The 57,671-nt window shown below is 61.8% G+C and carries 42 protein-coding genes (2 of these 42 cut by a window edge); 23 read left to right on the top strand and 19 right to left on the bottom strand.

The features are described 5' to 3' along the window. The 3 genes in view from mexE to ATI14_RS21480 are tightly spaced (at most 15 nt apart) and all read left to right on the top strand, a layout consistent with a single transcriptional unit that may run on beyond the window. Positions 1-173, top strand: partial view of a multidrug efflux RND transporter periplasmic adaptor subunit MexE gene (gene mexE / locus ATI14_RS21490; protein WP_026083183.1) — the final stretch only. Its footprint begins 1,069 nt before the window's first position; the window shows 173 of its 1,242 coding nt (coding positions 1,070-1,242); its start codon lies off the left edge, out of view; it ends in the stop codon at positions 171-173. A 15-nt stretch (positions 174-188) separates the two neighbouring features. Beyond that, positions 189-3,368 (top strand): efflux RND transporter permease subunit, encoded by a 3,180-nt coding sequence (locus ATI14_RS21485; protein WP_016969225.1) that lies wholly within the window; start codon positions 189-191, stop codon positions 3,366-3,368. Continuing rightward, positions 3,365-4,780 carry an efflux transporter outer membrane subunit gene (locus tag ATI14_RS21480; protein ID WP_016969224.1) on the top strand — a complete coding sequence of 472 codons (1,416 nt, stop codon included), beginning with the start codon at positions 3,365-3,367 and terminating at the stop codon, positions 4,778-4,780. Before ATI14_RS21485 ends, ATI14_RS21480 begins: the two co-directional genes overlap by 4 nt. 223 nt (positions 4,781-5,003) lie before the next feature. On the opposite strand, the gene ATI14_RS21475 is transcribed toward ATI14_RS21480, so the two are convergent. Beyond that, positions 5,004-5,219 (bottom strand): TOBE domain-containing protein, encoded by a 216-nt coding sequence (locus tag ATI14_RS21475; RefSeq protein ID WP_003173733.1) that lies wholly within the window; start codon positions 5,217-5,219, stop codon positions 5,004-5,006. A gap of 320 nt (positions 5,220-5,539) precedes the next feature. Between ATI14_RS21475 and ATI14_RS21470 the strand changes: the two genes are divergently transcribed. Genes ATI14_RS21470 through ATI14_RS21460 form a run of 3 tightly spaced genes read left to right on the top strand, consistent with a single transcriptional unit; the run spans position 5,540 to position 8,062 of the window. Then, positions 5,540-6,511 (top strand): aliphatic sulfonate ABC transporter substrate-binding protein, encoded by a 972-nt coding sequence (locus ATI14_RS21470; RefSeq protein ID WP_016969223.1) that lies wholly within the window; start codon positions 5,540-5,542, stop codon positions 6,509-6,511. 10 nt (positions 6,512-6,521) lie between these two features. Next, entirely contained in the window at positions 6,522-7,349 is an 828-nt protein-coding gene (locus ATI14_RS21465) for an ABC transporter permease (RefSeq protein WP_016969222.1), read from the top strand. Beyond that, positions 7,346-8,062: an ABC transporter ATP-binding protein gene (locus ATI14_RS21460; protein WP_016969221.1), complete on the top strand. Its 717-nt coding sequence runs from the start codon at positions 7,346-7,348 to the stop codon at positions 8,060-8,062. The genes ATI14_RS21465 and ATI14_RS21460 overlap by 4 nt, the downstream gene beginning before the upstream one ends. Positions 8,063-8,156: 94 nt before the next feature. Here the strand turns inward: ATI14_RS21460 and ATI14_RS21455 are convergent, their stop codons facing one another. The 3 genes from ATI14_RS21455 to ATI14_RS21445 all read right to left on the bottom strand — a co-directional run bounded on the left by ATI14_RS21455 (position 8,157) and on the right by ATI14_RS21445 (position 10,302). Then, positions 8,157-9,077 carry a FecR domain-containing protein gene (locus ATI14_RS21455; RefSeq protein WP_016969220.1) on the bottom strand — a complete coding sequence of 307 codons (921 nt, stop codon included), beginning with the start codon at positions 9,075-9,077 and terminating at the stop codon, positions 8,157-8,159. Then, complete coding sequence (locus tag ATI14_RS21450; protein ID WP_016969219.1) at positions 9,074-9,592, bottom strand: sigma-70 family RNA polymerase sigma factor; 519 nt, start codon at positions 9,590-9,592, stop codon at positions 9,074-9,076. Before ATI14_RS21450 ends, ATI14_RS21455 begins: the two co-directional genes overlap by 4 nt. 92 nt (positions 9,593-9,684) lie before the next feature. After that, the gene (locus ATI14_RS21445; protein WP_016969218.1) at positions 9,685-10,302 is read right to left on the bottom strand and encodes an LbetaH domain-containing protein; all 618 of its coding nucleotides are present in this window, start codon (positions 10,300-10,302) and stop codon (positions 9,685-9,687) included. Between the two features lie 121 nt (positions 10,303-10,423). Here ATI14_RS21445 and ATI14_RS21440 point away from each other — a divergent pair, with 121 nt between their 5' ends. Then, entirely contained in the window at positions 10,424-11,389 is a 966-nt protein-coding gene (locus ATI14_RS21440) for a threo-3-hydroxy-L-aspartate ammonia-lyase (RefSeq protein ID WP_016969217.1), read from the top strand. Continuing rightward, the gene (locus tag ATI14_RS21435; protein ID WP_016969216.1) at positions 11,386-11,766 is read left to right on the top strand and encodes a RidA family protein; all 381 of its coding nucleotides are present in this window, start codon (positions 11,386-11,388) and stop codon (positions 11,764-11,766) included. The genes ATI14_RS21440 and ATI14_RS21435 overlap by 4 nt, the downstream gene beginning before the upstream one ends. Here the strand turns inward: ATI14_RS21435 and ATI14_RS21430 are convergent. After that, positions 11,754-12,380, bottom strand: coding sequence for a helix-turn-helix transcriptional regulator (locus tag ATI14_RS21430; RefSeq protein WP_016969215.1), 627 nt, complete (start codon positions 12,378-12,380; stop codon positions 11,754-11,756). The genes ATI14_RS21435 and ATI14_RS21430 overlap by 13 nt on opposite strands. A 70-nt stretch (positions 12,381-12,450) precedes the next feature. Here ATI14_RS21430 and ATI14_RS21425 point away from each other — a divergent pair, with 70 nt between their 5' ends. Beyond that, positions 12,451-13,554 carry a DSD1 family PLP-dependent enzyme gene (locus ATI14_RS21425; RefSeq protein ID WP_016969214.1) on the top strand — a complete coding sequence of 368 codons (1,104 nt, stop codon included), beginning with the start codon at positions 12,451-12,453 and terminating at the stop codon, positions 13,552-13,554. A gap of 272 nt (positions 13,555-13,826) precedes the next feature. On the opposite strand, the gene ATI14_RS21420 is transcribed toward ATI14_RS21425, so the two are convergent. The 5 genes from ATI14_RS21420 to ATI14_RS21400 all read right to left on the bottom strand — a co-directional run bounded on the left by ATI14_RS21420 (position 13,827) and on the right by ATI14_RS21400 (position 20,984). Then, a complete protein-coding gene (locus ATI14_RS21420; protein WP_016969213.1) occupies positions 13,827-15,437 on the bottom strand; it encodes a GMC family oxidoreductase in 1,611 nt (536 codons plus the stop codon). Positions 15,438-15,463: 26 nt separating this feature from the next. Further along, positions 15,464-16,681, bottom strand: a complete 1,218-nt coding sequence (locus ATI14_RS21415) for a mandelate racemase/muconate lactonizing enzyme family protein (RefSeq protein ID WP_016969212.1) — start codon at positions 16,679-16,681, stop codon at positions 15,464-15,466. Between the two features lies 1 nt (position 16,682). Further along, entirely contained in the window at positions 16,683-17,993 is a 1,311-nt protein-coding gene (locus ATI14_RS21410; RefSeq protein ID WP_080520132.1) for an MFS transporter, read from the bottom strand. 76 nt (positions 17,994-18,069) lie between these two features. Then, a complete protein-coding gene (aldA, locus tag ATI14_RS21405; RefSeq protein ID WP_016969210.1) occupies positions 18,070-19,494 on the bottom strand; it encodes an aldehyde dehydrogenase in 1,425 nt (474 codons plus the stop codon). 572 nt (positions 19,495-20,066) lie between these two features. Next, positions 20,067-20,984, bottom strand: a complete 918-nt coding sequence (locus ATI14_RS21400) for a LysR substrate-binding domain-containing protein (protein WP_016974631.1) — start codon at positions 20,982-20,984, stop codon at positions 20,067-20,069. Positions 20,985-21,282: 298 nt separating this feature from the next. Here ATI14_RS21400 and ATI14_RS21395 point away from each other — a divergent pair, with 298 nt between their 5' ends. Continuing rightward, entirely contained in the window at positions 21,283-22,515 is a 1,233-nt protein-coding gene (locus ATI14_RS21395) for an MFS transporter (RefSeq protein ID WP_080520650.1), read from the top strand. Here the strand turns inward: ATI14_RS21395 and ATI14_RS21390 are convergent. Further along, the gene (locus ATI14_RS21390) at positions 22,453-23,367 is read right to left on the bottom strand and encodes a LysR family transcriptional regulator (RefSeq protein ID WP_016974629.1); all 915 of its coding nucleotides are present in this window, start codon (positions 23,365-23,367) and stop codon (positions 22,453-22,455) included. The genes ATI14_RS21395 and ATI14_RS21390 overlap by 63 nt on opposite strands. Before the next feature lie 105 nt (positions 23,368-23,472). On the opposite strand from ATI14_RS21390, the gene ATI14_RS21385 reads away from it, so the two are divergent. The 8 genes from ATI14_RS21385 to ATI14_RS21350 all read left to right on the top strand — a co-directional run bounded on the left by ATI14_RS21385 (position 23,473) and on the right by ATI14_RS21350 (position 33,317). Next, positions 23,473-24,354: a HalD/BesD family halogenase gene (locus ATI14_RS21385; RefSeq protein ID WP_016974628.1), complete on the top strand. Its 882-nt coding sequence runs from the start codon at positions 23,473-23,475 to the stop codon at positions 24,352-24,354. 53 nt (positions 24,355-24,407) lie between these two features. Further along, positions 24,408-25,634, top strand: a complete 1,227-nt coding sequence (locus ATI14_RS21380; RefSeq protein ID WP_016974627.1) for a M24 family metallopeptidase — start codon at positions 24,408-24,410, stop codon at positions 25,632-25,634. Positions 25,635-25,927: 293 nt separating this feature from the next. Beyond that, entirely contained in the window at positions 25,928-27,562 is a 1,635-nt protein-coding gene (locus ATI14_RS21375; RefSeq protein WP_016974626.1) for an ABC transporter substrate-binding protein, read from the top strand. A 56-nt stretch (positions 27,563-27,618) separates the two neighbouring features. Next, on the top strand, positions 27,619-28,572 hold the full coding sequence (locus ATI14_RS21370) for an ABC transporter permease (protein ID WP_031320498.1): 954 nt from the start codon (positions 27,619-27,621) through the stop codon (positions 28,570-28,572). Beyond that, positions 28,569-29,405 (top strand): ABC transporter permease, encoded by an 837-nt coding sequence (locus tag ATI14_RS21365; RefSeq protein WP_016974624.1) that lies wholly within the window; start codon positions 28,569-28,571, stop codon positions 29,403-29,405. Before ATI14_RS21370 ends, ATI14_RS21365 begins: the two co-directional genes overlap by 4 nt. A gap of 2 nt (positions 29,406-29,407) precedes the next feature. Beyond that, positions 29,408-31,048 carry a dipeptide ABC transporter ATP-binding protein gene (locus ATI14_RS21360; RefSeq protein ID WP_016974623.1) on the top strand — a complete coding sequence of 547 codons (1,641 nt, stop codon included), beginning with the start codon at positions 29,408-29,410 and terminating at the stop codon, positions 31,046-31,048. 99 nt (positions 31,049-31,147) lie between these two features. Beyond that, the gene (locus ATI14_RS21355; RefSeq protein WP_080520651.1) at positions 31,148-32,317 is read left to right on the top strand and encodes a hypothetical protein; all 1,170 of its coding nucleotides are present in this window, start codon (positions 31,148-31,150) and stop codon (positions 32,315-32,317) included. Between the two features lie 124 nt (positions 32,318-32,441). After that, positions 32,442-33,317 (top strand): LysR substrate-binding domain-containing protein, encoded by an 876-nt coding sequence (locus ATI14_RS21350; RefSeq protein ID WP_016974621.1) that lies wholly within the window; start codon positions 32,442-32,444, stop codon positions 33,315-33,317. Between the two features lie 57 nt (positions 33,318-33,374). On the opposite strand, the gene ATI14_RS21345 is transcribed toward ATI14_RS21350, so the two are convergent. From ATI14_RS21345 to fae, 4 genes are all read right to left on the bottom strand, one after another. Next, the gene (locus tag ATI14_RS21345; protein WP_016974620.1) at positions 33,375-34,757 is read right to left on the bottom strand and encodes an MFS transporter; all 1,383 of its coding nucleotides are present in this window, start codon (positions 34,755-34,757) and stop codon (positions 33,375-33,377) included. 106 nt (positions 34,758-34,863) lie between these two features. Beyond that, positions 34,864-36,297, bottom strand: a complete 1,434-nt coding sequence (locus tag ATI14_RS21340) for an NAD-dependent succinate-semialdehyde dehydrogenase (protein ID WP_080520652.1) — start codon at positions 36,295-36,297, stop codon at positions 34,864-34,866. Next, complete coding sequence (locus tag ATI14_RS21335) at positions 36,294-37,328, bottom strand: aldo/keto reductase (RefSeq protein ID WP_016974618.1); 1,035 nt, start codon at positions 37,326-37,328, stop codon at positions 36,294-36,296. The genes ATI14_RS21340 and ATI14_RS21335 overlap by 4 nt, the downstream gene beginning before the upstream one ends. Positions 37,329-37,338: 10 nt before the next feature. Beyond that, positions 37,339-37,851 (bottom strand): formaldehyde-activating enzyme, encoded by a 513-nt coding sequence (gene fae / locus ATI14_RS21330; protein ID WP_016974617.1) that lies wholly within the window; start codon positions 37,849-37,851, stop codon positions 37,339-37,341. A 301-nt stretch (positions 37,852-38,152) separates the two neighbouring features. Here fae and ATI14_RS21325 point away from each other — a divergent pair, with 301 nt between their 5' ends. Beyond that, on the top strand, positions 38,153-39,403 hold the full coding sequence (locus tag ATI14_RS21325; RefSeq protein WP_017256544.1) for a ribonucleotide-diphosphate reductase subunit beta: 1,251 nt from the start codon (positions 38,153-38,155) through the stop codon (positions 39,401-39,403). A 123-nt stretch (positions 39,404-39,526) separates the two neighbouring features. Here the strand turns inward: ATI14_RS21325 and ATI14_RS21320 are convergent, their stop codons facing one another. Beyond that, complete coding sequence (locus tag ATI14_RS21320; protein WP_020372591.1) at positions 39,527-40,447, bottom strand: LysR family transcriptional regulator; 921 nt, start codon at positions 40,445-40,447, stop codon at positions 39,527-39,529. A gap of 219 nt (positions 40,448-40,666) precedes the next feature. On the opposite strand from ATI14_RS21320, the gene ATI14_RS21315 reads away from it, so the two are divergent. From ATI14_RS21315 to ATI14_RS21300, 4 genes are all read left to right on the top strand, one after another. Then, the gene (locus ATI14_RS21315; protein WP_016971837.1) at positions 40,667-41,557 is read left to right on the top strand and encodes a TauD/TfdA family dioxygenase; all 891 of its coding nucleotides are present in this window, start codon (positions 40,667-40,669) and stop codon (positions 41,555-41,557) included. Further along, positions 41,554-42,159, top strand: coding sequence for a LysE family translocator (locus ATI14_RS21310; protein ID WP_016971836.1), 606 nt, complete (start codon positions 41,554-41,556; stop codon positions 42,157-42,159). The genes ATI14_RS21315 and ATI14_RS21310 overlap by 4 nt, the downstream gene beginning before the upstream one ends. Before the next feature lie 222 nt (positions 42,160-42,381). Continuing rightward, on the top strand, positions 42,382-43,224 hold the full coding sequence (locus tag ATI14_RS21305) for a helix-turn-helix transcriptional regulator (protein ID WP_016971835.1): 843 nt from the start codon (positions 42,382-42,384) through the stop codon (positions 43,222-43,224). Positions 43,225-43,639: 415 nt separating this feature from the next. After that, positions 43,640-44,980, top strand: coding sequence for a diaminobutyrate--2-oxoglutarate transaminase family protein (locus ATI14_RS21300; protein WP_016971834.1), 1,341 nt, complete (start codon positions 43,640-43,642; stop codon positions 44,978-44,980). Between the two features lie 90 nt (positions 44,981-45,070). Here ATI14_RS21300 and ATI14_RS21295 read toward each other — a convergent pair whose 3' ends face one another. From ATI14_RS21295 to ATI14_RS21285, 3 genes are all read right to left on the bottom strand, one after another. Beyond that, positions 45,071-47,029, bottom strand: coding sequence for a MacB family efflux pump subunit (locus ATI14_RS21295; protein ID WP_016971833.1), 1,959 nt, complete (start codon positions 47,027-47,029; stop codon positions 45,071-45,073). Positions 47,030-47,031: 2 nt separating this feature from the next. After that, positions 47,032-48,183 (bottom strand): macrolide transporter subunit MacA, encoded by a 1,152-nt coding sequence (macA, locus tag ATI14_RS21290; RefSeq protein ID WP_016971832.1) that lies wholly within the window; start codon positions 48,181-48,183, stop codon positions 47,032-47,034. Positions 48,184-48,304: 121 nt separating this feature from the next. Beyond that, on the bottom strand, positions 48,305-57,671 hold the 3' end of the coding sequence (locus tag ATI14_RS21285) for a non-ribosomal peptide synthetase (protein ID WP_100831513.1). The gene runs 11,807 nt beyond the window's last position; the window shows 9,367 of its 21,174 coding nt (coding positions 11,808-21,174); its start codon lies off the right edge, out of view — the gene reads right to left on this strand; it ends in the stop codon at positions 48,305-48,307.

The following is a 57,671-nucleotide window of genomic DNA, read 5'->3' as shown; positions in this document are numbered from 1 at the left end:
AGCGCATTCGCCCGGGTTCGCCGGTTGCTCCGGAAACCATCCCGATGGCCAGCAAGGAAACCCTCGCCGCCTTGGCACAACAACGACAAGCGCTTGAAGCCAGCAACCTGGAGCAAGTGGCGCCGGATAAAGCCGCGCCCAAGCTCGCAGCCGTTGCGACTCCACGCGGTTAAGGGATACGACTCAAGATGAATTTTTCCAAGTTCTTCATTTCGCGGCCGATCTTCGCAGCGGTGCTGTCGCTGCTGATCCTGATCGCCGGTGCGATCTCGCTGTTCAAGCTGCCGATCAGCGAATACCCGGAAGTGGTGCCGCCGACCGTGGTGGTGCGTGCCAACTTCCCCGGCGCCAACCCCAAGGTCATCGGTGAAACCGTAGCCGCCCCTTTGGAGCAAGCCATCACCGGCGTCGAAAACATGCTGTACATGTCTTCGCAGTCGACCGCCGATGGCAAGCTGACCCTCACTATTACCTTCGCGCTGGGGACTGACCTGGACAACGCGCAGGTACAGGTGCAGAACCGTGTGACACGGACTCAGCCGAAGCTGCCCGAGGAAGTGACGCGTATTGGTATCACCGTGGACAAGGCCTCCCCCGACCTGACCATGGTGGTGCACTTGACCTCCCCGGACAAGCGCTACGACATGCTCTACCTGTCCAACTATGCCTTGCTCAACGTCAAAGACGAGCTGGCCCGCCTGGGCGGTGTGGGTGACGTGCAATTGTTCGGCATGGGCGATTATTCCCTGCGTGTCTGGCTGGACCCGAACAAGACCGCTTCGCGCAACCTGACCGCCACCGACGTGGTAACTGCCATTCGCGAGCAGAACCGCCAAGTGGCCGCAGGTGCTCTGGGTGCCCAACCTGCCCCGAATGCCACCAGCTTCCAGTTGTCGATCAACACTCAGGGCCGCCTGGTCACTGAAGAAGAGTTCGAGAACATCATCATTCGCTCCGGCGATAACGGTGAAATCACGCGCCTCAAAGACATCGCACGAGTAGAACTGGGTTCCAGCCAGTACGCCTTGCGTTCGTTGCTCAACAACCAGCCGGCGGTGGCGATCCCGATCTTCCAGCGCCCGGGCTCCAACGCGATCGACATTTCCAACGAAGTGCGCGACAAGATGGCGGAGCTGAAAAAGAGCTTCCCGGAAGGCATGGACTTCAGCATCGTCTATGACCCGACCATCTTCGTGCGCGGCTCCATCGAAGCGGTGGTTCACACCCTGTTCGAAGCGCTGATCCTCGTTGTATTGGTAGTGATCCTGTTCCTGCAGACCTGGCGTGCCTCGATCATTCCGTTGGTGGCGGTGCCGGTATCGTTGATCGGTACGTTTGCGGTGATGCACCTGTTCGGCTTCTCGCTCAACGCGCTGTCGCTGTTCGGCCTGGTACTGGCGATCGGTATCGTGGTGGACGACGCCATCGTGGTGGTGGAGAACGTCGAGCGGAACATCGAACTGGGCCTGGAACCGTTCCCGGCCACTGAAAAAGCCATGAGCGAAGTGACCGGCCCGATCATCGCGACCGCGTTGGTGCTGTGTGCGGTGTTCATTCCAGCGGCCTTTATCAGCGGCTTGACCGGGCAGTTCTACAAGCAGTTTGCCTTGACCATTGCGATTTCCACCGTGATCTCGGCCTTCAACTCGCTGACCTTGTCCCCTGCCCTCGCGGCCGTGTTGCTCAAGGGTCACGATGCGCCGAAAGACGGCTTCTCGCGGTTCCTCGACAAGTTGCTGGGCGGCTGGTTGTTCCGTCCGTTCAACCGCTTCTTCGTCAAAGCCAGCCACGGTTACGTCGGCACCGTTCGCCGGGTGATCCGCGGCAGTGGTATCGCGCTGTTCCTGTACGCCGGCCTGATGGTCCTGACCTGGCTGGGCTTTGCCCACACGCCCACCGGTTTCGTACCGGCCCAGGACAAGCAATACCTGGTGGCCTTCGCGCAACTGCCGGACGCCGCGAGCCTGGACCGCACCGAAGACGTGATCAAGCGCATGTCCGACATCGCGCTGAAGCAACCGGGCGTGGAAAGCGCCGTCGCATTCCCGGGCCTGTCGATCAACGGTTTCACCAACAGCCCGAACAGCGGCATCGTGTTCGTGACCCTGAAGCCGTTCGACGAGCGTAAAGACCCGAGCATGTCGGCCGGTGCGATTGCCGGTGCGCTGAACGGCAAATACAGCAGCATCCAGGAAGCCTACATGGCGATCTTCCCACCGCCGCCGGTACAGGGCCTGGGTACGATTGGCGGTTTCCGCCTGCAGATCGAAGACCGTGGCAACCTGGGTTACGACGAGCTGTACAAAGAAACCCAGAACATCATCACCAAGAGCCGTACCACGCCGGAGCTGTTCGGCCTGTTCACCAGCTACACGGTCAACGTGCCCCAGGTCGATGCTGCCATCGACCGCGAAAAGGCCAAGACCCACGGCGTGGCGATCAGCGACATCTTCGACACCCTGCAGATCTACCTGGGTTCGCTGTATGCCAACGACTTCAACCGCTTTGGTCGCACTTACCAGGTCAACGTGCAGGCTGAGCAGCAGTTCCGCCTGGATGAAGACCAGATCGGCCAGCTGAAAGTACGCAACAACAAAGGCGAGATGATCCCGTTGGCGACCTTCATCAAGGTCAGCGATACCTCGGGCCCAGACCGCGTGATGCACTACAACGGTTTCATTACCGCTGAAATCAACGGCAACGCCGCACCGGGCTACAGCTCGGGCCAGGCTCAGGCCGCGATTGAGAAGCTGCTGAAAGAAGAACTGCCCAACGGCATGACCTACGAGTGGACCGACCTGACCTATCAGCAAATCCTCTCGGGCAACACCGCACTGTTCGTGTTCCCGCTCTGCGTACTGCTGGCGTTCCTGGTACTGGCCGCCCAATACGAAAGCTGGAGCCTGCCACTGGCGGTGATCCTGATCGTACCGATGACGCTGCTGTCGGCCATCACCGGGGTCATCATCTCGGGCGGCGACAACAACATCTTCACCCAGATCGGCTTGATCGTACTGGTGGGCCTGGCGTGCAAGAACGCGATTCTGATCGTCGAGTTCGCCAAGGATAAACAGCAGGAAGGCCTCGATCCGCTCGCCGCGGTACTGGAAGCCTGCCGCCTGCGTCTGCGGCCGATCCTGATGACCTCCTTCGCGTTCATCATGGGTGTGGTGCCACTGGTGTTGTCCAGCGGTGCCGGTGCCGAGATGCGTCATGCCATGGGCGTGGCGGTATTCTCCGGGATGATCGGTGTGACCTTCTTCGGTCTGTTGCTGACGCCAGTGTTCTACGTACTGATCCGTCGCTATGTGGAACGCAGCGAAGCGCGCAAAGCGGCCAAGGCCTTGAAGCTGGAGACACAGCAATGAGCGTAAAAGTATTCCTGCCGAGCTTGCTGGTACTGGCGTTGAGCGCCTGTGCCGTGGGCCCGGACTATAAAACCGAGAAGCTGGAGGCGGCCAACATCACGGCCGCCGCCGACACCAAAAGCTACGACCACGCCAAGTACGAAGGCATCTGGTGGCAGCAGTTTGACGACCCGACCCTTAACCAGCTGGTCACTCAGTCGCTGCAAGGCAACCGCGATTTGCGCGTGGCGTTTGCCCGCCTGCGCGCCGCCCGCGCCATCCGCGACGACGTGGCCACCGACATCATGCCAGTGGTCACCTCTCGCGCCAGCAGCGATGTGGGCAAGGGCCAGATTCCGGGTCAAACCACCCAACGTGTGAACAGCGAGCGCTACGACCTGGGCCTGGACATGGCCTGGGAAGTGGACTTGTTCGGCCGTATCCGCCGCAACCTTGAGGCCAGCGATGCTGACCAACAGGTCGCCGAGGCCGACCTGTACCAACTGCAAGTCACCATGATTGCCGAACTGGTCGACGCCTACGGTCAACTGCGCGGCGCTCAACTGCGCGAACGCATTGCCCTGGACAACCTGAAGAACCAGCAGGAATCACGGGCCATCACCGTGAGCCTGCGGGATGCCGGCGTGGGTGATCAGCTCGATGTGGAACGTGCCGACGCGCGTTTGGCAGCAGTTGAAGCCAGCGTGCCGCAACTGCAAGCCGAGCAAGTGCGCGAGCGTAACCGCATCGCCACCCTCCTCGGCCAGCGCCCTGACAAGCTGACCGTGGACCTGAGCCCCAAAGACCTGCCGGCGATTGCCAAGGCCTTGCCGATCGGCGACCCGGGGCAACTGCTGCAACGTCGCCCGGACATCCTCAGCGCCGAGCGCAAATTGGCCGCCGCTACTGCCCGGATTGGCGTGGCCAAGGCCGACCTGTTCCCGCGGGTGAGCCTCAGTGGCTTCCTCGGCTTTACCGCCGGGCGTGGCTCGCAGATTGGTTCGGCAGCGGCGAATGCCTGGTCCCTGGGCCCGAGCATCACCTGGGCCGCCTTCGACCTGGGCAGCGTGCGTGCGCGGTTGCGCGGTGCGAATGCGGAAGCTGACGGTGCGTTGGCGACCTATGAGCAGCAAGTGTTGCTGGCGCTGGAAGAATCTGAAAATGCCTTCAGTGATTACGGCAAACGCCAGCAGCGCCTGGTTTCGCTGATTCGTCAGAGTGAGTCGAGCCGTGCAGCGGCTGATCTCGCGGCGATTCGTTATCGCGAAGGCACCGTGGATTTCCTGGTACTGCTTGACGCACAACGCGAGCGTCTGGCCGCTGAAGATTCTCAGGCTCAGGCCGAAGTGGATCTGTATCGCGGCATCGTGGCGATCTACAAAGCGCTGGGCGGTGGCTGGCAGCCGGACACGGTGGTAGCCAGCGCCAAGTGATGTAAAGAGCTCCTTTGGTTGGTCGCATCCAGCCAATTTTTAGCCCCGTGCCCCCTTCGGTCGCGGGGCTTTTTTTGCCTGCACTTTGAGGCCTTGCTCAATCAAAGGTGGGAGCTGGCTTGCCTGCGAAAGCGGCGGCATGGCCAACAGAGATACCCTCTGACCCACCGCCTTCGCCGCCTCGCTAACGCTCGACAGCCCGCCCCCACATTGGCAACAGCAATTACAGTTTGGCGATGGACACTTCGGTGGACTTCACAAAGGCAATCACTTCACTGCCCACTTTCAATTCCAGGTCACGCACCGATCGGGTGGTGATCACCGACGTGACGATGCCGGACGCGGTTTGCACGTCGATTTCGGACACCACTTCCCCCAGCAGAATTTCCTTGATCACGCCTTTGAACTGGTTGCGCACGTTGATCGCTTTGATGGTCATGTCGGCTTTCCTTTTTGGCTGTTGGGTCAATCCGCACGAATGCGCAGGCCCTCAAAATGCGCCTCACACCAAAACATTAAAAGGAATATATAACTCTTTGTTTATTCGATTCGAACATATAGAGACTGTTTACCCACCAACAGTCGATCAACAATCTGCCCTATTGCACCACAGCAATTGCGCCCGAAACCCCGGTAAATAAGCCACGGAGCCCGATGGCACAGAGACTGCATATTCCCGTTAAGCATGATGGAACATGCCATTTCAGTTTTCTGAATATAAGAAAATTCTTCTCTCGCCACCCTGTCCGGAGCTGTTCCATGACCCCCCTTGTCCACCGCTTGCTCGGCGCCTGCGCCTTCGCCTTATGCCTGAACACCCAAGCCTTCGCCGCCGAAGCCGACCCTGCCGAAGTCAATCTGGATTACGCCTATTACTCGCCCGTGAGCCTGGTGCTCAAACATTTCGGCTGGCTCGAACAGGCCTTGCCGCAGACCAAAGTCGGCTGGGTGTTGAGCCAGGGCAGCAACCGCTCGCTGGAATACCTCAACAGCGGCGGCGTGGACTTTGCCTCGTCTGCCAGCCTCTCTGCCGTGTTGAGCCGTGCCAATGGCAGCCCGATCAAATCGGTGTACGTCTACAGCCGCGCCGAGTGGACGGCGCTGGTGGTACGCAAGGATTCACCGCTCAACAGCGTCGCCGAGCTCAAAGGCAAGAAAATCGCCGCCACCAAGGGCACCGACCCGTACCTGTTCACCCTGCGCAGCCTGCAAAAAGCCGGGCTTAAAAAAGACGACGTCGAACTGGTGCACCTGCAACACCCGGACGGCCGTACCGCTCTGGAAAAAGGTGACGTCGACGCCTGGGCCGGCCTCGACCCACACATGGCGGCCAGCGAGATCCAGGCCGGTTCGCGCCTGCTGTACCGCAACAAGGACTTCAACAGCTACGGCGTGGTCAGCGTCACCGAGCAGTACGCCAAGGAGCACCCGCACACCATCACCAAAGTGCTCGGCGCCTATGAAAAAGCCAGGGACTGGGCAGTGAAGCACCCGGATGAGTTCGCCAAATTGCTCGCCGATGAATCCGGCCTGCCGTTGGAAGTGGCCAAGCTGCAACTGTCGCGCACCGACCTGAGTACCCCGCTGCTGAGCGCCAAGGACGTGGAATCGTCCAAGGCAGCGGCGCCGATTCTGGTGTCGGAAGAATTGGTGCGCAAAGGGGTGAATGTGGATCAGGTGATCGACCAACTGATCGACACGTCATTTGGCCAGACGCTGCCAAAACCATAAGGGGCGCGAGATGTCAGGCAAAACCCAAGCATTGCCGGTGACGGTACCCGTGGCGGTCAAGCGCAGCGGCTGGCCGAAGAGGCTCAAGGGCCTGGTTCTGCCGGTGCTGATCCTGTTGGTTTTGGAGGGGGTCGTACGCATCGGCTGGCTACCGTCCTACCAAATGCCGGCCCCCAGCGAAATCGCCGTGACCCTCGCCGACCTCGCCGAAGGCGCGCTGTGGAAGCACATCAGCGCCAGCCTGTTGCGGGTGCTGCTGGGTTTTGGGATTGGCGCGAGCCTGGCGCTGTTGTTCGCGGCCTGGGTCGGGCTCAGCCGTGAAGCCGAGGCTTATCTGGAGCCGACTTTCGCCGGCCTGCGCTCGATCCCGAGCCTGGCCTGGGTACCGCTGTTGCTGCTGTGGCTGGGCATCGATGAAACCTCAAAAGTGGTGCTGATTGCGATTGGGGCGTTCTTTCCGGTGTACCTCAACGGCGTCGCGGCCATTCGTGATATCGACCGCAAATTGGTGGAGGTCGGCCAGATGTACGGCTTCAGCCGCAGGCGCCTGGTACGGCGCATCCTGTTGCCCGCCGCCCTGCCCGGCCTGTTTACCGGGTTGCGCAGCGGCTTGAGCCTGGCGTGGATGTTCCTGGTGGCCGCCGAGCTGATCGCGGCCACCAAGGGCCTGGGCTACTTGCTCAGCGATGGCCGCGAAACCTCACGGCCGGATATCGTGCTGGCGGCGATCATTGTGTTGGCGCTGCTCGGCAAGCTCAGCGACGGTTTGCTCGCGACGCTTGAGAAACGCTGCCTGGCCTGGCGCGATACGTTCACCGGTCAAGGGGCAGAACAATGAGCCAGGCATCTTTGCTGGACATTCATGTCGCGCGTAAAAGCTTCGCCGACACTACCGTGCTCACGAATGTGCACCTGGCCCTGCAGCCGCGCGAAACCGTCAGCCTGCTGGGCCCCAGCGGCTGCGGTAAAAGCACGTTATTGAGGATTGTCGCCGGGCTGGACACCGACTTTCAGGGCCAGCTGCGCAGCCCCGACGGCGAAGTGGCATTTGTGTTCCAGGAACCGCGGCTGATGCCCTGGCTGACGGTGGAGCAAAACATCGGGTTCAGTGACGACGACCGTTACGACAAGGCCTGGGTCACGCAACTGATTGAGGAAGTCGGCCTCAAGGGCTTCGCCCAGGCACTGCCCAAGGCGCTGTCCGGCGGCATGGCGCAACGGGTCGCCATCGCACGCGGCCTGTACTCGCGCCCGCAGGTATTGCTGCTGGACGAACCCTTCAGCGCGGTGGACGCCTTCACCCGCATGAAGCTGCAGGACTTGCTGCTGCAACTGGCGGCGCACCATGCGATCGCGTTATTGCTGGTGACCCATGACGTGGATGAAGCGCTGTACCTGAGCGACCGGGTGCTGGTGATGGACAACCGGCCCAGCAGCATTCGCCAAACGTTAAAGGTGGACCTGGCACACCCGAGGGATCGGCGCGACCCGCTGCTGGCGCAGCTCAAGGCGCTGTCGCTGACTGAACTGCAACGGGCGCATGTGATCTGAGGCACTGCCATTTCTCTGAAGGCCTGCTTGTTTGCAGTTACCGGGCTTGTTGTGGCAAACAGGCTTGCCACAAAAAAAGCAGTGGCGGCTCGGATCACACCCGTTTTTGGCTCAACGTCACCCAATACCGCGTTCGCGCCTGCACTTCAAACCCCAGTGTCGAGGCCAGCAGGTTGAGGACGCGGTCGGTGTCATCCAGACGGAAACTGCCGGTGACTCGCAGCCGTTCCAGGCTTGGGTCCCAGCGCAAAACGCCGGGTCGGTAACGCTCAAGCTCACGCAAAAAATCCCCCAGCGTCTGGTTTTGCGCGGTCAACACGCCTTCGCGCCAGCCCGGTTGCCACACATCAAACGGCACCGGGGCACCAAGCCCGCGGGCGTCCATCGGGGCTTGCTGGCCGCTGCGCAAGGTTGCCGGTTGCCCGCTCGCATCACGCACCTGCACCGCCCCCTTGAACACCGACACCAAACACCCGGTCGCCAACTGCCGCACGCACGCCTCGCCGTGGCTGATCTGCACTTGCCCGTACCGGGTTTGCACCGTCATCGCCGCCGCCCCCGGAACGCTCAACGCCAGCTCGCCATCGACCAGGGTGACAAGCCGTTGCGCCAGGTTGATATCCACGGCAGTCGCCGTGTTGAGTTGCAGGCTGCCGCCATCGGCCAGCGGCAAGCGTTTGCGCTCGCCCGTGGCGGTGTGCAGGTCGGCGCGCCATGCCTCGATGGGCAACTGCCGGCTCACCAGCCATGCGGCAGGCACCAACGCCGCCACACCCAGGGCTCGCTTGAGCAACGCGCGGCGCCCCGATTGCGGGCGGTCGAGACTGGCCATGGCCAATGCCTGAGGCAAGTCGCCGAAACGCTGACGCAGGGACTGGGCTTTTTGCCAAATCTGTTCGTGCTGTGGGTGGCTGTCGCGCCACTGTTGAAGGTTGGCGTGATCACGCTCGGTGGCGGCGCCGGACTCAAGCAGCGCCAACCATTGTGCGGCGGCCCGCGCGACGTCACGGCTCACAGCTCCACCCACAAACAATGCTCGTAGGCCTGGGCCATGTAGCGCTTCACCGTGCGCTCGGATACGTCAAGGCGCGCGGCAATCTCGCGATAACCCAGGCCTTCCAGTTGGCTCCACAGAAACGCACGACGCACCACTGCCGGCAGACCGTCGAGCAGTTCGTCCAGGGCTTGCAGGGTTTCGAGCACCAGCCAACGTTGTTCGGGCGACGGTACGCACGCTGGCGGCAAGCTGGCCAAGGCATTCAGGTACGCCTGCTCCAGGCTACGCCGCTGGTGAAAGTTGACCAGCAAACGCTTGCCGATGGTCACCAGATACGCGCGCGGTTCCTGCAACTGCGGTATCGGCTGGGCGCTGGCCAGCACTCGCAGAAACGTCTCCTGGCTCAGGTCCGCCGCGTCCCAGGCATTGCCCATGCGCCGCCGCAGCCAGCTTTCCAGCCAACTGCGGTGGTCGCGGTACAGGCTCGTCAGTGCAAGCTCAGGGGCGTGGGTCGGGACGACAGCATCATTCATGGCAAGCAACCTGCGCGGCGCGAGTGAGTCTCAAATGAGATTCATTCTATTTAATATCGCGTCGGCACACCATGTTCATTTCAACATTGCGTTTAAACGGATACTTCACCATCGAATAGCTGCCCACGCCCCACCACGCTGGCGGGCCTCAACACCGCTCCCGGTGCCAGCACCGCATTGGCGCCGATCCGGCACTGATCCCCGAGGAGCGCGCCAAACTTGTCACAGCCCGTGCGTTGCAGCTGCCCGTCAATGCGCACCTGCACTTCCTTGTCATCACGCTCGTTACGGTAGTTGGCAACGATGCTCCCCGCTTCCAGGTTAATGCCGTGGCCCAGCACCGAATCGCCGACAAAATTGAAGTGCGCCAGCTTGCTGCCGCTGAACACAAACGAGGTTTTCAGTTCCGCGCCGGGGCCGATGATGCAGTGCGTATCCAGCCAGCAACCGCCGCGCAGCAGCGAGCCACTGGCGATGAAGCACTGGGCGCCGATGATCAACGGCCCCTTGAGCAAAGCGCCCGTCTCAACGGTGGCAGTGCGGTGCACGGCGACGTCACCTTCCAGGGTGTATTCGTCGGCCGGCAGTTGGACGAGCAATTGGCGGACGATAGCCGGTGCCTGGGCCGCCAGTGCCCAGGGCGCCAGTTCAGCCCACGGTGCAAGGGTGGATTGGGAAAAACCGGCAATGTAATCGGTGAGTCGGATCAACGTCGAACCCTCGGGCGTTTGGACAAGCCCGGAAAATTAGCATGGCGCCTGTGATAAACGCACCTTTACTATTTGTCTTGTTATGGATATTTTATCCACAAAAGCACACGAGGTCTGCCCCATGCAATCGTCCACCTACCAAGACGTCATCGATGCCGCCCAGCGCCTGGAAGGCTTTGCCCACACCACGCCAGTGTTCACCTCGCGCACGCTGGATGCCGAAATCGGCGCCCAGGTGTTTATCAAGTGCGAGAACCTGCAACGCACCGGTTCTTTCAAGTTTCGCGGCGCGTTCAATGCGCTGTCGCGGTTCGACGCACAACAACGCAAGGCCGGGGTGGTAGCGTTTTCTTCGGGCAACCATGCGCAAGGCATCGCGCTGGCCGCCAACCTGCTGGGCATGCCGGCCACTATCGTGATGCCCACCGATGCGCCGGCGGCCAAAGTCGCCGCCACCCGTGGCTACGGCGCCAGCGTGGTGCTGTACGACCGTTTCACCGAAGACCGTGAGCAAATCGGCCGTACCCTCGCGGTCGAGCACGGCATGACCCTGATTCCGCCCTACGACCACCCGCATATCCTCGCCGGTCAGGGCACCGCCGCCAAGGAACTGCTGGAGTTCACCGGCCCGCTGGATGCCATGTTCGTGGGCCTGGGCGGCGGCGGCATGCTGTCGGGTACGGCACTGTCGACCCGCGCACTGGCGCCCGATTGCCAACTGTTCGGCGTCGAACCCGAAGCCGGCAATGACGGCCAACGCTCGTTCCAAAGCGGCAGCATCGTGCACATCGACACCCCGGCGACCATCGCCGACGGCGCACAGACCCAGCATTTGGGCAACCATACGTTCCCGATCATTCGTGACCTGGTGACCGACATCCTCACGGTGTCGGACGCCGAACTGGTGGCCTCAATGAAATTCTTCATGCAGCGCATGAAACTGGTCGTGGAGCCCACCGGCTGCCTGGGACTTGCGGCGCTCCGCCAGTTGGGCCAACGGTTCAAGGGGCAGCGCGTGGGCATTATCGTCACCGGCGGCAACGTGGACATCCTCAAATACGCCGCCCTGCTCAGCGAGGCATCATGAACATCATCCACACCGCTGATGCCTCACAACCTGCCGGGCATTACGCCCAAGCGATTCGCCACGGCGACACCCTGTACATTTCCGGGCAATTGCCGGTCAGCCCCGACGGGCGCCATAACCTGACGGCGTCGTTTGCCGAGCAGGCGCAAATGGCGCTGCAGAACCTGCTGGCGATCCTGAAGGCTGCGGGTGGCTCACCCGCCGATCTGGTGAAGGTCACGGTGTACGTGGCTGGGGTCAAGCACTGGCCGGAATTCGACCGCGTGTACGCCGCCGCACTAGGCGAGCACCGCCCTGCCCGCGCCGTGGTGCCGGTGCCGGAGCTGCATCACGGCTACCTGGTGGAGATTGAAGCCGTGGCGCGTTACTTGGCGTAGGTGTAGACCGCCGCGCGTGACACGCCCAGGTGCGAGGCCACGGTTTCCATGGCGCGGCGAATGTCCAGACAGCCCGACTCTTTGAGCTCTTGCATCAACACACGGCGGTCCGCCGTCTTGAGCGCACGCGGAGTGGTGGCCAGGCGCGCGGCGAACTTGTCGATACGCGCGCGAATCGCGTCGGCACCCGAGGGGTCGAGGGAGTCGTTGGGGTTGTCGCCGCTGAGCGCACCGAACTGCTCCAGCATGCCTTGCAAGCCACGGAACAATGACAGGTCGACGTTCATGCACAAGGCGGCGATGTAATCACCGCCGTGCCCCTTGATACCGATGGACGTGCTTTTGACCTGGCGCCCGTCACTGAACTGGTTCTGGTAATTGGCGATGACCTGGGCGTACTCCGGATCAGCAATACGCGCCAGGCCGAGCGCAGTGGCCGGTTCGCCCGGCTGACGCCCGGAGAGGTTGTTGTGGATGGCCAGAATCGCGTGCTGCGGGTCGCGCAAATCGTGCAGCACGACTTCACAGAACGGGCTGAAGGTTTTGCTCAAGCCTTCGGCAACCTGTTCGAGTTGGCTAATCAGATGGGTGTCTTCAGTCGAGGTCTTTTTCATGCAAGACAACATATCCAGTCATGGACAGGCCGTCAATTTGGCCGCCGTCCCTCTTTGTGGAGCTTTAACCATGGACACCCCTGCCGCACTGCTTGATGTGATGAAAATGCAGCGCAATATCGCGCGTATGCAACAGCGTGCCGACCACTTGGGTGTGACTCTGCGCCCCCATGTCAAAACCCATAAATGCGCTGAAGTGGTGGCTGCGCAGATCGCCGCCGGCGCCCGGGGCATCACGGTGTCGACGCTGAAAGAAGCCGAGTATTTTTTCGCGCTGGGCATCACCGACATTCTTTACGCCGTGGCGATGGCCCCGCACAAACTGCCCCAGGCCCTGGCGTTGCGGCGCAACGGCTGCGCGCTGACGCTGATCACCGACAGCCTGGCAGGCGCGCGTGCCATCGTCGATTTCGGCCGTGAACACGGCGAAACCTTTGCGGTGCTGATCGAGATCGATTGCGACGGCCACCGCTCCGGGGTCAAGCCGCAGGACCCTTTGTTACTGGAGATCGCGCGTCTGCTCGGCGACAGCCTCGCAGGCGTGTTGACCCACGCCGGCGAAAGTTATGCCCTGGACACGCCTGAAGCCTTGCAGGCCATCGCGGAACAGGAACGCGCGCGCTGCGTGGAAGCGGCCCGCCACATTCGCGCTGCAGGCCTGCCGTGCGACCGGGTCAGTGTCGGCTCCACGCCCACGGCGTTATCCGCCCAAAGTCTGGACGGCGTGACCGAACTGCGCGCCGGGGTGTACGCGTTTTTTGATTTGGTGATGCACAACATCGGTGTGTGCCGCCTGGATGAACTGGCGTTAAGCGTGTTGACCACGGTGATAGGCCATCAGCCGGAAAAAGGCTGGATCATCACCGACGCGGGCTGGATGGCGATGAGTCGCGATCGGGGCACCCAGGCACAACGGCACGATTTTGGTTATGGCCAGGTGTGTGATGAACACGGGAAGCCGATTGATGGTTTGCTGCTGAGCAGCGCCAACCAGGAACACGGGGTGGCCCGGTTCAACAGCGACGATGTGGACGTGATCGCACAATTTCCGCTGGGCATGCGCCTGCGCATTTTGCCGAACCATGCCTGTGCGACAGGGGCACAGTTCGGCAGCTATAACGCGCTGTTGGAGAGCGGCCAGATTCAGGACTGGCCACGCCTGCGCGGCTGGTAGCTGAAACACCGGACCAAAGTGAGAGCTTGCTTGGTGGCACTGCCGAAACAGATATCGCCCATGCCGCCGCCATCGCAGCCTCGCCTGGGCTCGACAGCTCCCACAGGAGACCGCGCCCATCCTTTGAAATGCGGTCGAATGTGGGAGCTGGCTTGCCTGCGATAGCGGTGGCACTGCCAACAGAGATATTGCCAGTGCCGCCGCCGTCGCAGCCTCGCTAACGCTCGACAGCTCCCACACAACCCAAGTCCAGCCTTAAACCGGTGGTGTTCTCAGGCATCCTGCAGGATCAAGTCCGCGCCCTTTTCCGCCACCATCAGCACCGCGGCATGGGTGTTGCCCGAGGTCACGTTGGGGAAGATCGACGCATCGACAATGCGCAGCCCTTGCAGACCGTGCACCTTCAAGCGCTTGTCCACCACCGAAACCTGCGGGTCCGAACCCATGGCGCAGGAGCCGCACAGATGGTAGATCGAGCCGCTGTTTTCACGGAAATACTGCAGCATTTGCTCGTCGGTCTGCACGGCCGTGCCGGGCAGGATTTCGGCCACAGTGATGCCCTTGAGCGCCGGCGCCTGCATGATCTTGCGCATCAACCGGCTGCCCTGGATCACCTCGTCAATGTCCTTCTGGGTGCTCAGGTAGTTGGGGTCGATCAGCGCCGCATCACGCGGGTTCTTTGAAGCAATACGAATGGTGCCCCGGCTGGTCGGGCGGCACGGGTTGAAGCACAGCAGGAAGCCTGAGTAAGGCTCGGGCTTGAGGCTGGCCTTGTTGTTTTTCGGGATCTGATACGACAACGGGTTGAAATACAACTGCAGGTTCGGGTCGGTCTGCTCGTCGTTGCCGCGAAAGAACCCGCCGGCCTGGTTGACGCTCATCGCCAGCGCGCCCTTGCGGGTGAACAGGTATTTGAGGCCAAGCTTGAACTGGCCGAACAACGAGCTGAGTTCGTCGTTCAAGGTCGGGATATTGGCTTTGTAGTAGTAGCTGGCGCACAAGTGGTCCTGCAGGTTTTCACCCACGGCCGGCAGGTGCTTGACCAGCGGAATATTGTGCTCGGCCAGCAGTTGCTGATCGGCCACGCCGGACAGTTGCAGGATCTTCGGCGTGTCCACCGCGCCGGCGCAGAGAATCACTTCCTTGCGCGCAGTGAAGGTGCGACTCACGCCGTGCTGGGTCACGGCAATGCCGGTGGCGCGCTGCTGGTCGTCGAACAGCACGCGGTCCACCAGGGCATGCAGCTCCACCGTCAGGTTGGAGCGGCCCAACGCCGGGTGCAGGTGCGCAAAGCTGCTGGAACTGCGCTCGCCGTTTCGGGTGTTGACGTCATACAGACCGGCGCCTTCAAAGTTCGGACCGTTGAAGTCGTCGCTGTGGGCATACCCCAGCTGCTCGCAGCCCTTGAGGAACACGTCGCAGATCGGGTGGGTCTGGCCCTTCATCGGCGTGATGCTGATGGGGCCGCTGCTGCCGTGGTACTCGGTGTCGCCCAGCGGGTGGTTTTCCAGCTTGCGAAAGTACGGCAGCACGTCTTTGAAGCTCCAACCGTCGTTGCCGTTGGCCGCCCAATCGTTGAAGTCATGGGCCTGACCACGCACATAGATCATGGCGTTGATCGAGCCCGACCCGCCCTGCACCTTGCCGCGTGGCGCGTAGATTTCACGCCCGGCCAACTGCTTTTGCGGCTGGCTGTAGTACATCCAGTTGAAGGTCGGGTTGTAATACATCTTGGCGAAACCGACCGGGATCTTGAACCACAGGGAACTGTCCTTGCCGCCGGCTTCCAGCAGCAACACGGAGTATTCGCCCGAGGCGGACAGCCGGTTGGCGAGGACGCAACCGGCCGCGCCGGCACCGGCGATGATGTAGTCATATGTCATTCACGGTTACCGCATCAGTCGTTTTATTAGCCCTTGGCGGGCGAAGTGTCTTTCACGTCGGCCGGTGTCGGCGCCATTTGCAGGTGCAGGCGCTCGCCGGTGTACGGCGTGTGCGCGCGCACCACGTCCATGTTCAGCTCCACCCCAAGGCCCGGCTCGGTGGACGGGATGATGTAGCCGTCCTCCCACTGCAGCGGCTTGGTCAGCACTTCGGCATGGAAACCGCCCCAGGTCATGATGCTTTCCTGGATCAGGAAGTTCGGCGTGCAGGTGGCCAACTGGAAGCTGGCAGCCGCGCCAATCGGCCCGTTGTACAGGTGCGGGGCGATTTGGGCGTAGTAGGCCTCGGCCATGCTCGCGATCTTCTTGGCTTCCAGCAGACCGCCGCAACGGGCCACGTTCATCTGCAGGATCGACGCACCACCGGCTTGCAGCAGCTTGAAAAACTCATACTTGGTGGTCAGGCGCTCGCCAGTGGCAATCGGGATGCTGGTCTTGGCCGCAACCTGGGCCATGGCGTCTTCCTGGCCTGGCGGCACCGGTTCTTCGAACCACAGCGGGTCGTATTTTTCCAGGCGCTTGGCCAGGCGGATCGCCGACGACGGCACCATCTGCCCGTGGGTGCCGAACAGCAGGTCGCACTTGTCGCCCACGGCTTCGCGGATCTTGCGGCAGAAGGTTTCGCAGCGCTCCAGCACTTCCAGCGAGATCTGATGGCCGGAGTACGCGGTGTACGGGCCGGCTGGGTCGAACTTCACGGCGGTGAAGCCCTTGTTCATGTTCTCGATGGCACACTCGGCGGCCAGGTCCGGGTCGTCGTAGTCGTACTCGCCTTTGCTGTTGACCGGGTAGAGGTAGGTGTAGGAGCGCAGGCGCTCGTTGACCTTGCCGCCGAGCAGCTCGTAGACCGGCTTGTTGGCGGCCTTACCGATGATGTCCCAGCAGGCCATTTCCAGGCCGCTGACCACGCCCATCATGGTCAGGTCCGGGCGCTGGGTGAAACCGCTGGAGTACGCCTGGCGGAAGAAACGCTCGATGTGGTGCGGGTCATGGTTGAGCAGGTAGCGCTCGAACACGTCTTCGATGATCGGCAGCATGGCCTTGGGGCCGAAGGTAGCGGCGTAGATCTCGCCGACGCCTTCGATGCCGCAGTCGGTCTTGAGCTTGACGAACAGCCAGTACATGCCGCCGATGTGCGGCGGTGGAACAGCAACAATATGGGTTTCAAGGGCGACGATTTTCATCTCAGGCACCTGTCTGGTTGAATTTTTTACGGTTGATTCGGGCGCGCAGGGTCAAGGCCGCAAGGGTGCCGAGCACGCCGATGAAGGCGATGTAGCCGAAATACAGGTTGTAACCGGCCTTGCCCGGGTAGGTGTCGGTCAGGTAGCCATTGATCAGCGGGATAAACGTGTCCGGCAGGTAACCCACCACCGAGACGATGCCGATGGCCAGCCCGGTGATGCGCAGCGGGATGTCACAGCTGTCGAGGATCGCCCAGTACAGGCCACGGATCGCGTAGGTCATCAGCCCGATAAAGATCACGGTGCCGATCAGCAAGCCCAGGCTGTTGAAGGCCGGGAACACGATCAGCCCGACCATCGCCAGGGTCACCAGCGCCAACGCGACGATCAGCACCGAAATGTTCGAGAACTTGTCCCCCAGCCAGCCGCCGCCGATGCCACCGATGGGGCGCATCCACAGCTTGATGGTGGTGATGGTGCCGGCCATGACGGCGGTCATGCCGCTGCCTTGCAGGTAGTCGGAGAAGCTGTAGGTGGCCCAGAACATGTGGTAACCGCAGAACACGATGGCGGTCACCAGCCACAGCTCGGGGATTTTCACCAGGGTGGTCAGGTCGGCGAGCAGGTTGAACTTGCCCTTCTCCACCGCCGCGGTTTCGGCCATGGATTTCGGGTCTTTGAGCAGCACCAGCACGCAGCCGATCGCGATGCACACGAAGGAATACAGATAGACCACGTGCTTGAAGCCTTCGGCGGCCGTTTCGCTGCGGGTTTGCGTGGCGTAGGCAAACAGGCCGAGGGCCACGGTGGCGAGCAGTGCTTCAACCAGGCCACGACCGCCGTCGAGGATGCCGAAGAAACGGCCTTGCTCGCTTTGGTGGGCAATCATCTTCACGCGCTTGAGCACCGAGGCCCAGAACGTCAGGCCGGTGGTCAGGCCCCAGCAGCCGAAAATGATCATCAGGCCGGTCATCGACGGCACCGTCGAGTACCAAATGCCCAGCGCGCCGGTGGCGACCAGTGAGAAGAAAATCAGGAAGCGCGGCGGCAAACGGTCGGCCAGCCAGCCGCTGGGCAAGTAGCTGAGCAGGAAAATCGTGCCGAGCATGGAGTACAGGTAACCCAACTCGCTGTGATTGATGTGGAACACTTCCAGCATGGTGGTCTGGTAGACCTGGCGCAGGTAGAGGATCGGGTAGATCGCCCCTGCGGCCAGTACCAGAAACAGCAATTGGAAGTAGCGACTGGCTTTGTCGCTGTTTGCCGCGGGCACGGCAACGGAAACCTGGGCAACGGGTGCAGGCTTGGACATCGTGTAGACCTCAGGCACCCGGTGCGCGGGTGCCTTGATAATTGTTTTTATTAAAGGTGCAGCAGGTGTTCGTGGATCAGTACTTCATGACCACCAGGCGGGTCTGGGTGAACTCAAGCATCCCGTGCTTACCGTCATCGCCGCCCAGCCCTGAGCGTTTCCAGCCGGCGTGGAACCCCTGATACGGGTCCGCCGGGGTTCGATTGACGTACAACTCGCCGGCTTCGATGGCATTGGCCACTTTCATCGCCGTGCGGTAGTTCTCGGTGTAGAGCACCGACGACAGACCGAACTGATGATCGTTGGCCATGGCCAGCGCTTCATCGATGTCGCGGTACTTGAGCACCGGCAACACCGGGCCGAAGATTTCTTCCTGGATGATCTCCATGTCCTGGCGGCAACCACTGAGTAGGGTCGGCGGGTAGAAATGGCCTGGCCCCTCGGGCAACACGCCGCCTGTTTCCAGTACAGCACCGGCGGCGACGGCGCGCTCGACCATGGCGTGGATATTCTTTTGCGAACTGGCGTTGACCAGCGGGCCCATCAGGCTGGCGTCGGCGGCACGGTCACCGAACTTCACTGCGCTGATTTTGCTTTTCAGCAAGGCCAGGAACCGGTCGTAGACAGCCTCGTGCACATAGACGCGCTCCACCGCCGTGCACAGTTGGCCGCAGTGGGTGGTCTTGGAGGCGACAATGGCACTGGCGGCCTGTTCCAGGTTGGCATCGGCTTCGATGATCGCCGGGGTCTTGCCACCCAGCTCCAGGGACGGTTTGGCGATATTGGCCTTGCAGTAATCCAACACGATGCGCCCGGCGTTGACGCTGCCGGTGAGGGTGATCAGGCCAACGGCCTTGTGCGTGCACACGCTGGCGGCGGTGGCGTGGTCCATGGTCAGGATGTTGATCACACCGGCCGGAATCCCGGCGGAGACCACCGCCTTGGCGATTTCGAATGCCGACAGGGGCGTGTTGTTGCTGGGGCGCACCACCACGGTGTTGCCGGCGATCAGCGCCGGGGCGATCTTGCGCAGCAGGGTGTAGACCGGGTAGTTGAACGGAATCAGGCAGGCCACGACGCCGATGGGCTCGCGTTGCAGAAACAGGTTTTCGTCCGGGGTGTCGCTGGGAATGATTTCGCCTTCAATGCGGCGGGCCCATTCGGCGTGGTAGCGGGTGATTTGTGCGGCGTAGCGGGCTTCGTTGCTGGCGTCGCTGACGCTTTTGCCCGACTCGCCGGCCAGGGCGGCGCCGATGGCTTCGGCGTGGGTATCCAGCGCGTCGGCGAAGGCCCGCAGGTGCTCGGCGCGTTCGATGCTGGTGAGTTTGCCCCAGGTTTTCTGGGCGGCGGCGGCGGCATCGACGGCGGCGATGGCTTCGTCGGGGGTGGCGGCGCTGACGTGGCCGATCAGGGTTTCGGTGGCGGGGTTGTAGACGGCGATCAGGGCGTCGGTGGCGGGTTCGGCGAACTGGCCGTTGTAGAAATTGCGCTCGGGTTGCATGTGGTTTGCCCAACGTTGTTGTTTTGCGAGTGACATGCAGTTTTGTCGTTGTTAGGGGGCTGGGCAAACGACTTATTGGGTGGGGTAACGTGCTAAAAACGCAGGTTAGTGGGGGTTGGGGGGCATATCCGTTATTTCGGTGATGGCGGATATGGGTTCCGCTCTTACAGCGGGTCACTTTGGAAAAGCCCCAAAGTAACCAAAGGGCTCTTGCCCCAACACTCGGCACCTCGCTCACGCTCGGTATGCCCGTAATCCGACAGTGATTTGGGGGGCCGCCGTGCTTTAGATTTTGATCTTGATCTTGATCCTGGGCGCCCCGTTAAACACGCTGGCCGAACGCAGGCTTGAATCCGTGGGTAACCCGGCAGGACGCCGGGTTAGCCGCGCTGGGCCAGGGATGGCCCATCGCGGCGGCCCACGGATTCAAGCCGGAGTGAGGGCACACCGAGCCTAGGCGAGGTGCCGAGTGTAGGGGCAAGAGCGTTTGGTTACTTTGCGCTTTTCAAAGTGACCCGCCGTAAGGGCGGAACCCATATCAGCCATCACCCAAATACCGGATATACACCCCATCAACCCGCCGCCGTAGAAGGCTCCAACTGCCGCTGCGCCAACCAGATCTCCTCCTGCAACCACCGCCCAAACACCTGCAACTGCGGCGAATCCGTCTGCTCCGGCCGGGTCACCAACCAGTACGACTGATGCCCCTCCACATGCACATTCAACACTTGCGTCAGCTGCCCGCTCGCCAGTTCCGCCGCGACCATATGCCAATCCGCAATCGTGATCCCCAACCCATCCGTCGCCGCCCGAATCGCCAAATCCAGCAGGTCAAACTCATACCCGCCCTGGGTATCCACGCCGTGGATCCGTGCCGCGTCCAGCCAGTGTTTCCACGTCAGGTACCGCTGGTCCTCACTGGCCAACACATGCAACAACGTCATCCGATTCAAATCCACCCCGTCACTGCACTCGCGGGCATACAACGACGGGGCACACACCGCGATGTGCCGTTCCTGAATCAGCAACGAACTGTCCAGCCCGTCCCACTCGCCATTGCCGAAGCGAATCGCACAGTCCAGCGTGCTGGTCTGCGCCAGGCTGTCCTGCAGACAGGTGGTGATGCTCAACTCCAGCTCCGGATGCGCCTCGCGCAGACGGCCAAGGCGCGGCATCAGCCAGCGACTGGTAAACGTCGGCGGCGCGTTGACGTGCAACCGGTTGGAATGGGTCTTCTGCTGAATGCTGCGCACCGTCAGCTCGATCTTGTCGAATGACTGATGCAACGCCCGCAACAACACCCGCCCGGCACTGGTCAGTTCAAGGTGGTGGTGGCGGCGCTCCAGCAGGTTTTCCCCAAGCTGTTCTTCCAACTGCCGTACCTGGCGGCTGACCGCACTCTGGGTCACGTTCAGCAGCTCCGCAGCCCGGGTAAAGCTGCCGGTACTGCCGGCGACTTCGAAAGCTTTGAGGGCATTGAGACCAGGCATTTTGCGTTTCATGGGGAACACTCGACAGCGGTTGGCAGAGAGACGGCATCCCACGTGAACGCAGGATATTTCGCACACAACATACCTTTTTGTATTGGCCGAGCGGTAGCGTCCTCTGCGAAGTAAAAAACGACCTGTACAGAATAAAAGTGTCGCTTTCCTCGCAATAACGTCGCTCACGAATAAATAGCGCGCGTATTACGCATGCACACTCAGACAATTAAGCATTGGCCGGTAAAACCTCATAAAAGTTAGTCTCGCCCCCAACTAACCCATCCTAATCCTCTGGAACTTCGCCATGTCGAACACCGCTGTTTCTTCACGACGAAGTATCGGCCTGCTGGCACTTGTATTTACCGCCTGCAATGCCACCACCCACGGGTTCAGCGTGTTTCTGTATTCCGCTTTATTGCCACAGATCCGTGAGGCCTTTGGGTTGAGTTACAGCCAGGCCGCACTGATTGCGGCGGTGCTGCAGCTGTTTTATATGGGCGCTTCGATTGCCAGCGGCATCGCGGCAGCGTGGACCAGCCCGCGCAATATGGTGCGCCTGACCATGATCCTGAGCCCGGTTTTGCTGGCGCTGGCCGTGGCCACGCCGTGGGCGCTGCCGTTTGCTCTGTGCCTGGCGCTGGTGTCGGCCTGTGCGGTGTCGAACTGGAACGCCGTTGCAGCCTTGGCCCGTGAGGTGATCCCGGCCACTCACCGCAGCCGGGTGTTGGGGTTGGCGTCATCAGGGGCGGCGTTTGCGATTTGCTTGAATGGTCTGCTGATCGCGCTGCTGCAAGGCTTGTCGCTCCGACAGTTCTGGTTGATTTGCGCAGGCTTGACGCTGGGGGTGACGCTGCTGACGTTGTGGGCGCTGGCACCCAAAACCGAACAAACGCGCCGCCCTGCCCGGCCACCGGCTCTCAACCAGGTATTGAAGCAATGGCTGCGCCTGTGCCTGGAACAGCCGGTGGCGTTGCAGATCGTCTTGCTCAGCGGGTTTATCGGCGCGATCAGTGGGCCGTTTCTGAATTTCCTGTCGGCGTTTGTCAGCGATCGCTTGCACGCCAGCGCAGGCGTTACCGGTTCGATGTGGACGCTGATCGGCATCGGCGGCGCCGCTGGCGGGTTATTGCTGGGCGCGCTCGCCGATCGCTGGGGCGCATTGCGGGTCATGGCGTTGAGCATCGGCGCATTCGGCCTGGCCATGCTCGGCTTGCTGGCTCACCCCAGCCTGTTGCTGAGCTGGTGGGCGGCCGGGTTGTTTGCTCTGTTCTATTTCCCGTCATGGGGCCTGATGGCGGCGTACCTCAGCGCGCGGCTCGACGCGGTGCAGAGCCTGCAAGTGGTGAGCCTGAGCATGGTCAGTTACGGCTTGGCCAGCGCCACCGGCAATGGCCTGTGCGGCTGGCTATTGCAGGCCAGCGGCGAATTTGCCTTGGTGCATGCCTGGATCGCAGGCTGGGTACTGGCCAGCCTCTTATTGCTCAAGCGCATGGCTCAACGGCCGGTTGACGGGGTGCTGCCCGTGCAATTGCCCTGAGCGCCCCAACTGGCGCTGCAATATTTCCACCAACGCATCCACCTCGGGCACCTGGCCACTCGCCGAGCGCCAGAACATCAGGCGCGCCGGGGCAATCGGCGGAAAACCGTGGCGTTCATTCAGCACCTGCCAGCCTTCAGGTACCAGGCGCCGCGCCATCACACCAACCGACAAGCCCTGTTCAATGGCAATCGCAATCCCCCTTGGGCTCTGGCTGGTGTACACCACTTGCCACGAACGCCCGGCCCGGGCCAACGCCTGCACGGCATTGGCGCGAAAGGCACACCCTTCGGCGTACACCGCCAGCGGCACCGACTGGCGACCCACACAGCTCCAGCTCGGCGCCGCGACCCACACCAGCGGCTCGTCACACAAGTATTCACCGGGCTGCAAGCCGGCATGCTCCACACCCAGCACCAGGTCCAGCTCGCCCCGGTGCAAACGGCCCACCAGAGCAGTGGACATTTCACAGCAAATGTCCGGCCGCACCTGGGCGAACTGCGCCTGAAAGTCCTTGAGCATGCCGCCCAGGCAGTATTCGGCGTAGTCCTCGGGCATGCCGAGGTGGATACACACCTGTTGATTGGGCAATTGCGCGGCGCTGACCGCTTCCAGGTGCAGCTTGAGGATCTGCCGGGCATAGATCAGAAAGGTTTCCCCGCTGGCGGTCAGGCCGACGGAACGGCTGGTGCGATGAATCAGTGGCGTGCCGACAATCTCTTCCAGGCGCTGCAAGCTCTGGCTGACGGTGGATTGGGTTTTATGCAATCGCTCGGCAGCCGCGGAAAAACCCTGGCACTCGATAATTGCCACAAACACTTTAAGCAAGCCGCCATCCAGTTCGCCTGACATCACTATCGCCCCTGCCGATGGATTCGATCACAACTTGTAATTTCCGCTTCAAATCGCTTTAAGCAACTATCAACTCAACACCAATACCTAGTTCAGGAGCCGTGTATGAGTCTTAAACTTGCCGATGCCGAAACCGGTGACATCAGCGACATCATTAATACCGAGCTGTATCCCATACATGATTCGGGCCATGTTCAATTACAGGCATTGATCGAACATGCCCGCGCCGAATTGGCCGAAGACGGTTGCTGCCTGCTGAAGAACTTCCTGCGCCCCGAAGCGCTGGAACAGGCGCGTCTGGAAGGCCTGGCGCTGTCGGACAAAACCTTCTTCTCGGTGCGCAAGGTCAACGCCTACTTCACCGAAGACGACACTTCCCTGCCCCAGGATGACCCGCGCCGCACATTCATGGAGCGCACCAGCGGCTTTGTGACCCGCGACATGATCGCCCCCGACGCGATCATCCACCGCCTGTACGTGTCGCCGATGATGAAGCGCTTTATCGGCGCCTGCCTCGACGAACCGGAGATTTTCGAATACGCCGACCCTTTCGCCGGGCTGGTGATCAACGTGATGCCCGAAGGCACCGAACAGCCTTGGCACTTCGACACCAACGAATTCATCGTCAGCATGATGACCCAGAAGCCCGAGGCCGGCGGCCTGTTCGAATACGCGCCGATGATCCGCTCGCGCAGCCAGGAAAACCTCGGCGCCGTCGGCCAGGTGGTACGCGGTGAAGACCGCTCGCGGGTGCAGGAGCTGGAGCTGAACCCCGGCGACCTGCAGATCTTCAAGGGCCGCTTTTCGGTGCACCGCGTGACCCGTGTAGAGGGCGCGACCGAGCGCAACACGGCGATTTTCGCCTACTCCGAAAAGCCCGGAATCATTGGGCGCGCCCAGCGCACCAAGCAGCTTTACGGGCGCCTGTCCGAAGCCCATCTGCAAGCCGAACGCAACCTGGTGCGCAGCGACCAGTTGCTCGACTGATTCACGCCTCTAAAAAACCAAAAAACCGTCTTTTTGCCCTGTGAGGAACACCCATGAGTCTGTCCGGCCCGAACCGCAACCCCGCTGACTGCGAACCCACTTATGACGAGATCCAGCAAATCCAGCTGGACCGCCTGCAACGGGTACGCAACGAACTGAAAAAACGCGACTACGCCGCCTGCGTGCTGTTCGACCCCACCCACATGCGCTATGCCACCGGCTCACGCAACATGCAGGTGTACTCGGCGCGCAACCCGGCCCGTTATGCCTTCATCCCGGCGGAAGGCCCGGTGGTGGTCTTCGAATTCGGCGGCTGCCTGCATCTGGCCCAAACCCTGAACACCGTGGACGAAGTGCGCCCGGCCAAGGCTATCTCCTATTACTTCTGCGAAAGCTTCCTGGGCAACGTCACCGCCGACTGGGCCGCCGAAATCGACGAATTGGTGCGCAAGTGCGGCGGTGGTAAACGCATCGCCATCGAGAGCGCCACTTCGGCAGCCGCCTTTGAGCTGCAACGCCTCGGCTATCAGGTGTTCGACGCCCAGGAACCGCTGGAGCGCGCGCGCTGCATCAAGGTGCCCAACGAGCTGAAAATGATCCGCGCCAGCCTGCGGGCCACCGAAGCAGGCGTGCGCTTGATGGAAAGCAAACTCACGCCGGGCATCACCGAAAACCAGCTGTGGTCGCACCTGCACCAGCACGTGATCGCCACCGACGGCGACTACGTGGAAACCCGCCTGCTTTCTTCCGGCCCGCGCACCAACCCGTGGTTTCAGGAATGCAGCACACGCCCTATCGAAGCCGGTGACCTGGTGGCGCTCGACACCGACGTGGTCGGCCGTTTCGGCTACTACGCGGACTTCTCGCGCACCTTCCTGTGTGGCGATCAGGCCGCCACCGCCAGGCAGCAGGAGCTGTACAAACTCGCCTACGAGCAAGTGCAGACCAACGTGGAAATGCTCAAGGCCGGGCGTAGTTTCAAGGAATACGCCGAGATGGCCTGGAAGATTCCCGAGCATTACAAAAACAACCGCTACTTCGCCCTGGTGCACGGGGTTGGCATGACCGGTGAATACCCTTACGTGGTGCACCGCGAAGACATCGATGCGCTGGGCTACGACGGCGTGTTCGAAGCCGGCATGACCATTTGCGTGGAAAGCTACATCGGCCACGACGACGGCGGTGAAGGCGTGAAGCTCGAAGAACAGATCTACATCCACGAACACGGCATCGAGTTGCTGTCCGATTACCCGTTCGATCCGCGCCTGTTGCCGCGCTGAACCCGTCTAGCCCCACAGGCGGCCCTGGGAAGGACCTGTAACATGCATTTATAGAAGGTTACTGCGCAGAATTTGTCGTTTGTCCATCGTTGCGCAAATGACAAAACTGCGGGCATCTCTAATAAAAACAACATGAGAGCTGCCCTATGTCCTACCCCATTGCCCGCCTCCTCACTTCGTTTTGCCTTGTTTTTCTGCCGGCTTCACAGCGGTCCGTGTTGCGCCGTTTCGACGTTCGCCACTGACCCTTGCGGTTCAACAAAAACGCATATTCGCAAGTACCGGAGAGGCTTATGAAAGACTTGACGACCCTGGACGGCAGCCAGCCGCATCCAGCCGTAAATGACCTGTGTGCCCAAGTGCAACGCGGCGAAATCAACCGCCGCCAGTTCCTGCGCACCGCCGCCCTGCTGGGCGTGACCGTGGCCAGCGCCTCGACCTTTATCGGCTCGGCGCTGTTGGGCAGTGATGCTCAGGCCGCCGAGGGCACGCCTGCCCGCCAGGGTGGCAGCCTGCGCTTCGCCTGTGCGATCCAGGAAATCCAGGACCCGATGCTGATCACCTGGATCGAAGCCTCGAACCTGTTGCGCAATTCCCTCGAATACCTGACCTGGGTCGACGCCGACAACATTACCCACCCGTATCTCGCCGAAAGCTGGAGCCCGTCCGAAGACCTCACCACCTGGACCTTCAACCTGCGCCGGGACGTGAAGTGGAGCAACGGCGACAGCTTCAACGCCGAGGACGTGCAGCACAACATCGAGCGCTGGATCGCGGCCGACTCCAAGTCGGTCAACCGCACCGCGTTCCAGGACATCAAGGCCTTCGAAAAAGTCAGCGACTATCAGTTCCGCCTGCAACTGAAGCGGCCGATCCTGGCCATCCCGGAAATGCTCAATGCCTTCACCTGCGCCCTCGTGCACCGCAGCTTCAAGGCCGGTGACGACTGGGCGAAAAACCCGTTGGCCACCGGGCCGTTCAAGCTGGTGTCGTTTGCGGTGAACAAGCAGGCGACGTTCGCCAAGCGCGCCGATTATTGGGGCAAACCCGCCAACCTCGACGAGCTGCGCTACATCGACATGGGCACCGACGTGTCCACCCACCTTGCCGCATTGCAAGCCCGGCAAGTTGACGTGCTCTACCGCGTCACCGTGGCCGAGCTGGACCTGGCCAAGCGACTGCCGGGCGCGCAACTGCTCAGCTGCAAATCGGCGCAGACCGTTGTAATGCGCATGGCCTGCGACCAGAAACCCTTCACCGATTTGCGCATCCGCAAGGCCGTGGTGCTGTGCGCCGATAACGCGCAGATGCTCAAGGTCGCCTACCGCGGCATGGGCACCCTCGGCGAAGACCACCACGTGGCGCCGTCGCACCCTGAGTACTTCCCTCTGCCCAAACGCGAGCGCGATGTGGCGGCGGCGAAAAAATTGCTGGCCGAAGCAGGCTTCCCCAATGGCCTGGACATTGACCTGATCGTCGGCAACACCCAGGGCCGCTACGAACAGGATTGCGCGCAGATCCTGCAACAGAACTGCCTGGAAGCCGGTATCCGCATCAACCTCAAGGTGGTGCCTGCGGCGCAGTACTGGCCGATCTGGGACAAGGCAGCGTTCAGCCTCACCTATTGGGCCCATCGTCCACTGGGGGTGATGTCCCTGGAGCTGGCGTATCGCGGCGGCGGCGCCTGGAATGAAAGCCACTACAGCGACCCGGCCTTCGATGCCGCGCTGGACAAGGCCATGGGCATCATCGACCCGAAACAGCGTGCCGTGGCGATGCAAAGCGTCGAGCAGATCCTGCAGGACGCCTGCGTGATCGTGCAGCCGTTCTGGGGCGACAAATTCACCGCTGTGAGCAAAAAGGTTCAGGGCTTTGAGGTGCACCCGTCCGACTTCTACCCCATGGGTAGCGTCTGGCTGAGTGCCTGAGTCACGCCTGCCCGCCTGCGGGCAGGCCTCCTGAAACCTGTCGGAGCATGGCCCTCATGGCTCATTTTCTGTTGCGCAAACTGCTGATGCTGCTGGCGACGCTGCTGTCGGTATCGCTGATTGTGTTCCTGGCCCTGGAACTCAATATCGAGGACGTGGCAATCAACGTCCTCGGCCCCTACTCCGCCGCCGACCAGCGCGCCGCCTGGCTGCTCGAACACGGCTACAACCAGCCGTTCGTGTGGCGCTATGTTGTGTGGCTCAAGGACTTTGTGACCGGCGACTGGGGCACCTCGGTGTACTTTCGCGAGCCGGTGCTCAAATTGCTGCTGCCCAACCTGTGGCAAACCCTGACCCTCGCCGGGCTGGCCTTGCTGGTGATGGTGCCCGTGGCGTTGACCCTGGGCATCCTGGCCGGCGTGCGCCAAGGCTCGCTGATCGACCGGCTAGTGTCATTTTTGTCGATCGTCACCACCTCGATTCCGGACTTCGCCAGCGCGGTGTTCGTCTCGGCGATCTTCGTGTTCTGGCTCAACTGGCTGCCGGGCGTGAGCAGCATGAGCGATGGGTTCAGCGTGGTGCAACTGGTGCTGCCGCTGATGGTGCTGTGCCTGTTCGGCATCGGCTACCTGGCGCGCATCACCCGGGCGTCGATGGTCGAGGTGATGCAGGCGCCGTATATCCGCACCGCTCGCCTCAAAGGTGCCTCGACCACACGCATCGTGCTGCGCCATGCCTTGCGCAATGTGCTGATCGCGCCGGTCACGGTGATCATGCTGTACATCCCGTGGCTGCTGTCCAACGTGATCGTGGTGGAGGTGTTTTTCGCCTACAAGGGCTTCGGCTCGATGCTTTACACCGCGTCCCTGAACCATGACGTCTACCTGATCGAAGCCTGCGCGATGATCAGCGGCGTGGTGGTGGGCATCAGCAAGATCTTCTCGGACCTGGCCTACACCTGGCTCAACCCGCGCATCACCCTGCGCAGTCTCGGCGGAGGCAGCCAATGAACCTGCTTAAATCCTTCAAACACCCGTTGGCATTGCTCGGTTTGCTGTTGGTGGGCGGCTGGGTCGCAGTGGCGCTGTTCGCACCGTGGCTCGCGCCCCATAGCCCGCTGGAAAGCTTCACGCCATTGCTCACGCCGATGACGGCCGGGGATGACGGCGCGAGCTTCCTGCTCGGCACGGACATGATCGGCCGCGACATTCTCTCGCGGCTGATCTGGGGCACGCGCACCGTGCTGTTCTGGTCGATCCTCGCCACGCTCACCGCGTTTGCCGTGGGCATCGCCATGGGCTTGTGCGCTGGTTACTTCAACGGCTGGGTGGATGCCGTGTTGTCCTACGTGGCCGACACCGTGCTGTCGTTCCCGGTGCTGGTGCTGTACATCGTGATCATTATTGCCCTCGGCGCCTCGGCGCTGAACATCCTGATTGCGGTGACCTTCACCAGTGCGCCGGCGATTTTTCGCATCATGCGCGCGCTGACCATCGACATCCGTTCCCGTGACTACGTGCTCAGCGCCATCACCCAGGGCGAAGGCTCGCTGCGCATCATGCTGGTGGAGATCCTGCCCAACTGCGGCGGCCCGTTGATCGTCGATTTCTGCCTGCGCATCGGCTACACCGCGATCATGATCGGCGCCCTGGGCTTTCTCGGCCTCGGCCTGCCGCCGCCCACCCCGGACTGGGGCGGCATGATCAACGACGGCCGCGCCATGGCCATTACCTTCCCGCACCTGGTGATCTTCCCCTGCATCGCCATCTCCACCCTGATGCTCGGCCTGAGCCTGCTCGCCGACGGGCTGGATGAACACGCGCAGCAAGGCGCAAGGAGTTGAGCATGACTAGCCAGCAAACTGTTTTGCGGGTCGACAACCTCAGCGTCGAATTGCCCAAGGGCGCCGACCGCAGCCACGCCGTGCATGGCATCAGCCTGGACGTGCGCAAGGGTGAAATCCTGTGTGTGATCGGCGAGTCGGGCTCGGGCAAATCCGTGCTGTCGGCGGCGATCATGGGCGATTACGCCAAGGGTCTGAAGCATGCCGGTGGCGTGATCGACTTTCTCGGTGACGACATCTGCACCCTCGACGAACCACGCCTGCGTGCGCTGCGCGGCAACCGCATCGCGATGATTTTCCAGGAGCCGATGGCGGCGCTGAACCCGGCGATCCGGATTGGCAAGCAAGTTGAAGAAATCCTCGACATCCACGTACCGCAGATGCCCGCCGCCGAGCGCCGTGAACGCATGCTTGCGCTGCTGGAATCCACCCAACTGCCCGACCCGCCGCGCATCGCCAACAGTTTTCCCCACCAACTGTCCGGCGGCCAATGCCAGCGTGTGGTGATTGCCATGGCGTTGGCGATGAACCCGGACCTGCTGATCGCCGACGAACCCACCACCGCCCTCGACGTGACCACGCAAGCCCAGGTCTTGAAGCTGGTGCGTGACCTGCGTGGGCGCGGCCAGCACGGCATTTTGTTTATCACCCACGACTTCGGCGTGGTGGCGCAGATTGCCGACCGCATTGCCGTGATGGAAGGCGGCCGCCTGGTGGAAATCGGTGAACGTGACCAGGTATTGAATGCTCCGGCGCATGCCTACACGCGCAAGCTGATCGCGGCGGTGCCCGCGCTGCACCCGGAACTGCATGTGCCCAGCGACGACGGCGAAATAGCTTTGCGCATTGAGCATCTGACCAAAACCTACAACGTCGGCGGCAGCTCGGTGGCGGCCCTGCGCAATGTGTCGCTGAACCTGCCACGGGGCAAGACCCTGGCGATTGTCGGCGAATCGGGTTCGGGCAAGAGCACCCTGGTCAAGGCCGCGATCCGCCTGGTGGACAGCGACAGCGGGCATGTGTGGGTGGGCGATACCGATTTTCTGGCCTTGCACGGCTCGGCCCTGGCAGCCAACCGTCGGCGCATCCAGATGATCTTCCAGGACCCGTACGGTTCGTTGAACCCGCGCCATCGCGTCGGCGACATTATCGCCCGCGCTGCACAGTTGCGCGGCTTGTCGGCCAAGGACGCGTGGGCCGAGGCCGGTGATTTGCTTGAGCAGGTCGGCCTGAAACGCGACGCCTTGCAGCGCAAGCCCCGGCAGTTTTCCGGTGGCCAGCGCCAGCGCATCGGCATTGCCCGCGCCCTGGCGATGCGCCCGGAAGTGCTGATCGCCGATGAAAGCGTGTCGGCGCTGGACGTGTCGGTGCAAAAGCAGGTGCTGGAGCTGCTGGCCGACCTGCAGAAGCAGTTGAACCTGAGCATCCTGTTCATCACCCACGACCTGCGCGTGGCGGCGCAGATCAGCGACCACATCGCGGTGATGCGCCAGGGCGAAGTCGTTGAATACGGCACCGCTGAACAGGTACTGCTGCACCCACAGAACAGCTACACCCAGGCGCTGCTGGCGGCCGCGCCGGGGGCTTCGCAACTGCCGGCTGCCGGGCCGCCGCTGAGGCTGATCCGTCCCGCCGCACACTAGTTTTCAAGTTCCGAGTTCCACCCCTTTCCCTGCGTCGCAGCGTTCGCTGCGGCAACGGGCTGCTGTTGCCCTAAAAAAACCAATAACGAGAGCCAAACCATGCGACCAACCTTAAGCTACTTCGCCCTGATCCCCGTGCTCGGCGCCCTCGCGGCACCGGCCATGGCGATCCAGGTCACCGACAACCTCGATATCGGCGGCGCCATCCGCGCACGCTGGGACTACGACCCGGACCGTGATATCCAGAAGTTCGGCCTGGACACCGCGTTCCTCAGCGCCAAGTACAACTCCGACACCTGGATCGGCGAAGCGCAATACCGTTTCTATGGGCGCTCCTACCCCTACCAGTACACCAAAAATTACGGCGACATCCACTTCGCCAAGTTCGCCTGGGTTGGCTACAAATTCAACCCCGACCAGCAGGTGCAAGTGGGCCTGAACACCGTGCCGTTCGGCCTGCAGCCGTATTTCGGCAGCACCTTCTACGAAACCCTGGGCAACGTGATCGGCCTGGAAGACGTGCAGCAGATCGGTACCAAGTACATCCAGCAAAGTGGCGACTGGAACATCCAGGCCGGTTACTACCTGCGTCCGGCGTGGCAAGGCAAAGGCACCAGCAAGGGCGTGACCTACTCCAGCGTGATCTCCGAGGCCGACAGCTATGTGGCCGACGGCAGCAACAACCAGGAGCGCAACACCGTGGTGGTGCGGGTGGCCAAGGCCATGGACCTGGGTAACTGGAAATCCGAAATCGGTGTGTCTGGCCTGACCTCGACCCTGGAGAACAAGGACACCGGCAACGACGGCCGCCGCAACGCCGTGGCCATCCACTACCTGGGCAAGAACGGCCCGTGGGGCGTGCAATTGCAGGCGGCGCGCCAGCAGATGTCGCCGCGCAACGAAGGCACCGACGGCGTGGTGACGCTGGGCGGGTATGACGGCACCTTCAACGTCGCCAGCCGTGGCAACCTGTACGTGGCGGACTTGAGCTACGACGTGGGCGGCAAGTACCTGTTCGACCAAATCAGCGGCGTGAAGCTGTACGCCAACTACAGTGCCTTTGATAAATCCGACAATGAGTTCAAGACCTCGCAGCGGGTGATCCTGGGTACGTCGTTTTCGTTCAGCAAATTGTGGATTGCCACGGAATGGTTGATCGGCAAGAACGATCCGTACATTGGTGGCAGCAGCTATACCCAGAGTCTGGGGGCTGGGGGTAGCAACCAGTGGGAGAATCAGCTGTACATGAACATTGGGTATTACTTCTAATAGGCCACTGACGCCATCGCAGGCAAGCCAGCTCCCACATGGGAATGCATTCCCATGTGGGAGCTGGCTTGCCTGCGATGAGGCCAGCACCAACACCATAAAAATAAAGTGTGGAACCCGAACCATGCGCCACCTGCCCTCCCTCAACATGCTCCGCGTCTTCGAAGAAGTCGCCCGCCACCGCAGCTTCAGTCAGGCCGCCGTAGGCCTCAACGTCACCCAGGGCGCGGTCAGCCGCCAGATCAAGCAACTGGAAGACTACCTCGGCGTCGCCCTCTTCATCCGCACGCCCCAGGGTCTGTCGCTGACAGAAGCCGGCTTTGCCCTCTCCCCGCACCTGAGCGACGCCTTCGACCACATTGAACGCGCCCTGCAAGCCGTGCGCGTGCCCAATCTGCGCCAGCGCCTGCGCATCGTGGCGCCGCCGACCTGGGCCACGCGTTGGCTGTCGGCGCACTTGCGCAGGTTTTGCGAGCGCTACCCGGACATCAACCTCAGCGTCACCCACCAGAACAGCCACGCCAGCCTGGCGGAAATCGACTGCCAGATCCGCTTCGGCCTGGAGGCGAACGCTCAGTGCAGCAGTGAGCTGCTGGTGATGGAGCGCCATATCGCCGTGGCCAGCCCGGAGCTGTTCACCGACGGCCAGCCGCCGGACCTGCGCCGCTCGCCGCTGCTGCATATCCTGCACGACGGCAAGCGCTTGAAGGTCTGGGAAAACTGGCTGGCGGCCATGGGCCGGGAGGATATCGATGCGGACCAGGGCCTGGAATTCAGCACCCTGGACCAGGTGATTCACACCGCCCTGGCAGGCGGCGGTTTGGCGGTGATCGACCGGCAGATGATCGAGCGCGAGCTGGCCAATGGCAGCCTCGTGCCGATCACCCCCGTGGAAGTGATCGGCCCGTATGGTTATTGGCTGGATGTGGCGACGGACAAGCAGGGTTTATCCAAGGTTCGCCTGTTTACGCAGTGGCTGGGCCAGGTCAGCAACCCCTGACACTGATGACGATCGTTCCCACGCTCTGCGTGGGAATGCCTCCGATGACGCTCTGCGTCAGGTTTTCAGGAGCGGACGCAGAGCGTCCTGGGCTGCGTTCCCACGCTGAGCGTGGGAACGATCATCTTCGGGTGCCTTGCACGCCTGGCTCAAGGTCAATGCCTTGGTCTCCGGTGCCCAGGCCCAGGAGATGATCGCGCCAAACACCAGAATGCCGGCCAGAATGCCCATGGTCGGGCTCAGGCCAATCCCCGCGACACTGACCGGCAACAGAAAGGTGCTGATCGCCGAACCGAGGCGGCTGACCGCCGTGGCCAGGCCGATGCCGCTGGCGCGCACTTCGGTGGGGAAGCTTTCGGCCGGAAACACGCCCACCAGGTTGCTCACCGCCGACAGCACCAGCGTGAACACGCCGAAGGTCAGCACCATCAGCCACGCCAGGCTGCCCGGCAGCACCGCCAACAGGAACAACGCCGCGGCAAGGATGATGAACGAGTTGATCAAGAAGCCCCGGCGCGAGAACTTCACCGTGCACCAGATACCAATCAAGGCACCCACGATCAGCAGCAAATTGAGCAGCAGCTCGGTGCCGAAGCCCTGGGACAAGCCCATCTTCTGCAGGATCGACGGCAGGAAGGTGTAGATGGCGAAATACGGCATCACGATGCACACAAAAAACAGGCAGTTGAACGCGGTGCGCTTGCGGTACTCACGGCTGAACAGCACGCCATAGCCGGAGCAGGTTTGCGTGGACGGTTCTTCATCCAGCACCACATGCTCGCCCAGGTGTTTCTTGACGATGGCGCGGGCTTCGGCGATGCGCCCACGGTTGACCAGCCAGCGCGGCGATTCCGGCGTGCCGATGCGCGCGAGCAGAATCAACCCGGCGGGAATGGCCGAAGACGCCAGCATCCAGCGCCAGGCATCGTCGCCCAGGCTGAGCATCGCGGTGCCGACAAAGGTCGCCGCCACGTAGCCGAAGGTCCAGATCACACTGAACGAGCCCAGCAGCACGCCGCGATGCTTCTTCGGTGAAAACTCGGCGAGCATCGCGTGGCCGACGCTGAAGTCGCCGCCCAGGCCAATGCCGATCAGGATGCGGCACAGCAGCAGGCCCATGGCGGTTTCGGCGTAGAACTGCATCACCGAGGCCACGGTGATCAGCACAAAGCTGACCAGGAAGATTTTTTGCCGACCGAGAGTGTCGGAGATCCAGCCGAAAAACAGGCTGCCCAGGAACAGGCCGATCAGGGCCGAAGCGCCGATCAAGCCTTGCCAGAACGCGTCCAGTTGCATCTGGGGGCTGAGTAGAGTGAAAGCGATGCCGATCAGCCCAAGGATATAGCCGTCGGTGAAATGCGCGCCGAAAGTGAGGCCGGCGATTTTCAGGTGAAAACGGCCGATGGGCAGGTCGTCAATTTTGACGGGTTGAGCGGTCATGGGTGTTCTCCATATTGTTTTTCTTGACGGAGTAACAGCGGGCTTGCGCCTTGTGATGCTCTTTGTGGGACCCGACAAGCCAGCTCCCACAGGGGTCGAGGGTGTTTTAAAGGCCGCCCATCAACAGGTATTTGATCTCCAGGTAATCCTCCAGGCCGTACTTGGAACCTTCACGGCCCAGGCCCGATTCCTTGATGCCGCCAAACGGCGCGACTTCGGTGGAGATGATGCCTTCGTTGATCCCGACCATGCCGGCTTCCAGGCCTTCGGCCATGCGCCACACACGACCGATGTCACGGCTGTAGAAGTAGGCGGACAACCCAAACGGCGTGTCGTTGGCGCGCTCCAGCACCTCGGCCTCATCCTTGAAGCGGAAGCACGCCGCCACCGGACCAAAAGTTTCTTCCTGGGCGATCAGCATGTCGTCGCTGGCGTCGGTGAGGATGGTCGGTTCGAAGAACGTACCGCCGAGCGCATGGCGACGGCCGCCGCACAGCAGCGTGGCGCCCTTTTCCAGCGCATCGCCCACGTGGGCTTCGACCTTGGCCAGCGCCGCCGCGTTGATCAGCGGGCCTTGCTCGGTTTCACCGTCCAGGGCGCTGCCGACACGCATGGCGCCGACCGCTTCGGCCAGTTTGCGGGTGAACGCGTCGTACACACCGTCCTGGATAAAGAAGCGGTTCACGCACACGCAGGTTTGCCCGGTATTGCGGAACTTGGAGGCCATGGCGCCTTTGACGGCGGCCTCCAGATCGGCGTCGTCGAACACGATGAACGGCGCGTTGCCGCCCAGTTCCAGCGAGACTTTTTTCAGGGTGTCCGCCGCCTGGCGCATCAGCAGTTTGCCCGTGCGGGTAGAGCCGGTGAACGACAGCTTGCGCACCACGCTGGAGGCCTGCAGCGCCCCGCCGATGGCCACGGCATCGCCGGAAACGATGTTGAACACACCGGCCGGAATGCCCGCCTGCTCGGCCAGCACCGCCAGGGCAAAGGCCGACAGCGGCGTTTCTTCCGACGGTTTGAGGATCATGGTGCAACCGGCGGCCAGCGCAGGCCCAACCTTGCGAGTGACCATCGCCAGCGGGAAGTTCCACGGCGTGATCGCCGCAACCACGCCAATGGCCTCTTTGACCACAATGATGCGCGCATCAGCCTTGTGGCTCGGGATCACGTCACCGTAGGCACGCTTGGCTTCTTCGCCAAACCACTCCAGGAAGCTCGCGGCGTACACCACTTCACCCATGGCTTCGGCCAACGGCTTGCCCTGCTCCAGGCTGAGCAGGTGCGCGAGGTCTTTCTGGTTACTCAGCATCAACTCGCTCCAGCGCTTGAGGCGCTGGCTGCGCTCCTTGGCGGTGAGCTTGCGCCAGGCCGGCAACGCACGGTTGGCAGCGTCGATGGCCAGGTTCGTCTCTTCGGCGGCGGCGCGTTGCACGTCAACGATCAACGCGCCATTGGCCGGGTTGGTGACCGGGTAAGTGGGCCCACCGCTGGACCATTGGCCGTCGATGTAGTTGCCGGTACGGATCAGCGGGTTCATGCCACGGCCTCGATCAGGTTGAAACGGTCCAGGCCCGGACGGGCCTCACGCAGGATGCGTTTGCCGGCGGTGTAATCGTTGATCACGTCGCACGGGGTGTAATTGCGCTCCAGCTCATGCAGCTCTTCGGCGTCCAGTTGGGTGTCCAGGGCGGCCAGGGCGCTGTCAAATTGTTCGGTGGTGTCGGCCCCCACCAGCATCACATCCACGCCGGGGTGGTTGGCAACCCAGGCCTGGGCGATCTGCGCGTTGGACACCCCACGGGCGCGGGCTACGCGTTGCACCGAGTGGGCGATGTCGAACGACGCCTGGTCGGCGTACATCTGCTGGGTAAAGAAGTCGGTCTGGTTGCGGGTGGACTGCACTTCACCCGTCAACAAGCCACGAGCCAGCGGGCTGAACACCGAAACGCCCAGGCCCTGGTCGCGGCAGAACGGGATCATCTCGCGCTCTTCTTCACGGTAAGCGCAGTTCAGTTGCAGCTGCATGTTGATCGGCTTGACCCAGCCGTTGCGCTCGCAGGCCATGAGGATCTTGGCCAACTGGCCGGTGAGCATGGTGGACACGCCGATATAGCGGGCCTTGCCGGAACGCACGATGTCGTTCAGCGCGCCCATGGTTTCTTCGACCGGGGTGTTCACGTCGAAGTAATGCAGCATGAACACGTCGACGTAATCCATGCCGAGGCGGCTCAGGGACAGGTCGATGCTGTCCATGATGTGCTTGCGCGAATGGCCACTGGCGTTGAGGCCGGTGCGGGTGCCGTAGCCGACCTTGGTGGTGACCACGATGTCGTCGCGCCGCGCCACGCGCTTGAGGATGCGCCCCACCACTTCTTCGCCGACGCCGGCGGAGTAGAAGTCGGCCAGGTCGATGAAATTGACGCCGTTGGCCAGGGCGTGGGCGACGATGGGCTCACTTTGCTTTTCGTCGAAGATCCACGGTTTCCAGTCCGGGGTGCCCATGTTCATGGTGCCCAGACACAGGCGCGAGACTTGCAGGCCGGAGTTGCCCAGTCGAGTGTATTGCATGGGATTCTCCTCAGGCCTTGGGCGTGTAGAAAGGGTTGCTGATGTGGTTGACCACGTCCGCCAGTTGCGCGGTGTACGGCGTGCCGGTCAGGGCGGCGCGGATCGCAGTGCGGCAGGCGTTGTAGTTGTTCAGGTAGACGGCATCCAGATCATCGCAGCCCGGGTTGACCCAGTTGGCGGTGACGATGGCCCACTCGTCTTCGGCCTCCGGTGGCAGGGTGCCGTCGAGCAAGGCTTCCAGCACGGCCTTGGCGATACCGGCCTGGGACGCGCCCCAGGTGGCGTTGCCGTGCAGGTCGCTGCTGATTTCGGCCTTGTTGACGTAGAGGGTCATGGGCTTGACCGGGATGTTCGGCTGGGCGATCACCATGAATGGGCAGTGACCCTGGCTTGGCGACGCCAGGCTGTTGGCGAACGCCTGGCCGGCCGGGCCGTTGCGCGGGCCGATGAGGATGTTGATGTGGGCAGCATTGACGCCTGGGCCTTCGAAGCCTTCGCCGATGTACAGATCAAGTGCTTTCATTTCGCAAACGCTCGTTGTTGTTATGGGGGAGCTGGTTGGCGATTTTTTAGCATCGGCGGTGAAAGCGGCCGTAACCATTAAAAGTCATGGGGCTGTGAGTTTTTCTCATGCCCCTGCGACGATCGGGCCTGTGTTGTGCGTTGACCAACATTGTTACACCCCATATAGTGTGCCCACAAACAGAACAGACCACTACATAGTGTGCGCGCTCGGCATTTACCGACCACACCAGGCGCTTTTTTTCAATGCCTGAGTAGCCTGCAAATCACCTATTTTTCGAGTACCAGGAAGGAGAATTTCAATGCTGAGTTGGGATGAAGTCGACAACGAAGACACCGGTGCAGCGGTGATCAAAGGCGCCAACGCCGGCCACGCCACCGAAGCCAACATGGACCGCCTCGACGGTGCCGGCGCCGCTGCCGCCATCGAAGCCCGCGCCGTCACCGCCAGTGACTCCGCCGCCATCATCCGCGCCAAAGCTGCCCTCGACAGCCTCGACGTCGCCGAAGGCCTCGCCGAACTCGAAGGCGCCTCCGCCCGCGTCGCCGTCGACGAAAAGCGCATGATCAACTGCCGCGCCGACCTCAACCAACTCGTACCCTTCAAGTACGACTGGGCCTGGCAGAAGTACCTCGACGGCTGCGCCAACCACTGGATGCCGCAAGAGGTCAACATGACCGCCGACATCGCCCTGTGGAAAAACCCCGAAGGCCTGACCGACGACGAACGTCGCATCGTCATGCGCAACCTCGGCTTCTTCTCCACCGCCGACTCCCTGGTTGCGAACAACCTGGTCCTGGCCGTCTACCGCCTGATCACCAACCCGGAGTGCCGCCAGTACATCCTGCGCCAGGCCTTCGAAGAAGCGATCCACACCCACGCCTACCAGTACTGCATCGAATCGCTGGCCATGGATGAAGGCGAAATCTTCAACATGTACCACGAGATTCCATCGGTCGCTAAGAAAGCGGCGTGGGGCCTGAAGTACACCCGCTCGATCTCCGATCCGAAGTTCGAAACCGGCACCGTCGAAACCGACAAAGAACTGCTGCGCAACCTGGTCGCTTACTACTGCGTGCTGGAAGGCATCTTCTTCTACTGCGGCTTCACCCAGATTTTGTCGATGGGCCGCCGCAACAAAATGACCGGCGTGGCCGAGCAGTTCCAGTACATCCTGCGCGATGAATCGATGCACCTGAACTTCGGTATTGATGTGATCAACCAGATCAAAATCGAAAACCCACACTTGTGGGATGCCGAGATGAAGGAAGAAGCGACCCAGATGATTTTGCAGGGGACGCAGCTGGAAATCGAATATGCGCGGGATACCATGCCACGTGGTGTGCTGGGCATGAATGCGGCGATGATGGAGGACTATCTGAAGTTCATCGCTAACCGTCGTCTGTCGCAGATTGGCTTGAAGGAAGAATATCCGGGGACCACCAACCCGTTCCCGTGGATGAGCGAAATCATGGACTTGAAGAAAGAGAAGAACTTCTTCGAAACCCGCGTGATCGAGTATCAGACCGGTGGTGCGCTGAGCTGGGATTGATCCCGCTCCACGAGGGTTTTCACGGGTGTATGCACGTGTTGCGGGCCCGTGACAACCCAGTCCTGCCAAGCCACTTCAGCCCGCCGCTGAAGTGGCTTTTTTTATTGCCAACAGGCTCCGCACTCAACTCAAAAACTCCAACCCGCGCTCGTCGATGACCGGCACGGCTTCGAGCAAGTAACGCTTGAAGCTCTCCAGCGTTGCGTTGCTATTGCTGCGCGCCGGCCAGACCAGATAGTAGCTGTCGCCCGTGCTGACGGCCTTGTTGTAGGGCAGCACCAGGGAGCCCTTGACCAGTTCGTCACCTACCAGTGCCAGATCGCCGATGGACACGCCCCGACCTTGAATGGCGGCGGAAATGCCCAACTCCAGCGTGTCGAAAATCTTGCCTTTCTGCCAGGACACCGCCGACATCAAGCCCACGCGTTCCAGCCAGCGTTGCCAGTCACGCCGATCCCGGGAAGGGTGAATCAACTCTGCGGAAAACACGCCGTCACCATTCTGTTCGTGCTGCGCCAGCAAGCTTGGCGAGCAGACCGGAATCAGCCATTCATCGAACAGCTTGATGAACCCCAGGTCACTGCTGAAGCGACCGTTGCCCAACAACACCGCACAGTCGAAGGGCTCAACATCAAAGTTGACGAAGTCCACATCCATCCACTCACTGGACAATTGCGCCTGCTCCGCACCGTCGACGGTGTTGAACTCATCCAGCACATGCAGCAACCAGCGCATTGTCAAGGTCGATGGCGCCTTGACGCGCAAGGTGTGCTCCTTGCGGCTGGTGGTGGTGCAGGCGTGCTCGATCAAACGAAAGCCGATTCGCAATTCCTGCGCGAGCAATCGCCCGGCCTGAGTGAGGAAAATTTTCGGCCCCTTGCGGTCGAACAACGCGCAACCAAAATGCTCTTCGAGGGTTTTAACGTGCCGGCTCACGGCACTTTGGGTGATGAACAGGTTTTCTGCGGCCTGGGTAAATGAGCTGAAACGCGCGGCCAATTCAAAGGCGCGTAATGCGTAAAGCGGCGGCAGTCGACGGACCATTTGATCCAGAGCACCATGATTTTTACTCATCCTTACCTGTCCTTTTTTTCTGCTTTTAAATACAGTGCGCTTGCCAAATAATGAACCATATAAATAAGCGATAGAACTTATTAAACGCTCGAGCGCAACAGCAACTTACCTCTAACTATTATTGCGTACGGCATGCCCCCTCCCCTCTGTGGCCTTCACCATTCTTAAACACACAGCAGACAACTTATCATGCCCGATTTCAATCAATTCCTGTCCTCCAGCATTCAGCACACCCGACTCGATCAAGCGGTAGAGTCCGACATATTGAATTTCCGCCTTTTCGGTAACAAAAAAGGCTTCCTGCATTTGAAAAACCTGCCAATCGGCACGGTGCCTCCGACCCCCAGCGATCGCGCCGGGCTGAATAAAGAATGCACCATCAGCGAACAAATCATCCTGAAAGCGACGGCCATGCTCGGCGACCCGATTGGTTATATCCAGGAATCAGACGGCGCCATCATTAACAACTTCTTCCCGCATAAAAAACACTCCAAACTGGCCAACTCGGACAGTTACGATTGCGAACTCGAACTGCACACCGAAAATGCATTTCACGCGGTCTCGCCGGATTACCTGGTGCTGTTTTGTCTGCGCCAGGACCCGGGTGCCGAGGCGGCCACTTTTATCAGTTCCATCGATGGCATCCGCGATATTCTGACGCCGCAAGACCTCGCCTATTTTCATGAAGAAAAATACAACTTCCTGTCGGACTACTGCGCCACGGAAAAAAATTGCCGAATTGATATAAATCAAAAACAAACGGTTCTTTACGGCGACCCTGAGTCGCCCTTTTTTCGCTTCGACCCCCAGTTCATGGTCGCCCGCAGTAAAGAGGCGCAAGAGAAACTGGAGGCCCTGCGCAAAGCCGCCTGGGAAGTTGCTCATCCTGTGCGCCTCAACGCCGGTGATTTGTTGATCATCGACAACCGCAAAACCGCCCATGCCCGCAGCGCATTTTCCGCCAGCCTCGACGGAAGTGACCGCTGGATCCAACGCACGTTTGCGGTGGCCGGCTACCGCTACTACGCGCAACGGCTGGGTAAAAATACACGTGTCCTGGATCTGGTAACCACCCTATGACCATGCTGCACCTGACCTTCGCACTTGCCGTGTTCTTCCTGATTGCTTCTCCCGGTCCGGTGGTGGCCCTGGTCATTTCCGATGCCAGACAAGCCTGGCCCACCGCGACGATCACGGGCGGCGTTCTGTCCGCCCAACTGTTGCTGCTGATCACCCTGACCCTGATCTATACCGCGTTGGACGTCAGCCCGACGCTGTTGAACTGGGGCCAGTTGGTCGGCGGTCTGTACCTGGCCTGGCTGGGAATCAACAGCCTGCTCAGCAGCGCCGACGGCGTGGCAACCGTACAAAACAGCCAGCGTCACTTTTTTTGGAGGGCCCTCAAAGTGGGCCTTTCCAATCCAAAGGACATCCTGTTTTTCCTGGCCTTTCTGCCGGGGTTCATTGAACCCGACGGCGACTTCATTAAACAGGGTCTGGTGCTCGCACTGATCTGGGGTGTGATCGACGTCACCATTCTACTGGTCTACGGCGCCATCTCGCGCCAATTGCTGCCCAGCGTGACCGCCCAAAAAATCATGGCAAAAGCGCCCAGTTTGTTCCTGCTGGGCATCGGCTTGCTGTCGATGCTGATGGGCACACAACGGTTGATTCAGGGATGAAGCGCGGGCAGGAAACACCGCACAACCGCCCCACCAATATCATTCTGCCATCACTCAGAAACATGCTAGGACACCCTTTACCAACATGCAATAAAACCCTGATTTTTCTTGATATTGCAGCCTTGCAAGGAGGTCAGCCGACCTCAGGTCACTATCGGAATGCACGTCAATCACTCTCATCCACCCACTGCGTCAACCCTTAATTCGAAACATGACGGTGAAATGATGAACTCACAAACGCTGTTCCCTCTCATCGGTAAGGTCATCGCCAGTACGGGCAGCCGCAATTTCCCCCGGCTGCTGCATGATTTGGTGCTGGCCAAGTTGCCCGTGGACGCGACGCACATTACGCAAATACGCGCCAAAAGTGCGGGACTGCCACGTGCCGAATGCAGCCCCCTCGGCGCGCAGATTCTCAGTACGGAATGCATGAACGGGCTGATTGAATCCGAACCGGAAAAAACCCTTGCACTGTCAAACGATTCGCGACTGATCGACGCCCCGATCGGCGCCTCCAAGGCAAACTTTTCATTCACCGTTAACGGCAATGTAAAGAACGATTTGGCCCCCATCACGTTCAGTTCCCAATTGCACCTTCAGTCAAGAAAGAATGAATACTTTTATATACTCTCGTTCTATCGCACGCAGGTGCAAAACTTCTCAACGCAAGAGCAAATAATCCTCAAGGATTTCTCCTCGTTGCTGCTGCCGTTGGTAGAGAAGCACATTAACGCTATAAATCCTCAAGCGTTGCCGGACAAAAAACCAGGCGCCCTGGATTTTGTCCCTGAAAACGGGGACACCAGCTCATTGCGCCAGCGTTTCGAGGAGCGCTTGCAGCAGTCGGGCTTGCACCTGTCCAACCGCGAGAAGGAAATCTGCACCGGACTCCTGGCCGGGCGAACCGCGCCTGAACTGGCTGAAGCACTGGCATTGAAAGTCAATACGGTGGAGAGTTATCTGAAACGTGCCGTCATTAAAATGGGCATCAGCGGTCGGCACTCTCTTGTTCGCTGGATGCATGCCAACCCGGCGATACCGATCACGTCTGACTTGCCACAATAATGTCATGTTTGCCTTTGGCAAAACCGCGACGTTACTTTCCATTCCACGGGCGGCGGCACGCTAAAATGCCTTCTAATGAGCCGCCCTGCTGTTCGTTCCAACGCCCCATCACCGCCATTAACTTCCCACTCTAAAGGCCCTGTTAAATGACAGAGATATCGGGGACATCCGGCGTCTGCGTCAATAGCGATAACGGCCACCTTCCTTCAAACTAAGCATGCTTTTAAGTTGCCCGGACGGCGCTTGTCTCAGCGACTGTTCGGCTTAACTTATTTGTCACTTTCGACTGTAATTCAGCCCTCTCTGCGGCCCACTGTTTACTGTCTGAAAATAGTCGCTGTTATGGATTAAACACCGTCTCTTGTTCCATCAACTTTCCAGCGCTGCGTTTGCCGCAGCCGATGAGTGCATGACTATGGAAGAGCTAAGTTATCTGAAGAAAGTCGAATCCAACGCACGCACCTATGCCGCCAATTTCCAGCGCCTGTTCGTCAGCGGCAATGGGGTGTGGCTCAGGGATGCGCAAGGCAAGGAATACCTCGACTGCCTGGCCAACGCCGGTACCCTGGCGCTGGGCCATAACCCCCCGGAAGTCAAAGACGCGGTGCTGGAGTTCCTGGGCACCGACCAGTTGCAGCAAGCACTGGACCTGGCCACCCCGGCCAAACATGCCTTCGTGCAGGAGCTGTATTCACAACTGCCGGCAGGCATGCGCGACACCAGCAAGATCCTGTTCTGCGGCCCCAGCGGCTCGGACGCGGTGGAAGCAGCAATCAAGCTGGCGCGCCACTACACCAAACGCGCGGCATTGATGGCGTTTCACGGTGGCTATCACGGCATGACAGCGGGCGCCCTTTCGGCCATGGGTAATCTCAACCCCAAGGGCATCCCCAACGTCACGGCACAAAACACCCATTTCCTGCCCTTTCCGTACCGCTTCCGCTGCCCGTTCGGTACCGACGGCGAGCAAACCGACCAGCTGTCGCTCGAGTACATCCGCACTGTGCTGTCGGACCCTGAAGGCGGCGTCACCCGCCCGGCCGCCGTGCTGGTCGAAGTGGTGCAAGGCGAAGGCGGCTGCATTCCCGCCTCGAACGTCTGGCTGCGCGGGCTGCGCGAGATCACCCGTGAGCTGGGTATCGTGCTGATCATCGACGAAGTACAGACCGGTCTGGGTCGTACCGGCAGCACCTTTGCCATTGAGCACGCGGGGATCGTCCCCGATATTCTGGTGCTGTCCAAAGCCATCGGTGGCGGCTACCCGCTGTCGGTCATTGTCTACGCCGAACACCTCGACACCTGGGGCCCGGGTATGCACGCCGGTACGTTCCGGGGCAATCAAATCGCTATGGTCGCCGGGCGCGCAACCATGCGCCACATTCGCCAGGCGGGTCTGGTGGAACACGCCGCCGCACGCGGCGCGCAACTGCTCGCCGGCCTGCAAGACATTGCCCTGCGCCATGATGCGATTGCCGACGTACGTGGGCGCGGCCTGATGATCGGCGTCGAGGTCACCAAACCGCGAACCGAAAGCCGTGCCGGCCTGGGCGATGGCACACTGGCCAAGGCGATCAAGCTGAACTGCTTCGACAACGGCCTCGTCATCGAAACCGGTGGGCGCCACGGTTCGGTCTTGCGCTTCCTGCCCGCCCTGACCATCACCGAAGCCCAAGTGGGCAGCGTACTTGACCGTTTCGAAGACGCCATCAGCAGCGCTACCGCGCACCGTTTGCAAGTGGTCGGTCAAAGCGCATAAATGCAACTGCGGGGCTGTTGTTGCCCCCCAACCTGATGCAATAAAAAGCCCGCCAACCGACATCGGTTGGCGGGCTTTTTTGCACGCGCGTCAGTCCCGCGCAAGCGCCTCGATCGGATCCAGACGCGCGGCATTACGCGCAGGTACAAACCCGAAGATGATGCCGATCAGGCTGGAACACACGAACGCCGTGACAATCGATTCCAGCGAAAACACCATCTGCCATTCCTTGATCACCAGGGAAAACACGAACCCGATGCCAAACGACAACGAAATCCCGATCACCCCGCCGATCAGACAGACCATCACCGCCTCCACCAGAAACTGTTGGCGAATGTCCGACTGCCGCGCCCCGACCGCCATGCGAATACCGATTTCACGGGTACGCTCGGTCACCGACACCAGCATGATGTTCATCACCCCGATGCCACCCACTACCAGTGAGATCAGCGCAATCAACGACAGCAGCAACGCCAGCGACTGGCTGGTTTTCTGCACGGTTTGCATGATGCTATCGAGGTTGTAGGTGAAAAAGTCCTTGGTCCCGTGGCGCTGTTGCAACAGCTTGACCACGTTATCCTCCACCACCTTGCTCGGCTGACCATCCTTGATCCGCACCGTGATGCTGTCCAGGTAACGTTGGCCCAACAGGCGCCCGGCCGCGGTTTCGTAAGGCACCCAGACGTTGAGGGCCTTGCTGGTGTTGAAGATGTTTTTGTTGTCCGCCGCCACCCCGATCACCGTGCACGGCAGGTTGCCCACCAGAATGATCTGGCCCAGGGCCTCGACGTTCGGGCCAAACAGCCGATTGCGGGTGTTGTGGTCAATCACCACCACTTGGGCCTGGCGCGTGTCATCGTCCTGGCTGAAGGTGATGCCTTCGGCAATCTTGATCCCGCGGACCTGGAACGAGCTGGCACTCACGCCATTGACCGTGGCGTCCACATCGATATTGCCAAAGCGCAGCAACAGGTTGCGCCCGGCGTTGGGCGTGGCGCTGTCGATGTAATGCAGCTCGCTGAGCGCGGTCACGTCGGAAAGCACCAGGGTTTCAATCGCCGACGCATGGCTGTCGCCAAAGTCGGTGCCCGGGTAGATGTCGATGGTGTTGCTGCCGATCGCCTGAATATCATTCAGGACATAGCGTTTGGCGCCCTCGCCGATGGCCACGATCGACACCACCGAGGTGATGCCGATGACGATGCCGAGCATGGTTAACAAGGTGCGCATGCGGTGGGAAATCAACGCGACCCAGGCCATCACGAAGGCTTCCTTGAACAGCCCCAGGCTTGCCACCAGACGCCGTCCCGGCGTGGCCCGGGCCTGCGTGGCCACCGGGGCCTCGACCTCGGGGGCGGCGCGTTCGTTGAGGCGGTCACTGAGCACTTCGCCGTCGCGCATCTCGATGATGCGCTCGGCATGGGCGGCAACCTTGGCGTCGTGGGTCACGATAATCACGGTATGCCCCGCCGCATGCAGCTCCAGCAGGATATTCATCACTTCCTTGCCGCTGGCGGTGTCGAGGGCGCCGGTCGGCTCATCCGCGAGGATCACTTCGCCGCCGTTCATCAACGCCCGGGCGATACTCACCCGCTGCTGCTGCCCACCGGACAACTGGCTCGGCCGGTTGATCAAGTGATTGGCCAGGCCCAGCCGGGCCAGCAATTCCTTGGCGCGGCTATGGCGCTGGCCTTCCGGTACGCCGGCATAAATCGCCGGCATTTCGACGTTATGCATGGCACTCAAGTGCGGCAGCAAGTGATAACGCTGAAAGATAAAACCAAAATGGTCGCGGCGCAGTTCCGCCAGTTCCTGATCCCCCAGGTCACGGGTTTCGCGGCCACTGATGGTGTAGCTGCCGTCGGTGGCGTAGTCCAGGCAGCCAAGAATGTTCATCAGCGTCGACTTGCCCGAGCCCGACGCCCCGGTGATCGCCACCATTTCCCCGGTGTTGATGGTCAGGCTGACATTCTTGAGCGCCATGAAGGCTTTTTCACCGGCCATAAAGCTGCGGCTGATGCCTTTGAGTTCCAACAATGCTTGGGTCATTGTCAGCTCCCCGCCACGGCCGGCGTCGGATCACCGATGACGACCTTGTCGCCCTCCACCAGGCCATCCTTGATCTGGGCCTTGACGTTGTTGTTGATCCCCACCTGCACGTTGCGCTCCTGGGCGTGGCCGGTCTCGTCCACCACCCGCACCACGTACGAACCGTCGTCATTGCGCTTGCCGAGCGCGGCAACCGGCATCATCAGCACGTCCTTGGCGGTATCGCGCACGATGCGCACCTGGGCGGTCATCGAGATGCGCAGACGGTGGTCAGGGTTTGGCACATCAAACAGGGCGTTGTAGAACACCGCGGTGTTCTGTTTGGCCGTACCGGCGGCCTGGGTGTCCAGGTAGTTCTGCGGCGCAGGTTCAGTGCCGCGCAATTTGCCGTAGTAGCGTTTATTGGCCTCGCCCAGAATGGTGAAGTACACCTCCTGGCCTGGCTGGATGTGAATCACATCGGCTTCCGACACTTGGGCCTTGATGGTCATGGTGTCCAGGTCCGCCAATTTCAGCAGCACCGGCGCCAGTTGCTCGGCGATCACGGTCTGGCCTTCCTGGGTGACGATGCCCACCACGTCACCGTCCATCGGTGCAACGATACGCGTGTAGCCGAGGTTGACTTTGGCGGTGTCGATCTGGATGCGCGCATTTTTCAGTTGCGCATCCAGGGCCACCAGGTTGGCGCTCTGCACCAGGTAATTGGATTCGGCGGTCTCGAAATCCTGGCGGGAGATGGCCGCGTCCGATTGCAGTTGGGTGTAACGCTCCCACACCGATTTGGTCTGGACCACTTGTGCGGCCGTGGCTTTGCGTTGCGCTTCGAGGTTTTCCTCGTTGACCTGCGCCTGGCGCAGGGCGTTCTGCAGCACCAGCGGATCGATTTCCGCCAGCCACTGGCCCTTCTTGACCTTGTCGCCGAGCTTGACCTTCAGCGACTTCAATTGACCGGAGACCTGGGCGCCGACGTCGACCTGCTTGACCCCCTGCAAGATCCCGGTGGCGAGCACCGAGTTCTCGATCTCGCCCCGCTCGACCTTGGCGGTCAAGTATTGGGGTGGCTCGGCCGGTGACTGCACCGAGTAGACAATCAAGCCGGCAACAACGGCCAGGCCCACGCCCCAGACAACCTTGCGAAACTTCGACTTTTCCATAGATGACCACTAATACGTTGAAAGGTAGACCCGGCCGCCGGCCGGGCTTGCGCTAAGTTGCTCGAATGTTCGCTTCAGGTAAGGGCGCAAGCGCCCGTGCCGGCTCCCCCTGTGTCACGCGTCATGAGGTCACCTTGCCGACCGGCGCCGGTAGGCCGTCGTGCCACCAGGACGCCAGGCTGTAGACGTGCGGCGCCTTGAGCAGGGTGAAATGGTTACCCGGCCCGTACCAGGTCTGCAGGTGATCCGTGTGTCGGCTCCAGCCCTCGATCATGCCGGCCTGCTCGCGCTGATTGCCGTGTGCATCCAGCGTCGGATCGTCGGCCAACACCAGGCGCACCGGGCCGTTGTAGCGCTGGCGTGGCTGGTAAACCGTGCGCAGCGCCGCACCAAAGGCGCGCGCCGGTCCTTGCATCACCTCAGGTGTGGAGCGCGCCGAGAGCATGCCGACGCGCACCATGGCGGCGTGCAAGCTGGCCAGTTGTGCCGCTTCATCCAGATCGGCAAAGGCCTGCTGATCAATCCCGAATGGCTTCCCAGCCGCCAGTTGCAGGGTTTCGATCAGGCGCAGCAACACGCCGGTTGCGGTGTACGGCTTGCCGACCACGCCCGAACTGCCCGGTGACTCACTGTCGACCAGGGTCAGCGACAACACTTCGCGCCCCTGGGCCTGCAGACGCAGGGCCATCTCGAAAGCCACCCAGCCGCCAAAAGAGTGCCCGAGCAAATGCACCGGCCCATTCGGACATTGTTGTTCCAGCGCTTGCAGGTAAGCCTGCGCCGCCGTTTCCACGCGGCTGTGGGGCAGCGCCTTGGCGTCCAGCCCGCGAGGTTGCAGACCATGGATCGGCCAGGCCGGCCCGAACGCATCACTCAGGCCGATAAACCCCGTGACACTGTCGCCTGCGCCCGGAATGCAGAAGATCGGTGCCTGCCCGGCCTGCCCGCTCTGAATCGTCAGCACCGGCTGGTAAGGCGTGTTGGCCGGTGTTGCCGGCAAGGCCTTCAAGGCATCGCCGATGGCCTGACCCAACGCCTCGATGTGCGGCGCCTGCATCATGCTCTGGTGGTCGCCCGGCACCCTGATACGCTGCAGCAGGCCCGAAGGCACAACCTGATCCCAACCCAGCGTGTCACTGCTGCGCGAGGCTTCATCCATGCGTTCTTCGGCCGTGAACAAATGCACCGCCATGGTCAGCGGCAACAAGCTGTAATGGGCTTGCGCATGACCGTGGGAGACTTCGCGGTCCAGGTAGGCCCACAAGGCGTCCCGGGACAGCGCCGCCAACTGCGGCTGCAGCAGGCCGGCGTCGCGGCAGCGTTGCCACAGGGTGTCAAAGTCCATCCGTGCCGCGTCACCCTCCAGCTGCATGAGGGTGGCCAGCGCCTGCCCATCCACCGGTGTTTGAACCTGGCAGAAGGCACGGCATTGTTCGAGCAGGTGCAGGCTGTGGGCATGGGCCACCGACCAGCGCGCCTTGCCTTGATCGACCAGGCGCGGCACGTGGGTGTCGAGCAGGCCGAGGAAACTCACCTGCTCGTCCATGCCGATCAGTTGCGCGGCGATTTCATACGCCAGCAACCCGCCGAACGACCAACCGGCCAGACGATAGGGGCCATGCGGCTGCACGCTGCGCATCATGTCGATATGCCGCGCCGCCAGGCATTCCAGGGTCCGCAACTGCGGCTCGCCCCAGGCCACACCCTCCAGACCGTAGACCGGAATGTCCGCATCCACATGCCGGGCCAGCGCCGGGAAATACACGTTAAGCCCGCTGAACTCATGCACCAGGAACAACGGCGCCTGGGTACCACCGGCGCGTACCGTGACCAGGCCTTGCTCGAGTGCCGGCGCATCGCTGCGCAAGCGCAACAGCGCGGCCATCGACGCGACGCTGGCATGCTGGAACAACTGCGCCAGGGTGACCGGCAGGTCGTCCTGGGTCAGCAGGCTGACCAGACGAATCGCCAGCAGCGAATGCCCGCCCATTTCAAAGAAACTGTCGTGGCGCCCTACCCTTGTCAGCTTCAGCACGTGGGCCCAGTGGCCCGCCAGGCGTTCTTCCAGCGCCCCGACCGGCGCCGCATAGTCGCGGCTGAGCACCGACTGCTCGGGCGCCGGCAACGCCTTGCGGTCGAGTTTGCCGTTCGGTGTCACCGGCAAGCTGTCCAGTTGAACATACGCACTGGGCAGCATGTACTGCGGCAAGTGGCTCAGCAGTTCTTCACGCAGTTGCTCGATTGAGCCCGGCGAACCGCACAGGTAAGCCACCAACTGCTTGCCGGCGACCTGCCCTTCGCTGTCGTCGCGAGCCATGACCACGGCCTCACGCACGCCTTCACAGGCCAGCAGCGCGCTTTCGACTTCGCCCAACTCGATACGGAAACCACGGATTTTCACCTGATCATCGTTACGACCCAGGTATTCCAGGGTGCCGTCCGGCAACCAACGGCCAAGGTCGCCGGTCTTGTACAGGCGGCCCGGGCCAGCGCTGAACGGGTCGGCCAGGAAGCGCTCACTGCTCAGTTGCGGCTGGTTGAGGTAACCACGTGCGATCCCGATACCGGCCAGGTGAATCTCACCGGCCACCCCCAGGCCCGTCGGATGCCCATGGGCATCCAGCACATACACGCGGGTGTTGGCGATCGGACGCCCGATGGAACGTGGATGCGGGTTGGCGGCCAACACCTCATTGGCGGTTGCGATGATCGTCGCTTCAGTGGGGCCATAGGTATTGAGCAAACGCGGCGTGTGGCCGCTGCGCAGGAACCAATGCTGCACCGCCTCCGGGCTCAGCTCTTCGCCACCCACCACAACCACCCGCACAGAAGCCGGAATGACAGCGCTGTGATCGTCCGCCAGGCCTTGCCAGAAGCGGGTCGGCAAGCTGATCACCGACAGCCGGGCCTGGGTCGCCAGGCTCCAGAATTGCGCGGCATCGGTCAACCAGTCGGCACTGCGCAGCACCAGCGTGGCGCCGCAGGTCAGCGCGCCAAAAATCTCTTCGATGGAGGCGTCGAAGTTGATGGTCGCAAATTGCAGCGCACGATCCCCCGCCCCCAGGCCGGTCAAGCCACGAATCGCCTGGATTTCATTGCACAGGCCGGCATGCTCGATCATCACGCCCTTCGGCGTGCCGGTCGAACCGGAGGTATAGAGCACATAGGCCAGGTGTTCGCTGGCCAGCCCCAATTGCGCAGGCTGCGGGTTGTGCGTGCCCAGCGCGCGCCAGGGTTGGAGCACGCTGTTCAAGGTCACCACCTGCATGGCCTGCGCCAGCGTGCCGAGCAGCGGCAGCACCGCGTATTCGCTGAGCAACACCCGTGGCGCACTGTCGCCGAGCATGAAAGCCAGACGTTGCGGCGGGTAAGCCGGGTCGAGCGGTACGTACGCAGCACCGGCCTTGAGGGTGGCGAGCAAGGCCACCACCATCTGCATCCCGCGTTCCAGCGCGATGGCGACACGGTCGTCAGGCTGCACACCGAGGGCAATCAAATGATGGGCCAACTGGTTGGCCTGGGCATTGAGCTCGGCGTAACTGAGGGCCTGGCCGTCGAACTCCAGCGCAATCGCGCCGGGGTTACGCAGTACCTGGGCCTCGAACAGGCCGTGGATCAATTGATCCTGAGGCTCGTCGGTGTGGGTCTGGTTAAAGTCCAGCAGCACCTGCTGACGTTCGGCCAGCGGCAGGATCTCCAGGCTGCTCAGCGATGCGTCCGGGGTACGTTCCAGGGCATCCACCAGGCTGTCGAGTGCGCCGTGCATATAGCCACAGACCCGTTGCGCGCCGACTTCCGGGCTGACCTGAACAGTCAGGGCGAAGGCGTGGCCAAAATCATCGACGTCCAGCGACAGCGGGTAGTTGCTGCGCTCTTCACCGCCCAGCGCGTGGATGCCGGTCCAGACCGCGAGGTCTTCACTGGAGGCGGCGCCGGCACTGTGACGGTAGTTGAGCAAGGCACTGAACAACGGCGCCGGGGCGGCAACCCCGCTGCAACGCTGGGCCAGGGCCAGAGACGCGTGTTCATGACCGAGCAACGTGCTCAAGCGGGCGTGGGTGGCCTTGACCCCGGCCTGTGCGCCTTCGGCGCCCACGCTGACGCGCAACGGCAAGGTATTGAGGAACAGCCCCAAGGCTCGCTCACCACCCTGCAGCCCGCCCATCAGCACGGTGCCGAATACCACCTCATCCTGGCCGCAGACGTGCGCCAGTACCTGCGCCCAGGCCACATGCATCAGGCTCGCGGCGCTGACGCCCAGTTGCCGTGCGGCGCTGCGCAGACGCTGGCCGAGGCCTTCGTCCACCAGCAGTTGCGCCGCTTCCAGTGTGCCGCCGGCTTGCACATCGTGCAGGCCAAACGGCAAGGTCGGCTCGTCGATGTCCGCCAGCATCGCGCTGAAAAACGCTTCATGCTCCTGCTCCGTCAGGCCCAGGCGCGCCTGGGCCACATAGTTGCGGTACGGTACGGGCGCACTCAAACGGTCTTGCTGACCGGTGAGGAACGCCTGCAACTCGTACTGCAAGAGGTCCATGGCGACATGGTCGAACAGCATGTGGTGGAACATCAGCAGCGCACACCACTGCTGTTGTGCACCGTCATAAGCACACACCAGGCGCATCAGCGGCGCGTCGCGCAGGTCCATGCGGAAATGCTGCGGGTTGAAACGCTCACGCAGTTGCGCACCGGCATCGCCTTCGGCGTCCAGGTGCAACTCTTCCAGGGCAAACGGCACATGGCGCAACACCACCTGCACCGGCTCGCTCAAGCCTTCCCAGCGCATGGTGGAGCGCAGGATGTCGTTACGCTCGACCACGCCTTGCAGGGCTTGGGCAAAGGCTTCGAGGCGCTCGCGGCTGTCGAAATTGAACGACGCCTGCTCCAGGTACAAGTCGCCCTCATCCGCCAACAGATGGTGGTACAGGATGCCTTCCTGCAACGGCGTCATGCCGTAGATGTCCTGTACGTTGGCCAATTGGCCCGGCACGCTGGCAACGACGCTGTCGATCTCGTCCTGGCTGAGGCCGGCCAGCGGCAGCAACTCAGGCGTGATGCGTCGGCAGTCAGCCTCAATGGTATTGGCCGGAATCACCAGCGCGCGGCTGCTGCCGACGACGCTGGCCAACCCGGCAAGGGTCGGGTGGGTAAACAGGGCACCGACGTCGACCCGCAGGTCTTCCTGGCGCATGCGCTCCACCAGCTTGACCGCCAGCAACGAATGGCCGCCGAGTTCAAAGAAGTTGTCATGCCGCCCCACTTGTTCCAGCTGCAGCACCTGCTCCCACACCAGCGCCAGACGGCGTTCGACAAGCCCTTGCGGCGCCTGGTAATCACGGCTCGCCACCGCCGACTGATCCGGCGCCGGCAAGGCTTTGCGGTCCAGTTTGCGGTTCGGCGTGAGCGGCAGCGCCTCCAGGGTGACGAAGGCTGACGGAATCATGTATTCGGCCAGCAACGGCGCCAAATAGCTGCGCAAACCGGCGGCGCTCAGCTCGACCCCGGCATGCGGCACCACGTAGGCCACCAGGCGTTTCTCACCCGGACGGTCTTCGCGCGCAATCACCGCAACTTCCTTGACGCCGGCGCAGTTGCCCAGGCGCGATTCGATTTCGCCCAGCTCGATGCGGAAACCGCGCACCTTGACCTGGAAGTCGTTACGGCCCAGGTACTCGATGGAGCCATCCACAAGGTAGCGTGCCAGGTCACCGGTCTTGTACATCCGCGCACCCGGTACCGGGCTGAACGGGTCAGCAATAAAGCGTTCGGCGCTGATCACGTCGAGGTTCAGGTAACCGCGTGCCACGCCGTCGCCACCGATGAAAATCTCCCCCGCCACACCGAATGGCACCGGCTGCTGCCGGCTGTCGAGCAGGTAAATGCGGGTGTTGGCCATCGGCTTGCCGATGGTGGTGTTGCCGTTGATGTCGCCGGTGTAGCTCACGTAAGCCGTGGTGCAGGACACCGTCGCTTCGGTCGGGCCGTAAGTGTTGATCAACCGTACATGGGCCGGGCGCGACTCGTCCCAGAGCTTGAGTTTTTGCGCCGACAGCGCATCGCCGGTCACGTTGATCAAGCGCACATCGCGCAGATGGTCCTGGGCCTGCTGTGGGTTGTGATGCCATTCGGCGGCCAGGGTGTGCCAGTGAGCGGCCGTCAAGTGCAGGAAGGTCGGCGTAATGGCCGGGTCCCGCGCGGCCTCGGTGCCGAACACATGGCGGCTGGGCGCCAGGGTCGCGCCCGCCAACAGGGCCGGGAAGATCTCCTCCACCGACAGGTCGAAGTTCAGCGTGTTCTGTTGCAACACGGTGTCCTGCGGCGTCAAGCCGAACAAGCGCGCGGCGTCGAGGCTGTAGTTGACCAGCCCGCGGTGTTCGATCATCACCCCTTTGGGGTTGCCGGTGGAGCCGGAGGTGTAGATCACATACGCCAGGTGACGGGCATTGAGGCCCGGCACCACCGGGTTATGTTCGGCGCCGTTGACCGGTTCATCCAGCAACACGCTCGGAATCGCCAGGGCCGGCAGGCGGTCCTGCAACGGACGCTGGGTCAGCACCGCCGACGGCGTACTGTCGGCGATCATGTAAGCCAGGCGCTCCGGCGGGTAATTGGGGTCCAGCGGCACATAAGCGGCGCCGGCCTTGAGCACCCCGAGCAGGCCCACCAACACTTCATCGCCGCGCTCGGCGCAGATCGCCACGCGCTCGTCGGGGCCAATGCCCAGGCCGATCAGGTGATGCGCCAGGCGGTTGGCCCGGCGGTTGAGCTCGGCATAACTGATGCGCTGCGATCCGAACGCCACCGCAATGGCCTGCGGTGTGGTCTCGACCTGGGCTTCAAACAGTTGGTGAACAGTGGCCTCGTGCGGATAGGCGACCTCGGTATTGTTGAGGGCGTGCAGCAGGTAATCGCGCTCGTCCTCATCCACCAGGGCAATATGCGCCAACTGCGCCTGGTCATCGGCGACCATCGCGTGCAGCAGTCGCTCGAAATACCCCAGGTACCGTTGCAGGGTGGTTTCGTCGAACAGCGCCGTGGCGTACTCCAGGTTACCGGCGATGTGGCCTTGCACTTCACCCAGGTCCAGGGACAGGTCGAACTTGGCAAAGTGACTGGTTTCACCGACCGCTTCGAACTGCAGGTCACCCATGACCAGGCTTGGGCCGTCGCTGTTCTGCCAGGTCAGCAAGGTCTGGAACACCGGGCTATGGGCCAGGCTGCGCGCTGGTTTGACCACTTCCACCACCTGCTCGAACGGCAAGTCCTGATGGGCCTGCGCTGCCAGCGTGCGGTCCCTGGCATGCGCCAGCAAGGCGGCGACGGTCAGGTCCTCGCCCGCACCGATACGCACAGCCAGGGTATTGACGAACAAGCCGATCAGACCTTCGACTTCGGCACGCATGCGGTTGGCGGCCGGCGAACCGATCACCACCTCATCCTGGCCGGACAGACGGCAGAGCAACGCGCCCCACGCGGCCATCATGGTCATGTACAGCGTGGTGCCGTGGCGCTGGCTCAAGGCCTTGAGCCCGGCGGTAAGGTTGACGTCGAGTAACAGGGTCAGGGTCGCGCCGCTGTAGTCCTGGCGCGCCGGGCGTGGGCGATCGGTGGGCAGCATCAGCAAGGCGGGTGCATCCGCCAGCGCTTGCTGCCAGTACTGGCTCTGTTGCTGCAATACCTCGCCACTCAACCAGCGGCGCTGCCACACGGCAAAATCGCCGTATTGCAGGGCCAGCGGCGGCAGCGGGTCCGGCTGGCCGTGACGGAAGGCCTCGTACAGCGCCATCAATTCACGGGTCAGCACGCCCATTGACCAGCCATCGGAAACGATGTGGTGCATGGTCAACAACAGCACGTGATGGTCGTCGCCACGCTGCAACAGCTGCGCACGAATCAGCGGCCCCTGTTCCAGGTCGAACGGTTGCAGCGCGTCGGCGCTGATGTGCGCTTGCAGCGCGGCCTCACTGTCAACGTCCAGACGTCGCAGCGCAAAGGCACGCTCGGCCGGATCGATACGCACCAGCGCATCGCTGTTGTGGTGCACGAAACGACTGCGCAGGGCTTCGTGGCGCGCCACGATGGCGGTGAGCGCGCGCTCCAGCGCATCGGCATCCAGGTGACCGCGCAGCCTGAGGGCAATCGGCATGTTGTAGGCGGTGCTGGCACCTTCCATCTGCGCCAGGAACCACAGGCGCTGCTGGGCAAACGACAGCGGCAAGTCCTGGTTGCGCGGCACCGGCAAAATCGCCGGCAAGGTGCTGCGGGACGCCTGTGCCAGCACCTGGGCCAATGCGGCCAGTTGCGGGTGGGCAAACAGATCGGCCAGGGCCAGTTCCACACCCAGACGCTGGCGCACCTGGGAAATCAGGCGCATCGCCAACAGCGAATGACCGCCCAAATCAAAGAAATGCCCTTGCCGACCAACCTGCTCCAGCCCCAGCAGGTCCTGCCAGATATGCGCCAGGGTGGCTTCAATCTCGCCCTCGGGCGCTTCATACACACCGCTGACCACTGCGTCGAGACCCGGCGCCGGCAGTGCCTTGCGGTCCAGCTTGCCGTTGGGGTTCAAGGGCAACGCCTCAAGTTGCACATAGGCCGACGGCACCATGTACTCCGGCAGTGCGCTTTGCAGGCAGGCGCGCAGGTCTTCGATCTGTGGCGTGAGGCCAGTGAAATAGGCCACCAGCCGCTCATCACGTACCAGTACCGCAGCCTCGGTCACTTCGGGGTGAGCCGCGAGCAGCGCTTCGATTTCACCCAGCTCGATGCGCAGGCCGCGGATCTTGACCTGGTCGTCGTTACGGCCCAGATAGTCGAGCGTGCCGTCAGCGCGGTAACGCACCAGGTCACCGGTGCGGTACATGCGTCCGCCCGGCGTGAACGGGTCGTCCAGGAAGCGTTCGGCGGTCAGCGCTTCACGGTTGAGGTAACCGCGCGCCACACCGGCGCCGCCGATGTAAAGCTCACCCACGCTGCCCGTCGGCACCCGTTGCCCGTAGGCGTCCAGCACGTAGAGCGTGAGGTTGCGCAATGGCCGGCCCAGCGGAATATCTGCGACACCGTAGCGGCTCAGGTCAGCGTCGACCGCATGCCAGGCGACCACGTCGCTGCATTCGGTCGGGCCATAACTGTTGATGAATTGCGGGCGCGGCACCTGCAGTTTTTCCAATTGCGACAGCTTGATCGGCTCGCCGCCCAGCACCACGCGGCGCAGCTGGCTCAGGGCGCACTGCTGATCGGCGTCGATCAGCGCATAGAACGCGCTGGGGGCCAGGTTGATGTGGGTGATCACCTGATCACTGATCTGGCGCACGATGCTTGAAGGATCAAACGGGCTGTCCGCCAGATGCAAGGTGGCACCCACGGCCAGGCTGGCGAAGATGTTTTTCTGGGTCAGGTCGAAGCTGTGGGAGGTCAGCAACAACACTGCATCGTCGGCATCCAGCCCGACGTCGTCGATGTACCAGCCGAGCATGTTGACCACGCCCTGA

It is taken from the genome of Pseudomonas tolaasii NCPPB 2192, from assembly GCF_002813445.1.
Classification (GTDB): Bacteria; Pseudomonadota; Gammaproteobacteria; order Pseudomonadales; family Pseudomonadaceae; genus Aquipseudomonas; species Aquipseudomonas tolaasii.
Note: the sequence above shows the minus strand (reverse complement) of the source record. Positions and strands in the feature narration are given on the sequence as shown.

What these genes read in the sequence shown, in the direction of transcription:
- ATI14_RS21485 (WP_016969225.1), top strand. Translation starts at nt 189, where the DNA reads ATGAATTTTTCCAAGTTCTTCATTTCGCGGCCGATCTTCGCAGCGGTG.
- ATI14_RS21480 (WP_016969224.1), top strand. Translation starts at nt 3,365, where the DNA reads ATGAGCGTAAAAGTATTCCTGCCGAGCTTGCTGGTACTGGCGTTGAGC.
- ATI14_RS21475 (WP_003173733.1), bottom strand. Translation starts at nt 5,219, where the DNA reads ATGACCATCAAAGCGATCAACGTGCGCAACCAGTTCAAAGGCGTGATC.
- ATI14_RS21470 (WP_016969223.1), top strand. Translation starts at nt 5,540, where the DNA reads ATGACCCCCCTTGTCCACCGCTTGCTCGGCGCCTGCGCCTTCGCCTTA.
- ATI14_RS21465 (WP_016969222.1), top strand. Translation starts at nt 6,522, where the DNA reads ATGTCAGGCAAAACCCAAGCATTGCCGGTGACGGTACCCGTGGCGGTC.
- ATI14_RS21460 (WP_016969221.1), top strand. Translation starts at nt 7,346, where the DNA reads ATGAGCCAGGCATCTTTGCTGGACATTCATGTCGCGCGTAAAAGCTTC.
- ATI14_RS21450 (WP_016969219.1), bottom strand. Translation starts at nt 9,592, where the DNA reads ATGAATGATGCTGTCGTCCCGACCCACGCCCCTGAGCTTGCACTGACG.
- ATI14_RS21440 (WP_016969217.1), top strand. Translation starts at nt 10,424, where the DNA reads ATGCAATCGTCCACCTACCAAGACGTCATCGATGCCGCCCAGCGCCTG.
- ATI14_RS21435 (WP_016969216.1), top strand. Translation starts at nt 11,386, where the DNA reads ATGAACATCATCCACACCGCTGATGCCTCACAACCTGCCGGGCATTAC.
- ATI14_RS21430 (WP_016969215.1), bottom strand. Translation starts at nt 12,380, where the DNA reads ATGAAAAAGACCTCGACTGAAGACACCCATCTGATTAGCCAACTCGAA.
- ATI14_RS21425 (WP_016969214.1), top strand. Translation starts at nt 12,451, where the DNA reads ATGGACACCCCTGCCGCACTGCTTGATGTGATGAAAATGCAGCGCAAT.
- ATI14_RS21420 (WP_016969213.1), bottom strand. Translation starts at nt 15,437, where the DNA reads ATGACATATGACTACATCATCGCCGGTGCCGGCGCGGCCGGTTGCGTC.
- ATI14_RS21415 (WP_016969212.1), bottom strand. Translation starts at nt 16,681, where the DNA reads ATGAAAATCGTCGCCCTTGAAACCCATATTGTTGCTGTTCCACCGCCG.
- ATI14_RS21410 (WP_080520132.1), bottom strand. Translation starts at nt 17,993, where the DNA reads ATGTCCAAGCCTGCACCCGTTGCCCAGGTTTCCGTTGCCGTGCCCGCG.
- aldA (WP_016969210.1), bottom strand. Translation starts at nt 19,494, where the DNA reads ATGCAACCCGAGCGCAATTTCTACAACGGCCAGTTCGCCGAACCCGCC.
- ATI14_RS21400 (WP_016974631.1), bottom strand. Translation starts at nt 20,984, where the DNA reads ATGCCTGGTCTCAATGCCCTCAAAGCTTTCGAAGTCGCCGGCAGTACC.
- ATI14_RS21395 (WP_080520650.1), top strand. Translation starts at nt 21,283, where the DNA reads ATGTCGAACACCGCTGTTTCTTCACGACGAAGTATCGGCCTGCTGGCA.
- ATI14_RS21390 (WP_016974629.1), bottom strand. Translation starts at nt 23,367, where the DNA reads ATGTCAGGCGAACTGGATGGCGGCTTGCTTAAAGTGTTTGTGGCAATT.
- ATI14_RS21385 (WP_016974628.1), top strand. Translation starts at nt 23,473, where the DNA reads ATGAGTCTTAAACTTGCCGATGCCGAAACCGGTGACATCAGCGACATC.
- ATI14_RS21380 (WP_016974627.1), top strand. Translation starts at nt 24,408, where the DNA reads ATGAGTCTGTCCGGCCCGAACCGCAACCCCGCTGACTGCGAACCCACT.
- ATI14_RS21375 (WP_016974626.1), top strand. Translation starts at nt 25,928, where the DNA reads ATGAAAGACTTGACGACCCTGGACGGCAGCCAGCCGCATCCAGCCGTA.
- ATI14_RS21370 (WP_031320498.1), top strand. Translation starts at nt 27,619, where the DNA reads ATGGCTCATTTTCTGTTGCGCAAACTGCTGATGCTGCTGGCGACGCTG.
- ATI14_RS21365 (WP_016974624.1), top strand. Translation starts at nt 28,569, where the DNA reads ATGAACCTGCTTAAATCCTTCAAACACCCGTTGGCATTGCTCGGTTTG.
- ATI14_RS21360 (WP_016974623.1), top strand. Translation starts at nt 29,408, where the DNA reads ATGACTAGCCAGCAAACTGTTTTGCGGGTCGACAACCTCAGCGTCGAA.
- ATI14_RS21355 (WP_080520651.1), top strand. Translation starts at nt 31,148, where the DNA reads ATGCGACCAACCTTAAGCTACTTCGCCCTGATCCCCGTGCTCGGCGCC.
- ATI14_RS21350 (WP_016974621.1), top strand. Translation starts at nt 32,442, where the DNA reads ATGCGCCACCTGCCCTCCCTCAACATGCTCCGCGTCTTCGAAGAAGTC.
- ATI14_RS21345 (WP_016974620.1), bottom strand. Translation starts at nt 34,757, where the DNA reads ATGACCGCTCAACCCGTCAAAATTGACGACCTGCCCATCGGCCGTTTT.
- ATI14_RS21340 (WP_080520652.1), bottom strand. Translation starts at nt 36,297, where the DNA reads ATGAACCCGCTGATCCGTACCGGCAACTACATCGACGGCCAATGGTCC.
- ATI14_RS21335 (WP_016974618.1), bottom strand. Translation starts at nt 37,328, where the DNA reads ATGCAATACACTCGACTGGGCAACTCCGGCCTGCAAGTCTCGCGCCTG.
- fae (WP_016974617.1), bottom strand. Translation starts at nt 37,851, where the DNA reads ATGAAAGCACTTGATCTGTACATCGGCGAAGGCTTCGAAGGCCCAGGC.
- ATI14_RS21325 (WP_017256544.1), top strand. Translation starts at nt 38,153, where the DNA reads ATGCTGAGTTGGGATGAAGTCGACAACGAAGACACCGGTGCAGCGGTG.
- ATI14_RS21320 (WP_020372591.1), bottom strand. Translation starts at nt 40,447, where the DNA reads ATGGTCCGTCGACTGCCGCCGCTTTACGCATTACGCGCCTTTGAATTG.
- ATI14_RS21315 (WP_016971837.1), top strand. Translation starts at nt 40,667, where the DNA reads ATGCCCGATTTCAATCAATTCCTGTCCTCCAGCATTCAGCACACCCGA.
- ATI14_RS21310 (WP_016971836.1), top strand. Translation starts at nt 41,554, where the DNA reads ATGACCATGCTGCACCTGACCTTCGCACTTGCCGTGTTCTTCCTGATT.
- ATI14_RS21305 (WP_016971835.1), top strand. Translation starts at nt 42,382, where the DNA reads ATGATGAACTCACAAACGCTGTTCCCTCTCATCGGTAAGGTCATCGCC.
- ATI14_RS21300 (WP_016971834.1), top strand. Translation starts at nt 43,640, where the DNA reads ATGGAAGAGCTAAGTTATCTGAAGAAAGTCGAATCCAACGCACGCACC.
- ATI14_RS21295 (WP_016971833.1), bottom strand. Translation starts at nt 47,029, where the DNA reads ATGACCCAAGCATTGTTGGAACTCAAAGGCATCAGCCGCAGCTTTATG.
- macA (WP_016971832.1), bottom strand. Translation starts at nt 48,183, where the DNA reads ATGGAAAAGTCGAAGTTTCGCAAGGTTGTCTGGGGCGTGGGCCTGGCC.